The sequence below is a fragment of the Asticcacaulis sp. genome (assembly GCA_024707255.1).
In the GTDB taxonomy this organism is placed as follows: Bacteria; Pseudomonadota; Alphaproteobacteria; order Caulobacterales; family Caulobacteraceae; genus Asticcacaulis.
Genome location: JANQAC010000002.1, coordinates 1 through 45,000 on the forward strand (window position 1 = coordinate 1; position 45,000 = coordinate 45,000).

The 45,000-nt window shown below is 67.3% G+C and carries 53 protein-coding genes and 15 pseudogenes (1 of these 68 only partly in view); 40 read left to right on the plus strand and 28 right to left on the minus strand.

Features of this window, described 5'->3' with window-relative positions; all coding sequences use genetic code 11:
• The 9 genes from NVV72_11240 to NVV72_11280 form a co-directional block, all read right to left on the minus strand.
• Positions 1–263, minus strand: a 263-nt coding sequence (locus NVV72_11240) for an alpha-hydroxy-acid oxidizing protein (protein ID MCR6659887.1), incomplete at its 3' end; no start/stop codon positions are given.
• 815 nt (positions 264–1,078) lie between these two features.
• Positions 1,079–1,345, minus strand: a complete 267-nt coding sequence (locus NVV72_11245; protein ID MCR6659888.1) for a hypothetical protein — start codon at positions 1,343–1,345, stop codon at positions 1,079–1,081.
• Positions 1,342–1,557 (minus strand): hypothetical protein, encoded by a 216-nt coding sequence (locus tag NVV72_11250; GenBank protein ID MCR6659889.1) that lies wholly within the window; start codon positions 1,555–1,557, stop codon positions 1,342–1,344. The genes NVV72_11245 and NVV72_11250 overlap by 4 nt, the downstream gene beginning before the upstream one ends.
• A 114-nt stretch (positions 1,558–1,671) precedes the next feature.
• The gene (locus tag NVV72_11255) at positions 1,672–1,812 is read right to left on the minus strand and encodes a hypothetical protein (GenBank protein ID MCR6659890.1); all 141 of its coding nucleotides are present in this window, start codon (positions 1,810–1,812) and stop codon (positions 1,672–1,674) included.
• Between the two features lie 488 nt (positions 1,813–2,300).
• Positions 2,301–2,450 (minus strand): hypothetical protein, encoded by a 150-nt coding sequence (locus NVV72_11260; protein MCR6659891.1) that lies wholly within the window; start codon positions 2,448–2,450, stop codon positions 2,301–2,303.
• Between the two features lie 1,293 nt (positions 2,451–3,743).
• On the minus strand, positions 3,744–4,034 hold the full coding sequence (locus NVV72_11265) for a hypothetical protein (protein MCR6659892.1): 291 nt from the start codon (positions 4,032–4,034) through the stop codon (positions 3,744–3,746).
• Positions 4,035–4,207: 173 nt separating this feature from the next.
• Positions 4,208–4,420, minus strand: coding sequence for a hypothetical protein (locus NVV72_11270; protein MCR6659893.1), 213 nt, complete (start codon positions 4,418–4,420; stop codon positions 4,208–4,210).
• Positions 4,421–4,724: 304 nt separating this feature from the next.
• Positions 4,725–5,498, minus strand: a complete 774-nt coding sequence (locus NVV72_11275; protein ID MCR6659894.1) for an RsmB/NOP family class I SAM-dependent RNA methyltransferase — start codon at positions 5,496–5,498, stop codon at positions 4,725–4,727.
• 121 nt (positions 5,499–5,619) lie between these two features.
• Positions 5,620–5,934, minus strand: coding sequence for a transcription antitermination protein NusB (locus tag NVV72_11280; protein ID MCR6659895.1), 315 nt, complete (start codon positions 5,932–5,934; stop codon positions 5,620–5,622).
• A gap of 686 nt (positions 5,935–6,620) precedes the next feature.
• Here NVV72_11280 and NVV72_11285 point away from each other — a divergent pair.
• Together NVV72_11285 and NVV72_11290 are read left to right on the plus strand one after the other, a co-directional pair.
• On the plus strand, positions 6,621–6,953 hold the full coding sequence (locus tag NVV72_11285; GenBank protein MCR6659896.1) for a hypothetical protein: 333 nt from the start codon (positions 6,621–6,623) through the stop codon (positions 6,951–6,953).
• Between the two features lie 452 nt (positions 6,954–7,405).
• Complete coding sequence (locus NVV72_11290; GenBank protein MCR6659897.1) at positions 7,406–7,573, plus strand: DUF1674 domain-containing protein; 168 nt, start codon at positions 7,406–7,408, stop codon at positions 7,571–7,573.
• Positions 7,574–7,656: 83 nt separating this feature from the next.
• On the opposite strand, the pseudogene NVV72_11295 reads toward NVV72_11290, so the two are convergent.
• The 9 genes and pseudogenes from NVV72_11295 to NVV72_11335 all read right to left on the minus strand — a co-directional run bounded on the left by NVV72_11295 (position 7,657) and on the right by NVV72_11335 (position 11,822).
• Positions 7,657–8,060, minus strand: a pseudogene (locus tag NVV72_11295) ((deoxy)nucleoside triphosphate pyrophosphohydrolase).
• Positions 8,061–8,170: 110 nt separating this feature from the next.
• Positions 8,171–9,145 carry a hypothetical protein gene (locus NVV72_11300; GenBank protein MCR6659898.1) on the minus strand — a complete coding sequence of 325 codons (975 nt, stop codon included), beginning with the start codon at positions 9,143–9,145 and terminating at the stop codon, positions 8,171–8,173.
• Positions 9,146–9,199: 54 nt separating this feature from the next.
• Positions 9,200–9,283, minus strand: coding sequence for an SEC-C metal-binding domain-containing protein (locus NVV72_11305; protein MCR6659899.1), 84 nt, complete (start codon positions 9,281–9,283; stop codon positions 9,200–9,202).
• 220 nt (positions 9,284–9,503) lie between these two features.
• Positions 9,504–9,893 (minus strand): annotated as a pseudogene (locus NVV72_11310) (preprotein translocase subunit SecA).
• A gap of 73 nt (positions 9,894–9,966) precedes the next feature.
• Positions 9,967–10,113: pseudogene (locus tag NVV72_11315) on the minus strand (hypothetical protein).
• 32 nt (positions 10,114–10,145) lie between these two features.
• Positions 10,146–10,517, minus strand: coding sequence for a hypothetical protein (locus NVV72_11320; protein MCR6659900.1), 372 nt, complete (start codon positions 10,515–10,517; stop codon positions 10,146–10,148).
• The gene (locus NVV72_11325) at positions 10,511–11,320 is read right to left on the minus strand and encodes a hypothetical protein (GenBank protein ID MCR6659901.1); all 810 of its coding nucleotides are present in this window, start codon (positions 11,318–11,320) and stop codon (positions 10,511–10,513) included. The genes NVV72_11320 and NVV72_11325 overlap by 7 nt, the downstream gene beginning before the upstream one ends.
• A complete protein-coding gene (locus tag NVV72_11330) occupies positions 11,242–11,610 on the minus strand; it encodes a hypothetical protein (GenBank protein MCR6659902.1) in 369 nt (122 codons plus the stop codon). Before NVV72_11330 ends, NVV72_11325 begins: the two co-directional genes overlap by 79 nt.
• On the minus strand, positions 11,559–11,822 hold the full coding sequence (locus NVV72_11335) for a hypothetical protein (GenBank protein MCR6659903.1): 264 nt from the start codon (positions 11,820–11,822) through the stop codon (positions 11,559–11,561). The genes NVV72_11330 and NVV72_11335 overlap by 52 nt, the downstream gene beginning before the upstream one ends.
• Positions 11,823–12,161: 339 nt before the next feature.
• On the opposite strand from NVV72_11335, the gene NVV72_11340 reads away from it, so the two are divergent.
• From NVV72_11340 to NVV72_11355, 4 genes and pseudogenes are all read left to right on the plus strand, one after another.
• Positions 12,162–13,196, plus strand: coding sequence for a peptidylprolyl isomerase (locus tag NVV72_11340; GenBank protein MCR6659904.1), 1,035 nt, complete (start codon positions 12,162–12,164; stop codon positions 13,194–13,196).
• Positions 13,197–13,392: 196 nt separating this feature from the next.
• A pseudogene (locus NVV72_11345) lies at positions 13,393–13,503 on the plus strand (hypothetical protein).
• A gap of 112 nt (positions 13,504–13,615) precedes the next feature.
• Positions 13,616–13,963: pseudogene (locus NVV72_11350) on the plus strand (bifunctional ornithine acetyltransferase/N-acetylglutamate synthase).
• A 378-nt stretch (positions 13,964–14,341) separates the two neighbouring features.
• Positions 14,342–14,518, plus strand: a complete 177-nt coding sequence (locus NVV72_11355) for a bifunctional ornithine acetyltransferase/N-acetylglutamate synthase (protein ID MCR6659905.1) — start codon at positions 14,342–14,344, stop codon at positions 14,516–14,518.
• A gap of 163 nt (positions 14,519–14,681) precedes the next feature.
• Here the strand turns inward: NVV72_11355 and NVV72_11360 are convergent, their stop codons facing one another.
• Positions 14,682–14,960 (minus strand): hypothetical protein, encoded by a 279-nt coding sequence (locus tag NVV72_11360; protein ID MCR6659906.1) that lies wholly within the window; start codon positions 14,958–14,960, stop codon positions 14,682–14,684.
• A gap of 418 nt (positions 14,961–15,378) precedes the next feature.
• On the opposite strand from NVV72_11360, the gene NVV72_11365 reads away from it, so the two are divergent.
• The 3 genes and pseudogenes from NVV72_11365 (at position 15,379) to NVV72_11375 (ending at position 16,398) form a co-directional block, all read left to right on the plus strand.
• Positions 15,379–15,906: an NUDIX domain-containing protein gene (locus NVV72_11365; protein MCR6659907.1), complete on the plus strand. Its 528-nt coding sequence runs from the start codon at positions 15,379–15,381 to the stop codon at positions 15,904–15,906.
• A 99-nt stretch (positions 15,907–16,005) separates the two neighbouring features.
• On the plus strand, positions 16,006–16,209 hold the full coding sequence (locus NVV72_11370; protein ID MCR6659908.1) for a hypothetical protein: 204 nt from the start codon (positions 16,006–16,008) through the stop codon (positions 16,207–16,209).
• A 123-nt stretch (positions 16,210–16,332) separates the two neighbouring features.
• A pseudogene (locus NVV72_11375) lies at positions 16,333–16,398 on the plus strand (Flp family type IVb pilin).
• A 102-nt stretch (positions 16,399–16,500) separates the two neighbouring features.
• Here the strand turns inward: NVV72_11375 and NVV72_11380 are convergent.
• Positions 16,501–16,977: a hypothetical protein gene (locus NVV72_11380; protein ID MCR6659909.1), complete on the minus strand. Its 477-nt coding sequence runs from the start codon at positions 16,975–16,977 to the stop codon at positions 16,501–16,503.
• Positions 16,978–17,492: 515 nt separating this feature from the next.
• Between NVV72_11380 and NVV72_11385 the strand changes: the two genes are divergently transcribed.
• From NVV72_11385 to NVV72_11425, 9 genes and pseudogenes are all read left to right on the plus strand, one after another.
• Complete coding sequence (locus tag NVV72_11385) at positions 17,493–18,026, plus strand: double zinc ribbon domain-containing protein (protein MCR6659910.1); 534 nt, start codon at positions 17,493–17,495, stop codon at positions 18,024–18,026.
• Positions 18,027–18,049: 23 nt separating this feature from the next.
• The gene (locus NVV72_11390; protein ID MCR6659911.1) at positions 18,050–18,298 is read left to right on the plus strand and encodes a phosphoribosyltransferase family protein; all 249 of its coding nucleotides are present in this window, start codon (positions 18,050–18,052) and stop codon (positions 18,296–18,298) included.
• A 31-nt stretch (positions 18,299–18,329) separates the two neighbouring features.
• Positions 18,330–18,598: pseudogene (gene grxC, locus NVV72_11395) on the plus strand (glutaredoxin 3).
• Positions 18,599–18,616: 18 nt separating this feature from the next.
• Entirely contained in the window at positions 18,617–18,949 is a 333-nt protein-coding gene (locus NVV72_11400) for a hypothetical protein (protein ID MCR6659912.1), read from the plus strand.
• 45 nt (positions 18,950–18,994) lie between these two features.
• A complete protein-coding gene (locus NVV72_11405) occupies positions 18,995–19,495 on the plus strand; it encodes a hypothetical protein (protein MCR6659913.1) in 501 nt (166 codons plus the stop codon).
• Positions 19,492–19,917, plus strand: coding sequence for a DUF1178 family protein (locus NVV72_11410; GenBank protein MCR6659914.1), 426 nt, complete (start codon positions 19,492–19,494; stop codon positions 19,915–19,917). The genes NVV72_11405 and NVV72_11410 overlap by 4 nt, the downstream gene beginning before the upstream one ends.
• Positions 19,918–20,034: 117 nt before the next feature.
• A complete protein-coding gene (locus NVV72_11415) occupies positions 20,035–20,667 on the plus strand; it encodes a DMT family transporter (GenBank protein ID MCR6659915.1) in 633 nt (210 codons plus the stop codon).
• Positions 20,668–20,722: 55 nt separating this feature from the next.
• Positions 20,723–20,953, plus strand: a complete 231-nt coding sequence (locus NVV72_11420) for a hypothetical protein (GenBank protein MCR6659916.1) — start codon at positions 20,723–20,725, stop codon at positions 20,951–20,953.
• A gap of 538 nt (positions 20,954–21,491) precedes the next feature.
• Positions 21,492–21,622: pseudogene (locus tag NVV72_11425) on the plus strand (type II toxin-antitoxin system VapC family toxin).
• Between the two features lie 105 nt (positions 21,623–21,727).
• Here NVV72_11425 and ubiG read toward each other — a convergent pair.
• Both ubiG and NVV72_11435 read right to left on the minus strand, forming a co-directional pair.
• Positions 21,728–22,036 (minus strand): annotated as a pseudogene (gene ubiG, locus NVV72_11430) (bifunctional 2-polyprenyl-6-hydroxyphenol methylase/3-demethylubiquinol 3-O-methyltransferase UbiG).
• Between the two features lie 70 nt (positions 22,037–22,106).
• Positions 22,107–22,316 (minus strand): annotated as a pseudogene (locus tag NVV72_11435) (bifunctional 3-demethylubiquinol 3-O-methyltransferase/2-polyprenyl-6-hydroxyphenol methylase).
• A gap of 455 nt (positions 22,317–22,771) precedes the next feature.
• Here NVV72_11435 and NVV72_11440 point away from each other — a divergent pair.
• The 5 genes and pseudogenes from NVV72_11440 (at position 22,772) to NVV72_11460 (ending at position 26,990) form a co-directional block, all read left to right on the plus strand.
• A complete protein-coding gene (locus NVV72_11440) occupies positions 22,772–23,209 on the plus strand; it encodes a DUF5939 domain-containing protein (GenBank protein ID MCR6659917.1) in 438 nt (145 codons plus the stop codon).
• Entirely contained in the window at positions 23,133–23,960 is an 828-nt protein-coding gene (locus NVV72_11445) for an adenylate/guanylate cyclase domain-containing protein (protein ID MCR6659918.1), read from the plus strand. The genes NVV72_11440 and NVV72_11445 overlap by 77 nt, the downstream gene beginning before the upstream one ends.
• A 144-nt stretch (positions 23,961–24,104) precedes the next feature.
• A pseudogene (locus tag NVV72_11450) lies at positions 24,105–25,382 on the plus strand (aspartate kinase).
• Between the two features lie 330 nt (positions 25,383–25,712).
• Positions 25,713–26,810 (plus strand): GAF domain-containing protein, encoded by a 1,098-nt coding sequence (locus NVV72_11455; GenBank protein MCR6659919.1) that lies wholly within the window; start codon positions 25,713–25,715, stop codon positions 26,808–26,810.
• Positions 26,811–26,846: 36 nt separating this feature from the next.
• A complete protein-coding gene (locus NVV72_11460; GenBank protein ID MCR6659920.1) occupies positions 26,847–26,990 on the plus strand; it encodes a hypothetical protein in 144 nt (47 codons plus the stop codon).
• A gap of 67 nt (positions 26,991–27,057) precedes the next feature.
• On the opposite strand, the gene NVV72_11465 is transcribed toward NVV72_11460, so the two are convergent.
• A complete protein-coding gene (locus tag NVV72_11465) occupies positions 27,058–27,441 on the minus strand; it encodes a hypothetical protein (protein ID MCR6659921.1) in 384 nt (127 codons plus the stop codon).
• Here NVV72_11465 and NVV72_11470 point away from each other — a divergent pair.
• The 3 genes from NVV72_11470 (at position 27,345) to NVV72_11480 (ending at position 28,544) form a co-directional block, all read left to right on the plus strand.
• Positions 27,345–27,758 (plus strand): hypothetical protein, encoded by a 414-nt coding sequence (locus tag NVV72_11470; protein ID MCR6659922.1) that lies wholly within the window; start codon positions 27,345–27,347, stop codon positions 27,756–27,758. The genes NVV72_11465 and NVV72_11470 overlap by 97 nt on opposite strands.
• Positions 27,759–27,884: 126 nt before the next feature.
• A complete protein-coding gene (locus tag NVV72_11475; GenBank protein MCR6659923.1) occupies positions 27,885–28,130 on the plus strand; it encodes a type II toxin-antitoxin system prevent-host-death family antitoxin in 246 nt (81 codons plus the stop codon).
• Between the two features lie 3 nt (positions 28,131–28,133).
• Positions 28,134–28,544 carry a hypothetical protein gene (locus NVV72_11480; GenBank protein ID MCR6659924.1) on the plus strand — a complete coding sequence of 137 codons (411 nt, stop codon included), beginning with the start codon at positions 28,134–28,136 and terminating at the stop codon, positions 28,542–28,544.
• A gap of 123 nt (positions 28,545–28,667) precedes the next feature.
• Here the strand turns inward: NVV72_11480 and NVV72_11485 are convergent, their stop codons facing one another.
• Together NVV72_11485 and NVV72_11490 are read right to left on the minus strand one after the other, a co-directional pair.
• Positions 28,668–28,970 carry a PIN domain-containing protein gene (locus NVV72_11485; protein ID MCR6659925.1) on the minus strand — a complete coding sequence of 101 codons (303 nt, stop codon included), beginning with the start codon at positions 28,968–28,970 and terminating at the stop codon, positions 28,668–28,670.
• A complete protein-coding gene (locus NVV72_11490; GenBank protein MCR6659926.1) occupies positions 28,967–29,227 on the minus strand; it encodes an antitoxin in 261 nt (86 codons plus the stop codon). Before NVV72_11490 ends, NVV72_11485 begins: the two co-directional genes overlap by 4 nt.
• Before the next feature lie 148 nt (positions 29,228–29,375).
• On the opposite strand from NVV72_11490, the pseudogene prfA reads away from it, so the two are divergent.
• Positions 29,376–30,428 (plus strand): annotated as a pseudogene (prfA, locus tag NVV72_11495) (peptide chain release factor 1).
• Between the two features lie 349 nt (positions 30,429–30,777).
• Positions 30,778–31,224 carry a methyltransferase domain-containing protein gene (locus NVV72_11500; protein ID MCR6659927.1) on the plus strand — a complete coding sequence of 149 codons (447 nt, stop codon included), beginning with the start codon at positions 30,778–30,780 and terminating at the stop codon, positions 31,222–31,224.
• Positions 31,225–31,234: 10 nt separating this feature from the next.
• Here the strand turns inward: NVV72_11500 and NVV72_11505 are convergent, their stop codons facing one another.
• Positions 31,235–31,537: a hypothetical protein gene (locus tag NVV72_11505; GenBank protein ID MCR6659928.1), complete on the minus strand. Its 303-nt coding sequence runs from the start codon at positions 31,535–31,537 to the stop codon at positions 31,235–31,237.
• A 289-nt stretch (positions 31,538–31,826) separates the two neighbouring features.
• Between NVV72_11505 and NVV72_11510 the strand changes: the two genes are divergently transcribed.
• The 6 genes and pseudogenes from NVV72_11510 (at position 31,827) to NVV72_11535 (ending at position 35,367) form a co-directional block, all read left to right on the plus strand.
• Positions 31,827–32,003 (plus strand): DUF4167 domain-containing protein, encoded by a 177-nt coding sequence (locus NVV72_11510; protein ID MCR6659929.1) that lies wholly within the window; start codon positions 31,827–31,829, stop codon positions 32,001–32,003.
• 303 nt (positions 32,004–32,306) lie between these two features.
• The gene (locus NVV72_11515; protein MCR6659930.1) at positions 32,307–32,690 is read left to right on the plus strand and encodes a hypothetical protein; all 384 of its coding nucleotides are present in this window, start codon (positions 32,307–32,309) and stop codon (positions 32,688–32,690) included.
• A 194-nt stretch (positions 32,691–32,884) separates the two neighbouring features.
• Positions 32,885–32,953, plus strand: a pseudogene (locus NVV72_11520) (hypothetical protein).
• Positions 32,954–33,164: 211 nt separating this feature from the next.
• A pseudogene (locus tag NVV72_11525) lies at positions 33,165–34,112 on the plus strand (AAA family ATPase).
• 528 nt (positions 34,113–34,640) lie between these two features.
• Positions 34,641–35,057: pseudogene (locus tag NVV72_11530) on the plus strand (AAA family ATPase).
• 232 nt (positions 35,058–35,289) lie between these two features.
• Positions 35,290–35,367: a hypothetical protein gene (locus NVV72_11535; GenBank protein ID MCR6659931.1), complete on the plus strand. Its 78-nt coding sequence runs from the start codon at positions 35,290–35,292 to the stop codon at positions 35,365–35,367.
• Between the two features lie 366 nt (positions 35,368–35,733).
• Here the strand turns inward: NVV72_11535 and NVV72_11540 are convergent, their stop codons facing one another.
• A complete protein-coding gene (locus NVV72_11540) occupies positions 35,734–36,330 on the minus strand; it encodes an alpha/beta hydrolase (protein ID MCR6659932.1) in 597 nt (198 codons plus the stop codon).
• A gap of 2,777 nt (positions 36,331–39,107) precedes the next feature.
• Here NVV72_11540 and NVV72_11545 point away from each other — a divergent pair.
• From NVV72_11545 to NVV72_11570, 6 genes are all read left to right on the plus strand, one after another.
• On the plus strand, positions 39,108–39,446 hold the full coding sequence (locus NVV72_11545; GenBank protein MCR6659933.1) for a hypothetical protein: 339 nt from the start codon (positions 39,108–39,110) through the stop codon (positions 39,444–39,446).
• Positions 39,447–39,967: 521 nt separating this feature from the next.
• Positions 39,968–40,828, plus strand: a complete 861-nt coding sequence (locus NVV72_11550) for a hypothetical protein (GenBank protein MCR6659934.1) — start codon at positions 39,968–39,970, stop codon at positions 40,826–40,828.
• Positions 40,829–40,924: 96 nt separating this feature from the next.
• Entirely contained in the window at positions 40,925–41,074 is a 150-nt protein-coding gene (locus tag NVV72_11555) for a hypothetical protein (protein MCR6659935.1), read from the plus strand.
• A 1,173-nt stretch (positions 41,075–42,247) separates the two neighbouring features.
• Positions 42,248–42,544 (plus strand): hypothetical protein, encoded by a 297-nt coding sequence (locus NVV72_11560; protein MCR6659936.1) that lies wholly within the window; start codon positions 42,248–42,250, stop codon positions 42,542–42,544.
• 435 nt (positions 42,545–42,979) lie between these two features.
• On the plus strand, positions 42,980–43,180 hold the full coding sequence (locus NVV72_11565) for a hypothetical protein (protein MCR6659937.1): 201 nt from the start codon (positions 42,980–42,982) through the stop codon (positions 43,178–43,180).
• A 228-nt stretch (positions 43,181–43,408) separates the two neighbouring features.
• Positions 43,409–44,098 carry an MFS transporter gene (locus NVV72_11570; GenBank protein ID MCR6659938.1) on the plus strand — a complete coding sequence of 230 codons (690 nt, stop codon included), beginning with the start codon at positions 43,409–43,411 and terminating at the stop codon, positions 44,096–44,098.
• A 508-nt stretch (positions 44,099–44,606) separates the two neighbouring features.
• Here the strand turns inward: NVV72_11570 and NVV72_11575 are convergent.
• Positions 44,607–45,000 carry the 3' portion of a M23 family metallopeptidase gene (locus tag NVV72_11575; protein MCR6659939.1) on the minus strand. 185 nt of this gene lie beyond the right edge of the window, so 394 of the gene's 579 nt are visible here — the last part of the coding sequence; the start codon falls outside the window, past its right edge; its stop codon occupies positions 44,607–44,609.

The following is a 45,000-nucleotide window of genomic DNA, read 5'->3' on the forward strand; positions in this document are numbered from 1 at the left end:
GAGACCGACATGTCGACCTTCTCGACGCCGGTGAGCACGTTCGGCACCAGATCGCAGCTCGAGAACGCCTCGGTGTTGCGGCGGTAGCTGGTCTCGTCCTCCGCCGCGCCGTCGATATAGTGGAAGATCGGCGACGGCGAGCGCGCCGCTTCGCAAGCACCCTGAAGTCGCCGACGTTTCGGCGGCGATCGATTCGATCGAACAGGCCAGGATACATGAAGGAACCTTCGTCCAGATGCCGGGCGTGCGCCGGTGACGGGCACCCGGAACGCCGTTGTGGTTCATGGAAACCGGAAGCGCGGCAGGGTCGATTCAGCGGCATCTCCCGGCCCGGTCGGCGTGTCGGCAGACCGTAACGCCTCGGAAACCGGCCGCCGACGGCGCCGGCCAGGTAGGCGTTGCGCGCAATGGCGATTGTTGGGCGTGCGGTCCCAAGCCCGGCTGCGTCGGCGGGCGATTCCCATCACGCGGCCGGGCGTCCTCGGCGGGGCTTGAGCCCGTCGCCTCAGCGGTGCCATCGCCGCTGCCGCACCATCCGCGGCGCCGGCATAGGCGCGGGCGAGGCCGACGCCAAGCAGGTGGGTTCCGAGCGAGGCCGGCTGCCGGCGAGGCGGCGACGTCGGCACGGATGCGTCCGCCATATTTGTCGGCTTCGATCGCGCTCAGCGTAACGGTGCCTGCGGCCACGGCTCCGGCGAGCGCATCACGGGCAGCCAGTGCCTGCTGCCGCTCGGCCGCGCGGCGCGTCCGTGCCCAGTTCCGGCGCGTCGATGCCGCGGATGCGGACCAGGACGGAAACGTCTGGCCGAATAGAACAGGCGCGGACCGCGAGCGTGTCGCCGTCGATCACCGCTCCACCGCGCCTCCACCGGAGCCGGCGATGCGGCCTGCAGGCAGGACGGCGCCAGCGCCGCGCCCGAAGAAGCGCGGCGGACGCGGCCGCCGAGCTGGATACGAGAGACATGCTTCCGTCCGCGAACGACTGAACGGACGCATCATAAGAAAAATTCCTGAAAACGACAGGAATTTTCTTAACAGCCGGTTTCGGGCGAAGCCGCCGGGCGGCTCCGTCCGCCGCTCAGTGCCGGAAATGGCGCACGCCGGTCATGACCATGGCGAGGCCGGCTTCGTCGGCTGCTGCTATGACCTCGTCGTCGCGCATGGAGCCGCCAGGCTGATCACCGCGGTGGCGCCGGCCTCGACCAGTGCTTCCGCAGACCATCGGCGAAGGGGAAGAAGGCGTCGGAGGCGGCCAGCTGAACTTCGGGGTCAGCGCGCTCGAGGCGGCCTTCGCGGCATCAATGGACTTGCGATGGGCGGCTGAGGCCGAATCGACGCGGCTCATCTGGCCGGCGCCAATGCCGACGGTGGCGCCGATTTCAAATAGACGATGGCGTTGGACTTGACGTGCTTGGCCACTTTGCCGGCGAGGTTCAGGTCGGCCATTTCGGCGCCGTCGGCGCGCGTTTGGTCACGACCTTGAGGTCGCACCCTCCTCGATCTTCTTGTTGTCGCGCGACCCTGCACCAGAAGGCCACCAGCCACGGATTTGACCATCAGGCCATCGGCCCTGGGGCCGGCGATGCCGCAGCGAGTCAGCCAGCTAGGCGGAGGTTCTTCTTGGCGGCCAACGATGGCGCTGGGCCTCCTCGCGTCGCGAGGGGGCGATGATCACCTCGGTGAAGACCTCGACGATCTGGCGGCGGCGTTGGCGTCGATCTGGCGGTTGGTGGCCACGATGCCGCCAAAGGCGGAACCGATCGGTGGGCAGGGCGCCTTGTAGGCGCTCAGAATGCCACCGGCCCTGGCCACGCCGCAGGGATTGGCATGCTTGATGATGGCGACGGCGGCGCCCTGGCGGGTCGAACTCCGCGACCAGCTCGTAAGCGGCGTCGGTGTCGTTGATATTGTTGAAGCTCAGCGCCTTGCCCTGCAGCTGGGGGGCGGTGGCGACACCCCGCGCGGGACGGTCCTCCGATTGGCGTAGAACGCCGCCCACTGATGCGGGTTCTCGCCATAGCCTGCGCCTGGACCAGTTCGCCGCCGAATGCCCACGCCATTTCCGGCGTCTCCATTCGGCTTCGGGATCGGCGGCAGCGCCTCGGCGGCGACGACGTCCATCCAGCGCAGATCGCGGCATCATAGGCGGCGGTGCGGGAGAACGCCTTGGCGGCGAGCCGGCGGCGGAAGGCGGCCGTCGTCGCGCCATCGTGGGCGCCGATCTCGGCCAGCACGCCGGCATAGTCGGCCGGGTCGACCACGATGCTCGCATAGAGCATAGTTCTTGGCGGAGGCGCGGATCATCGCCGGGCGCCGATGTCGATGGTCTCGATCACCTGGCCGACCGCGCCGGAAGCGACGGTTCTCGAACGGATGGTCGATGCCACGAGGTCGAAGGTCAGGATGCCATGGGTCGCGAAGCGCTCGGCGTGCTCGGGATCGTCGCGCACCGCCAGCAGGCCGTGGACCTTCGGGTGGCGTCTTCACCCGGCCGATCATGATCTCCGGAAGCCGGTGATGACGGAGACGTCGATGACCGGAACGCCGGCATCGGCGATCGCCTTGCACGCCGGTGGAGACGGCTCGACGCCCTTAGCCGCGAGCGGCGGCGATTCCACCACGCCCGTCTTGTCGAAACCGAGATCGGGCGCTTTGAGCGACGCGATCGGGCGTGGCGATCTCTTTGACGGTGACGGACATCGCAGCAGGGCTCCGTGGGATTGAAGTCGCGCGCGGGTTAGCACGAATCGACGCCGCCCGAAACCTCGGCCACCCGGCGGGCTGGCATGCCATAGGGGCATGTGGGACGGCCCTGCTGGCCGGCCAGGATATCTCGGCCGAGGATCAAGAACCAGCCCGCGGCGCCTCGGGCGGCGGCGCGCGGCAGGCCGGGTTGCGGCCGGCGGCCTGCCTGTCGAAACGCCGAACGTCGGGGTTGAAAATCGACGCGGCCGTGCAGCACGATCTGCTCGGTGCTGGCGCACCCCCCTGCAGGCCGGCGAGAGATCGATTCTTCGAGCGCGATCTCGGCGCCGTTGGCGGTGAACTGCCGCCTCGCCGTCGGACGAACTGATCAGCACCGAGCTGCCGCCAGCCGCGCGACTGGCGCGGACAGAGGGTGAAGGTGGAAGCGGATGGCGTAGCGCATTCGGCCCGACCGGCGCCGCCTTCGGTCGATGCCATTCAGCCGCCTGCGTCGGCGGTCAGGCGATGGCGCGCTCGTGGATCACGCCAGCGGCCCTGATAGCCATCGTGAGCGGCGGTGAGCACGACATGGTCGGGCGTGTCCTCGCGGTGGACCTCGATCGGGCCGGGGCCTTCCAGGATGAGCAGGCCGAGCCAGCGTTCCAGCCGGCCTCAGGAAGCGCACCGAGGAGGCATCGTCGACGACGAGGTCGATAAGGGCGGCGGTGGATCGGGCCACGGCAGTGCGCAGGCCGCCCTGGACCCCAGAGCGGCGCGCCTGTTGACGACGATGAGGTTCTGCCCGGACGAAAACTCGAACGGAAGCGCGCCCATGCGTCCATGACGGCGGCGGCGGCGGCGCACCGAGCAGCACCGCCTGTCCGCGCTGCTCCGCTGATAGCCAGGAGTGGCTCGCCTTTCGACAGGGCGGTGCCGAAGCGCTCGTCGTGGGCCATGGTGACGACGAGCCCGCGGGGCGTGACGCCGACGCCGTTAAGCAGGCGAAGCGTCTATGCCGGAAGAAGCGGATCATCGGCATCATCCGTCGATGGTGCCCATCAGCGTCGGCGAAGGCGAGACGCCGCGGGCCGAGATCGCCTGCGGATCGGCAGGATCTCGATCAGCGCGTCGAGGATCGCGGATTGCGGGAACGCCCAGTAGCCGCCGTCGGCGAACGGCGTTCGAGCTCGAGATCGAGCACCGGAGCGCGCGCGGACGTGGCGCTCCTGGCCGAAGATCGAGACGGCGGCGGCGACGAGGCCGCAGCGGCCTGGAGGCCGCGGCGGGCCGTCCTGCACGTCGGAGAAGCTGCGGCGCAGGAAGCGCACCTGCCGGGCGAGGGAGCGCATGAAGCGCTGATAGAACGGCCGGTCGCAGCCTTCGAGAATGAGCGGCGACTGCAGCCACGACAGGATGCGCCGCGCCGCACGTCCGGCCGCCAGGCGATGTCGAACTGGCCTTCATGAGGAGCGGACCCAGTCGTCGACGAGCGCGCGGGCGTTTTGAGCGCGACAGCGGCAGATCAGGCGCGCAGATGCCGGAGCCAGCCGAAGCCGTGCAGCGCGGCGGCCCATTCCGGCGAGGGCACCGGCTCGATCTCGAACGGCGAGCGGCCGCCGGCCTCCACGATCTGGCCGGAGAACACGAACACGCCGGCATAGATGTCGGCGGCGACCGTCGGGTCGGCCGTGCGGATGTCCTGATGAGCGATCAGGCGTTCGGGCGTCGCGCCCATCTGCGTCCAGCGGCCGAGCGCGGACGGCCGGAAGCTGAGGCGCAGATCCGCCGCGATCCGGCGCGGCGACAGCTACGTCAGATGGGGTCCGCCTCGCCGGTTTCGCCGCCATTCGCACCTCGCCCGCCGGTGCGCCCCCAGACCGGACGATATCGTCGCGGAAGGAACGGCCCCGGATTCAAACACTTCTGCGCCGATGATACGCACCGATTGGTTACTAGGTTGATGCCGGCGACGCGGTTTTGGCCGCTTTGGGCGCTTCCCGATCGGATGGGCGCTTCCGGTCGACGGAATCGCTCTGATTTCAGGAGTTAGCCCTAGACGCGCATTGGGCCGCGAAGATGCCCCCGAGGCCGCCGCGGCGCTCCTCGGTCGCGGGCAGGTGGAAGGGCAGGGTGCGAGGTCGCCGTCCGCCGTCAGGCATTCGGCGGAGCCGCCGGTCTCCTCCGCACGCCCACGGGCACGCGCCGGAACAGGGCGCCTTCCGCGAGGAAGGGGTCTGGAGCTCGCCTTCTTCCGGCTCCAGCGAGCACGTGCAGTAGACGAGCGTTCCGCCCGGCGCGACCCAGCCGGCCGCGCGCAGCAGCAGGCTCGCCTGCGGGTTGGCGAGCGCGGCGATGTCGTCCGGACCCTTCAGCCGCACCACGTCCGGATGGCGGCGGATGGTGCCGGTCGCGGAACAGGGCGCATCGAGCAGCACGGCGTCGAACAGGGCCTCAGGCTGCCACCCCGCGAGATCCGCGACCACGATTTCGGCATGGAGGCCGAGCCGCGCGAGATTGGAGGCAAGACGCTCCAACCGGGCGGGGGAGATGTCGACGGCGGTGACATGGGCGCCGGCCGCGGCGAAGTTCGTGGGTCTTGCCGCCGGGCGCGGCGCAGAGGTCGGCGACGCGCTTGCCGGCGACATCGCCGAGGAGACGGCGGAAAGCGCGGCGGCGGCATCCTGCACCCACCACGCCCCGTCGAGATAGCCGTCGAGCCGCTCGATCTGGCCGCGCGGAACGAGCCGCACGCTGCCGGTCGGCAGAGCGGTAGCCGCCGAGCCGCTCGGCCCAGCCCTGAGGTCCGACTTCACGGTGAGGTCGAGTGCCCGCCCTCGCCCATGCTGGGCTTCGGCGATGTGCGCGTCCGCGTCCTCCGTAGGCCGCGCTCCAGCGCTGGTAAAGCCAGGCCGGCGTGTTGATGCGCGGTGCGTCCTAGGTCGCGGTCTCCGCCCGGCCGCGCGCGGCGCGCATCACGCCGTTGACGAAGGTGGCGTAGTGCTCGGTATGGCGGTCGGCATGGGCGAGGTCGACGGCAAGCGAGACCGCGGCATGGTCGGGCACGTCGAGGAACAGGAGCTGCGCCGCCGAGATCACGAGGATCGCGTGCGGCGCGCCTTGGCTGGCGTGGCCGCGTGACCAGCCGTCGAGCGCATCCTCGGTCTGTCCGAGCCGGCGCAGCGGACGCCGACGATGGCGCGGGCCAGTGCGCGGTCGCGCTCCGGCAGCACGGCCAGCGGGAGGCGCCATCCACCGGGTCGAGGGCGGCATCGGTAGTGGCCACCAGGCACGGCATCGACGATGGTGGCCGCGGGCTGCGCGCCGGAAGGCCAGGCTTCAGCGACGGCCGACGGCCACCAGGTTTTCCACCGGCACTCTTGTTACCGGAGTTCTTGCCGCCAGAGTTCTTGAGGCCGGCCGGTCGTTGGGCGGCGCCTTCCCGAGCCGCGCCGGCGGTGAGGTCGCCGGGCCGCGCCTGTTCCCGCCCTTGCTGCGGTTTTCGCCGTCCGCCCGGCGTCCCGCGCTCAACCCCAGGGTCCGCGGCTGCCGGGGCGGCGGCGGTCATCCTGCGGCCGCGCCTGTCCCCACAGGCGGACGGGCGGACATGCGGACTGGCCCCGAAGCCCTGCTGCTGCGGGAATCCCGGCTGCGCGAAACCCTGACCGTGGGGCGTGCCGCCGCGCGGGGCGCTCCAGCGGCCGGCAAGCTCCATCAGCGCCGCGACGCGGGTTCTCGGTGTTGGGGTGGGTCGAAAACAGGTTGTCCGCTGCCCGCTCGGGGGATTGATGATGAAGAGATGCGCGGTCGCCGGATTGCGCTCGGCGTCGGGATTGCGGATCGCCTCGGCGCCGATGGCATCTTGGCCAGCGCGGAGGCGAGCCATTGCGGCTGGCCGGTGATCTCGGCGCCGCAGCCGGTCGGCGGCGTATTCGCGCGTGCGCGACACCGCCATCTGCACCATCATCGCCGCGAAGGGCGCCACGATCATCGCCACCAGCACGCCGAGGATGCCGGCCTGGTTGTTCTTGCGGTTGCCGCCGAGGAAGAAGGCGAAATTGCCGAGCATGGAGATGGCGCCGGCGATGGTCGCGGTGATCGTCATGATCAGCGTGTCGTGGTTCTTCACGTGGGCGAGTTCGTGGGCCATCACGCCCGCGACCTCCTCCTGCGTCAGGCGCCGCAGCAGGCCGGTGGTGGCGGCGACCGCCGCGTGCTGCGGGTTGCGCCCGGTGGCGAAGGCGTTCGGCTGGGGCTCGTCGATGATGTAGACGCGCGGCATCGGCAGGTTCGGCGCGCTGGGCGAGCGCCTGCACCATGCCGTAGATACTCCGGCGTGGTCTTCTCGCGTCGACCTCCACCGCGTGGTTCATCGCCAGAACCATCCTGTCGGCGTTCCAGTAGGTGAACAGATTGGTGCCGCGGCGATGACCAGCGCGATCATCATGCCGCTCTGACCGCCGAGCAGTAGCCGACCCCCATGAACAGGGCGGTCAGAGCTGCGAGCGGCAGAGCCGTGCGGAAATAGTTCACGTTGGTCTCCCTCTCGACAACTCTCTCGCCTCCGCCGGGGCTATCGCCTTCATCCGGATGGATGCGCCCGACAGGGCACCTATATGGTCGGAATGGCGCCGGTTTGCCGCAGCCGGCGGGCGATGAGATCGACGGGAGAAAGCCGTGAGCAGGTGATTCCACCCAGCCGCAGCCGCGCGATCTGGCGACGCTGCCCGAAGCCGCGAAAGCGTGCGCTGGCCAATTGGAGGCCGAAGCCCGGCGGGCGAGCGCGGCCGTCGAAGCGGAGGCTTTGCCGCGCGAGATCAACGGCCGCGACGGACCCGAGCCGGTGCGCTTCGGCGACTGGGAAGTGAAGGGCATCGCCTCCGACTTCTGAGGGCAGACCCGCCGTAACCGGCCCGGATCAGGTCGCGGGACGAGGCGGCCGGATGCGCGATGTGTCCGCGAGAGCCTCCAGCGGATCAGGTCGATCAGGTGAGCGATCAGCGGTTCGTCGGCCGGCGGCATGGGAAGCCGCGCAGCTTGGCCGTTTTCAGCCACTGGATCGCCTGGCCTCGCGCGGCCGGCCGGCGCCCCCTTCCAGCGGCGGCAGACATAGAGCGGCATCAGCAGGTGGAAGTCCTCGTAGGGCGCTGGCTCGCGAAGGTCAGCGGCGCCCAGGCGCAGGGGCTTTTGCACGGTGATGCCGAGTTCCTCGTCGAGCTCGCGGATCAGGCACTCCTCCGGTCGCTCGCCGGGCTCGACCTTCCCGCCCGGAAACTCCCAGAGGCCGGCGAGCGCCTTGCCCTGGGTCGCTGCGAAACGAGCACGCGCCCGTCGCTGTCGACGAGGGCGCAGGCGGCGACGAGCACGAGGCGCAGCATCGGGTGATCCTGTCGTGAGAGGAAGACGGCGGCCGCCGGGCGGTAGCCTGCCGGGACGGGAGGTCAAGCGATGGCCGTCGGCTCCGCCCCGGGGCGGGGCGCGTAGACCGTCAGCGCGGCCCCTCCACGCTGAACACGGCCGGCGTCATGGTGGTGATCTCGCCGTCGGTGTTGACGGGCCTGGGATGGCGCGTCTCCACCCGGACATGATGGCCGCGGAAGGTGCGGGTATAGCGGCTGGTGCGATGCAGGCCGAACCGCACCGCGAATGCCGCCTGAACGAGATGGGGCAGTGTGTCGGCGTCGATGGCGAACGTCGAGCATGCCGTCGTCGATCTCGGCATCGGTTGCCGACCATGAGGCCGCCGCCGAAATGCACTCCGTTGCCGACGGTCACCTGGATGGTTTTCAGCGGATCCTTCACGCCGTCGGCCGTGATCCAGACGGTGAAGCGCTGGGTGCAGCGCTTGAAGGCGCGGACTGCGGTGGACGAAGTAACTCAGCGCCTTCAGCCGGCGCTTGGCGTGGCGTCCTGGTGCTGGGCGACCGAGACGGGCAGCCCGATGCTGGCGGCGTTGACGAACACCCGGTCGTTGACGCGGCCAGGTCGATCGCGCAGGTGTGGCCTTCGACGATGTGCGAACGGCCGCGGCGCCGACCGGAATGCCGAGGGTGCGGGCAAGGTCGTTGGCGGTGCCGAATGGCAGCAAGCCGAACGGCTTGCGGATTTCGACCAGCGCCTCTGCGGCGGCGTTCACCGTCCCGTCGCCGCCGGCCAGCACCACGGCATCGAACGCATCGGCGCGGCGGCGGATCATCTCGGCGAGCGCGTCGCAATCGTCGGGCGCCTCCCGCTCGACGGCGATGCCGGCATGGTCGAAGGCGGCGGGCCAGATCGAGGCCCTGCGCCGCCCGTCCTTTTCGGATTGGCGAGTAGGAGGATCGAGCGCGGCGGTTCTGCCATGTGGCGGGCTACCGGTCAGGAAGACGGGCCGCGCCTGCGCCGGCGGCCTGGGGCGTTTCGCCCGAAATTGGCGTATCGCTCGTGTGGCGTCGCGCGCGCATTTTCCAGTGCCGCACAGCACTTTCCGTCCGCCGGACGCATCCGTCCGGCAGGAGGGCCTCGGTCCGGCGCGCGGTCAGGCGGCGAACTGGCCGTGGCAGTGCTTGAACTTCCGGCCCGATCCGCACGGGCAGGGCTCGTTGCGGCCGACCCGGCCCACGTCGCCGGATCGAGGGGTTGCGGTCCGCGGCCGGCGCCGGCTGGAATGCCGCAGCCGCTTCGACGAACTCGTTCTCCCCGGTCACCAGGTCCTCGTGCTCGGCGATGGCGGTCACGCAAGCGTCGCTTCCTCGGAGAGCTGCGGCGGGGTCTGCCAGCTCGACGCGCATCAGCTGCGCGGTGACGGCCTGGCGCAAATTGGCCAGCATCGCCTGGAACAGCTCGAAGGCCTCGCTCTTGTATTCGTTCAGCGGGTCGCGCTGGGCGTAGCCGCGGAAGCCGACGACCGAGCGCAGGTGGTCGAGGTTGACGAGATGCTCGCGCCACAGATGGTCGAGCGTCTGCAGCAGGATCGCGCTCTCGACATGGTCATGATCTCGGGGCCGAAGCGGCTCGGCGCGGTCGTTGGCCGCCTCGTCGGCCGCCTCGGTGATGCGCTCGCGGATCTCCTCGTCGGCGATGCCCTCTTCCTTGGCCCACTCCTCGATCGGCAGGTCGAGGTTGAGCTGGGCGCGCGCGCCTCCTTGAGGCCGGCGGCGTCCCACTGCTCGGCATAGGCGTTTTCGGGGATGTTGCTTGGCGACGAGGTCGTCGATCACGTCGTGGCGCATCTCGGCGACGGTTCTCCGACAGGTTCTCGCCGTCCATCAGCTCGATGCGCTGCTCGAACACCACCTTGCGCTGGTCGTTCATGACGTCGTCGTATTTCAGCAGGTTCTTGCGGATGTCGAAGTTGCGCGCCTCGACCTTCTTCTGCGCCTTCTCCAGCGCCTTGTTGATCCAGGGATGGATGATCGCCTCGTCCTCCTTGAGGCCGAGCTTCTGCAGCATGCCGTCCATGCGCTCGGAGCCGAAGATGCGCATCAGGTCGTCCTGCAGCGACAGGAAGAATTTCGAGCGGCCGGGATCGCCCTGGCGGCCGGAGCGGCCGCGGAGCTGGTTGTCGATGCGGCGCGCTCTCGTGGCGCTCGGTGGCGAGCACGTAGAGGCCGCCCGCGGCGATCGCCTTCTCCTTCAGCCGCGGCGACGTCCGCGCGGATGGCGGCTTCCCGCGCCTCGCGCTCCGGCCCCGCGGGCATGTCGGCCAGCTCCTCGGCGATGCGCATCTCGGCATTGCCGCCGAGCTGGATGTCGGTGCCGCGGCCGGCCATGTTGGTGGCGATGGTGATGGCGCCGGGCTTGCCGGCCTGGGCGACGATCGCCGCCTCCCGCTCATGGTGGCGGGCGTTCAGCACCTCGAAATCCTTGAAGCCTTCCTTGCGCAGCCGCTCGGCGAGCTGCTCCGACTTCTCGATCGAGGTGGTGCCGACCAGGATCGGCTGGCCCTTCTCGCGCGCCTCCTTGATGTCGCGATGATCGCCTTGTATTTCTCCTCGACCGTCCGGTAGACCTCGTCGTCCTCGTCGATGCGCTTGACCGGCAGGTTGGTCGGCACCTCGGTCACTTCGAGGCCGTAGATGTTGCCGAACTCTTCCGCTTCCGTCAGCGCCGTGCCGGTCATGCCGGCGAGCTTCTTGTACATGCGGAAGTAGTTCTGGAAGGTGACCGAGGCGAGCGTCTGGTTCTCCGGCTGGATCGCCACATGCTCCTTGGCCTCCAGCGCCTGGTGCAGGCCTTCCGAATAGCGGCGGCCGGGCATCATGCGGCCGGTGAACTCGTCGATGATGACGATCTCGCCGTTGCGCACGATGTAGTCCTTGTCGCGCTGGAACAGGCGGTGCGCCTTCAGCGCGTTGTTGACGTGGTGCACGATGGCGACGTTCTCGACGTCGTAGAGCGACTCGCCCTTGAGGTGGCCGGCCGCGCGCAGCATGTTCTCCAGCTTCTCGGTGCCTTCCTCGGTGAAGATCGCCGTGCGCTGCTTCTCGTCGACCTCGTAGTCGGCGGGATCGAGCTTCAGGATGAAGGCGTCGATCGTGTTGTACATTTCCGAGCGGTCCTCGAGCGGACCGGAAATGATCAGCGGCGTGCGCGCCTCGTCGACCAGGATCGAGTCCACCTCGTCGACGATCGCGTAGTTGTGGCCGCGCTGCACCATCGGCGGCGCGCTCGTACTTCATGTTGTCGCGCAGATAGTCGAAGCCGAGCTCGTTGTTGGTGCCGTAGGTGACGTCCGCAGGCGTAGGCCGCGCGGCGCTCGTCGTCGGACAGGCCGTGGACGATGATGCCGACGGTGAGGCCGAGGAACTTGTAGATGCGGCCCATCCATTCGGCGTCGCGCTTGGCGAGGTAGTCGTTGACGGTGACGACATGGACGCCCTTGCCGGCGAGCGCGTTCAGATAGACGGGCAGCGTGGCGACCAGCGTCTTGCCTTCGCCGGTGCGCATCTCGGCGATGCCGCCATTGTGAGCACCATGCCGCCGATGAGCTGGACGTCGAAGGGCCGCATGCCGAGCACGCGGCGCGCCGCCTCGCGCACGGTGGCGAAGGCGGGCACCAGGAGGTCGTCGAGGGAGGCGCCGTTGGCGAGGTCGGCGCGGAACTGCTCGGTTCGGGCGTCGAGCTCCTCGTCGGACAGCGCCCTGAGCTCGTTCTCCATCGCATTGATCGCCTCGACCGCGCGGTCGCGTGGATCTTGATGCGCCGATCGTTGGCTGAACCGAATATCTTGCGGGCGAGGACGCCAAGACTGACCATCAAATGGTCCTTTCAACCGTAGTTTTTGCCGGCGGGCCGGCGAAATCCGCGGAACCCGGCAGGCGAAGCGGATTCTGCAAACAGCGAAAAGCGCCCGGAAAACGGTTCTGGACGCAAAGACGCTGGACAGATAAGAGGGGCCTCAACCGATGTCAACGCGCGCCTCCGCGCTAAATAGCGCTGAATTCCGCCACAATTGGACGTGTTTCAAGGCGCCTCAAATCCCCGATCGGAGAGTTCCATGTCCATTTCCTCACGCCGCGCCGCATTCGCCAGGCTGGCGCTTCCTTTCAGCCTCTTCGCGGCGCTGACGGCTTCGGCGGTTGCCCAGGAGACCGCCCCCGCCGAGCAGCCCGCCGCGGAAGCTGCGAAGCCCGCCGCGCCCGATCCGAACAAGGTCATCGCCACCATCGACGGCAAGCCGGTCAGCGAGGCCGAGCTGGCGCTCGCCCTGCAGAGCGTGGACCAGCAATATTCGCAGTTGCCGCCCGAGCAGCGCCGTGCCGCCGCCTTCATGGCGATCATGGAGATCAGGCTGCTCGCCGACAAGGCGGTCGCCGAGGGCCTGGACAAGAACCCGGACTTCCAGCAGCGCATGGCCTTCCTGCAGCAGCGCGCCCTGCACAGCGAGGTGATCGACAAGGACGTCGGCGCCAGGATCACCGCCGAGGAGGTGCGCGCCCGCTACGACAAGCAGATGGCCGACACGCCGCCGGTCAACGAGGTCAAGGCGCGCCACATTCTGGTCAAGACCAAGGAAGAGGCCGACGCGATCATCAAGCAGCTCGACGGCGGCGCCAAGTTCGAGGATCTCGCCGCCCAGCACACCACCGACCCGAGCGGCAAGACCACCGGCGGCGACCTCGGCTATTTCGCGCCCGGCCAGATGGTGCCGGAGTTCGAGAAGGCCGCTTTCGCGCTCAACGTCGGCCAGTATACGAAGGAGCCGGTGCAGAGCCAGTTCGGCTGGCACGTCATCCTCGTCGAGGACAAGCGCGCCCAGCAGCCGCCGGCCTTCGACACGGTCAAGGACCAGATCCGCAACCTCGTCTTCCGCGAAAAATATTTCGCCATGGTCACCGACCTGCGCAAGGCGGCCAAGGTCGACGTCACCGACCCGGACCTGAAGAAGGCCGTCGACGCGATGGAAGCCGCGGACGGGGCGGAAGGCCGGCGAACTGACCGCAGCATCATGCCGGCACCAGCGAGAATGCGGAGCCGGCCGAGGCAATCGGCCGGCTTCTTGCGTTTCACCCGCTGGCGCCGGCGTTCCTGAAACGGCTTGCGCGGTCCCCGCGCTATCGGGCAAACCGAGCCACTTTCCGCGCGTCACATGCCCGAGGCTATAGATGTCGACCACGATCTCGCCGCTCGCCCCGAAGAAATACCCCAAGATGCCGGCGATCGACGGCGTGCGCATGGCGACCGCCGAGGCCGGCATCAAATACAAGAACCGCACCGACGTGCTGGCCATGGTCTTCGACGAAGGGACCGAGGTCGCGGGCGTGTTCACCCGCTCCAAATGCCCGTCCGCGCCGGTCGACTACTGCCGCCGGAACCTCCCCGGCGGCAAGGCGCGCGTCCTGGTCGTCAATTCCGGCAACGCCAACGCCTTCACCGGCAGGAAGGGCCGCGAGATCGACCGCGCTCACCGGCAAGGCGGGCGCCAAGGCTGCCGGCTGCCCGGAGAACGAGATATTCCTCGCCTCGACCGGCGTGATCGGCGAGCCGCTCGATGCGCCCGGCTTCTCGCACCTGCTTGCCGGCATGGTGAAGGAGGCGAAGCCCGAGTTCTGGCGCGAGGCCGCCAGCGCCATCATGACCACCGACACCTATCCGAAGGTCGCGACCGTCACCGTCAGGCTCGGCGATGCCGACGTCACCATCAACGGCATCGCCAAGGGCGCCGGCATGATCGCGCCCGACATGGCGACCATGCTCTCCTTCGTGGCGACCGATGCGCCGATCGCCGCTCCCGTGCTGCAGGCGCTGCTGTCGGGCGGGGTGGGCAAGACCTTCAATGCGATTACCGTCGACAGCGACACCTCGACCAGCGACACGCTGCTCCTGTTCGCGACGGGTGCGGCGAAGACGCGCGGCGCGCCCAGGATCGACGATCCGAAGGACCTGACGCGGCTCGCGGCCTTCAAGGCGCGCGCTGGGCAAGGTGCTGAAGTCGCTGGCGCTGCAGGTGGTGCGCGACGGCGAGGGCGCGCGCAAGCAGGTCGAGGTGAGCGTCACCGGCGCGAAGTCGGCGCGTTCGGCCAAGAAGATCGCGCTTTCCGATCGCCAACTCGCCGCTGGTCAAGACGGCGGTCGCCGGCGAGGACGCCAATTGGGGCCGCGTCGTCATGGCGGTCGGCAAGGCCGGCGAACCGGCCGACCGCGACCGGCCTGTCGATCTGGTTCGGCGACAACCGGCTGGCCTTCGAGGGCGAGCGCGACCCGGACTATTCCGAAGAGGCGACCTCGGCCTACATGAAGCGCGACGAAATCCGCATCCGCGCCGATATCGGCATCGGCCGCGGCAAGGCGACGGTCTGGACCTGCGACCTCACCAAGGAATATGTCGCCATCAACGGCGACTACAGAAGCTGATGGGCGAAACCGTGCCGGACAAGCAGCCGAAGGCGGGTCTGGTCGACCGTCCGCCGCTTCGAGGCGGCGGGGTTCCGCGCCTGGCCGGCCTCCGCCGTCCATTATGACGGCACCTGGGTCGTGCGACTCACCGCCGGCCACCCGGCAAAGCGGCTGAATTCGGTCAATCCGCTCGATCCGCACGACGTGCAGAACCTGCGCCGAGCGCATCATGCGGGCCGGCCGGCGCTTCGACGCCTATGGCCGGCCGCTCACCTTCCGCCTGTCGCCGCTCGCCGGCCGCAGGCTGGTCGCCTATCTCGACGGCGAGGGCTGGACGGCGTTCGGCGAGTCGCTGGTGATGCGGCTCGACCTCGACGACAACGAGGCCGTGCACGGGGCGATGGACCAGATCCCGATGCAGGACATGAGCCGTTTCATCTCCGCCTCGATGAAGACGCACGGCGCCGACCCGGCGCTGCGGCCCGGTCTTTCCGAGGTCATCGGCGCGATCCAGCCCGAAGCGGGCCTGTTCGTGCTGGAACAGGAAGACGAGCCGCTGGCCACCGCCATCTGCGTGCAGGACGGCGACCTCGCCGGCCTGTTCGAGGTCGCCACCGCCGAGGCCGAGCGCGGCACAGGGCCACGGCCGGCGCCTGCTGCTCTCGGCGCTGAAATGGGCGAGGCTGCGCGGCGCGCGTCATGCCTGGCTGCAGGTCGAGGCCGACAATTTCGGGGCGCGGCGGCTCTACGGCACGCTCGGCTTCACCGAACTCTACCGCTACCACTACCGCCGCCGGCCGGAGAGCCTGAGCTTGGACGCCGCGGTGAAGAAGCCCTGCTGGTCGCCGCCTGTCGCGCTGGTCGACGCGGACGGCCGCGTGCTCCTGGCGCAGCGCCCGCCGGGCAAGACGCTGGCCGGCCTGTGGGAGTTTCCGGGCGGCAAGGTCGAGCCGGGCGAGACGCCGGAGGAAACGATCGTGCGCGAGGTGCGCGAGGAGATCGGCATCGAGACCAGGGTCGCGTGCCTGGCGCCGCTCACCTTCGCCAGCCATTCCTACGAGGACTTCCACCTTTTTGATGCCGCTCTATGTCTGCCGCCGCTTCTGGGGCATCCCCGAGCCCCGGGAAGGGCAGGCGCTGAAATGGGTGCGGCCGCGCAACATGCGCGACTACCCGATGCCGCCGGCCGACCTGCCGCTGATCCCGCACCTCATCGACCTGCTCTGACCGGCGGCGCCGATTCCCTTCCTCCACCGTTAATGAACCGTTTAGGCAAGTGTGGAAAATTGCCTGTTCAGCGGTTTTGCCACGACCGCGCCGCAGCCGACGCGGCGCCGGAGCACGGTCGAAAGTCATGCTTTCGGATCGTGCCTGCAATCGAGGGGGATGGTCGACATGACGCCTGAAAGACGACTGGGATCAGATCCGCGGCCGCAGCGCACCGCTGTTCGGCGTCGCCGGAATGAGCATGCTGCGCATCGCGCTTTTGTTCGGCTCCGGCCGCCGTGGCGCTGGCGCTGATCCTGACGCCGATGGCCGACCGCTATTCGAAAACACAGATCGTCGGCGCCGAAGCGCTCGATTTCATCTCGACCAGCTCGGTCGGACAGCGCGGCGGCCGTAGCTATACGATCCGCCGCAGCGTGCTGCAGGCGCCGGGCGCGGTGTGCATCATAGACTCGGCAGGCCGGCGCAGCGGCGATTGCTGAGGCCGCCGGCACGGCCTGCCGCAGTCTTTCTTAACGCTGCGGCATTAACCTTTCTTAACGCTGTGCCGTTAACGTTTCTTAACGGGTGAGCGGTAGGTTTCCGCCAACACGGGGTGGAACGCCATGCAACTGATCCGGCGATTTCTTGCAGACAGGAACGGCGCGACCGCGATCGAATACGGCCTGATCATCGCGGTGCTGTCGCTGGTCATCGTCGGCGGCATCAGCCAGGCATGGGCAACGCCATTTCCGACATGTTCGCCAATAAGGACAGGGCGCTGCAGAACGCCTTCAACAACTGATCAGCCGTTTCCTTTCGGCCCCAGCACCTTGGCCAGCGACACTTCCGCCGAGCCGGGCTTCAGCGGCTTCTGCTGCGAGGCGTCCGGCGTCCAGCCCGACATCCAGATGAACGAGAAGGTCGCCCGGATGCGCCCGTCCGGGTCCGGAGAAGCGTTCGGCATAGATCTCCGCCGCGCGGGCGAAGAATTCCGGGTCGCCGGCCGCCGCGAGCGTCCGGACGCCGCGAGCGGGTTGGTGGCGCCCATGGCGCGCAGGTCGCGCATCAGGTCGAACATCGTATCGTAGCGCACCGTCACCGGTCTCGACGTCGGCGACCGGCAGTGCGAAGCCCGCCCGCTGCAGCAGCGCGCCGGCGTCGCGGACGTCGGCGAAGGGCGCCACGCGCGGGCTGGCGCCGCCCGACAGCTCGGCTTCGGCCGCCAGCAGGCTCTCGCGCAGCTCGGCCAGCGTGCCCTGGCCGAGCATGGCGCCGAGGCAACAGCCCGTCCGGCTTCAGCGCCCGGCGTATCTGGGTCAGCAGGCCGGGAATGTCGTTCTCGTCCTGCAGGGCGAGCAGCGACACGGCGAGGTCGATGCTGGCGGGCTCCAGCGGCACCGTGTCCGGGCGGCGCAGCCACGCCGGCCTCCCCGCCGAGGAAAGCTGCATCGGTCTCGACCCTCACTGCCTCCTCCACCTTGCCGGTAGGCGAGCACCACGTCGCGCGCCGCCGGCGTGACCGCTGAACAGCGCGGCGGCCCTCGAAACCGCCGCCCGACGGTCGCCGACAGGCTCGCCAAGGTCGTCGGCGACATGCCGCATCAGGAAATCGGCGCCTTCCACGGCCCGCCGCCGCGCGCGCAGCCGGTGCGGGCGACCAAGAGGTCGGCGTCGATGATCCTGGTTTGGTTCATCGCCTTCCGAGCCGGCGCCGCATTGAAAAAATGCGCCGCGCCGGTCTTCTGCTATTCTCGCGCCGGGCCGTCAAGCCGGTGGGGGCGATGTGGGGGTTGCGGTTGCAGCGGTCAAGGGCGGGACGCGCTGGCTGATCGTCCGCGCCGCGGCAATGCTGTTCCCGCCCGTCTGCGCGGGATGCCGCGTGCTGGTGCATGCGCCCGGCGCGCTGTGCGGCCAATGCTGGCCGAAGCTGCGCTTCCTGGAACAGCCCTGGTGCGAGGTGATGGGCACGCCCTTCGCAGTACGAGATGGGCGAGGGGTTCCTGTCCGCCGAGGCGATCGCCGATCCGCCGCCCTTCGCGCGCGCGCGGGCGGCGGTCGCCTACACCGGCGTCGCGCGGCCGATGGTGCAGGCCTGAAATACCGCGACCGCACCGACCTCGCGCCCTGGATGGCGCGCTGGATGCTGCGCGCCGGGGCCGAGCTTGCGCGCGAGGCCGATGTCGTCGTGCCGGTGCCGCTGCACTGGCGGCGCTTCTTCTCGCGGCGCTTCAACCAGTCGGCCGAGCTGGCGCGGGCGGTCGCCCGGCTCTCCGGCAGGCCGTTTTGCGCCGATGGCGGTCAGGCGCGTCAAGGCTGACGCGCCAGCAGGTGGGGCTGGCCTTGCGCGAGCGCGGGAGGAGAACGTGCGCGGCCGCCTTTGGGGTGCCGCCCGAACAGGACATAACGGTGCGCGGCCGCCGGGTGCTGGTGGTCGACGACGTCTACACCACGGGCGCCACCGTGTCGGCGGTGACGAAGGCGCTGAAGAAGGGCGGCGCCCACGCGGTCGACGTGCTGACCTTCGCCCGCGCCCTGCCCGGCGACGAGCCCGGGGACTTCCAGCCCGATGATCTCGGCACCTATATATAGGAAACTGCGAAGTCAGGCTGACGGAACGGCCATGGTGGAAGTGACGATCTACACCCGGGTGATGTGCGGCTACTGCGCCGCCGCCAAGCGGCTGCTCGAGCGCAAGGGCGTCGCCTACACCGAGCACGACGCCAGCTTCTCGCCGGAACTGCGGCAGGAGATGATCTCCCGCGCCAACGGCCGCTCGCACCTTTCCGCAGATTTTCATCGGCGACTATCATGTCGGCGGCTCCGACGATCTGCACGAGCTGGACGCGCCAGGGCAGGCTGGACGGGCTGCTCGCCAAGGCGGGCAGTTGAACTAGGATTTTTCGAGAGATGGGCATCTTCAAGGTCGCAGCCGTCCAGATGCGCTCCGGCAAGGAGGCGGGCCGCAACGTCGTCGATTTCGAGGCGCTGGTGCGCGAGGCCGCCGGCAGAGGCGCGACCTATGTGCAGACGCCGGAGATGACCGGCGCGCTGATGCGCGACAAGGCCGACCGGGCGCGCTCGCGTTCAAGGCCGGCGCAGGACGACCAGATCGTCACCGCCGCGCGCCGGCTGGCGGCCGAGCTCGGCATCCACCTGCATGTCGGCTCGACCGGCATTCTCGCGGCACGACGGCAAGATCGCCAACCGCGCCTTCCTGTTCGGGCCGGACGGCTCGCTTGACCGCCCGCTACGACAAGATCCACATGTTCGACGTCGACCTCGACAATGGCGAGAGCTGGCGCGAATCCGCGACCTACGAGCCCGGGCGCGAGGCGGTGGTGGCCGACATCGGCGCCGCCAGGCTCGGCTTCGCCATCTGCTACGATCTGCGCTTCCCGCAGCTTTTCCGCGCCGAGGCGCTGGCGGGGTGCGGAGGTGCTCACCGTGCCCGCCGCCTTCACGCGCCAGACCGGCGAGGCGCACTGGCACATACTGCTGCGCGCGCGCGCCATCGAGAACGGCGCCTTCGTGATCGCCGCCGCGCAAGGAGGGCAGCACGAGGACGGCCGCGAGACCTTCGGCCATTCGCTGATCGTCGACCCCTGGGGCCGCATCCTCGCCGAGGCCGACCATGACGAGCCGGGCGTGATCGTCGCCGAGATCGACACCGCCGCTGTCGGCGGACGCGCGCCGGAAAATCCCCAACCTCAAGAATGCGCGCGCGAATTCGCGCTCGGCAGCGTGGCGGCGGCGCCGGTCGCGTTCCGGGAGCGCCGCGCGGGATGATCCGGTTTTCCCTGATCTGCGAGCACGACCACGAGTTCGAGGGCATGGTTCCGCAACAGCGACGACTTCGACCGCCAGAAGAAGCGCGGCTTCGTCGATTGCCCGACCTGCGGCTCCGGCAAGGTCGGCAAGGCGCTGATGGCGCCCGCCGTCTCGACCGGGCGCAAGAAGGAAAAATCGCCCTCGCCATGAACGAGATGCAGAAGAAGGCGATGGCGGCGATGAAGGCGCTGTCGGAGAAGATGCGCGAGAACGCCGACTATGTCGGCGACAAGTTCGCCGAAGAGGCGCGCAAGATCCATTTCGGCGAAGCCGATCCGCGCGGCATCTACGGCGAGGCCACGCTGGAAGAAGCAAGAAGCCTCGCCGAGGACGGCGTCGGCTTCATGCCGATCCCGGTGTTTCCCGAGGACCGCAACTGAGCGGACGCTTCCGCTGGAGATCCCCGCTCGTCAATTCCCGTGCCTGCGCTGTCTGGAACATCGGCCTTCGCTGGCGTGCCGCTGTCGGGTCCGCTCCGGACCGGATAACCAGCGGCCATGAACGCGCTCCGGAATTCGGCCCTCGGCCTGCTCGTCATCACAGGCGCTTTGCTTGGCCTGTCGCTGCCTTTCGGCAAGATCGCCACCGAGGCCGGCGTGCCGCCCGTCGTCTGGGCCTTCGTCATTTCGGCCGGCGGCGGCGGCGCGATCCTCGCCGCCATGCTGCTGCGGGGCGAGCGCGTGAGGCTCACCGCCCGCAAGTTGCGCTATTTCCTCATCACCGCGGCCATCACCTACGCGCTGCCCAACCTCCTGCTGTTCTCGGTCATGCCGCATGTCGGGGCGGGTTATGCCGGCATCATGTACACGCTGTCGCCTATCCTGACGCTGGTGCTCTCGATCCTCTTCGGCGTGCGCAAGCCCAACCTGCTCGGCATCCTCGGCATCGCCATCGGCTTCGTCGGCGCGGTGATGGTGGCGACGACGCGCGGCCAGCTCGGCGAGCCGGCGGCGCTGTTCTGGGTCGCGGTCGCGCTCGTCATCCGCTCAGCCTCGCCTGCGGCAACATCTACCGCACCGTCGACTGGCCGGCCGACGCCACCCGCTGGAGCTCGCCGTCGGCAGCAACCTCGCCGCCGGCCTCATCCTGCTTGTCGGAATAGGCGCTTCTGCCCGGCCTGCCCACGATAGGCGCGCTAGCCGACGTCCCGCTGGTGACCGTCGCGCAGATCACCGCGTCGGCCTGATGTTCGCCGTCTTCTTCCGCCTGCAGATCGTCGGCGGCCCGGTCTATCTCAGCCAGATCGGCTACGTCGCCGCGGCGATCGGCCTGTTCTCAGGCACGCTCTTCCTCGGCGAGCGCTACGGGCTGCTCACCTGGCTGGGGGCCGTGGTCATCGCCGTTGGCGTGATCGTGACGACGAAGGCGCAATCCACGAAGGCTTGCAGGTGCCGCTCTGTGTATCCTCTAATGTAACACGGATACACAGAAGCGGGATACACCGTGGCCTTCACATCAAGAATGCTGGGACGGATGCGCTGGCCCGCAAAGTGGCCGCATTGAAGAAGACCGGCCTAACCGAAGCGCCGTTCACACGGCGCTGGTTCACGAGTTGGAGCGCGAGAAGGCAAAGCCGTCACTGGTGGAGATCGGGATAGTATGCGCGCGAGGTTCGCGCTCGAAGCAATCCCGAGAAAAAGGGCTCCCGGCCGACAAGGCACCCATCTACAGCCTCTACGAGGACGACTGATAGTTCATCGACGCGCGGCGGCGCTTGTCGCGATGGTGGCTGGGGAGGAGGATGCGCCTGAACTGTTCAGGCGGCTTGAAAAGTCACGAGCGAGGCTCACCTCACCCTTGGCTGTCTGGGGGTTTCCATCGCTGCATCGCGGCCCTTGAACAGATCACCCAAAGCGGCGCAGGGCGAAGTCGAAAGACTCTCGCTCTGATGGAAATCGAGATCGCTGCGGTACCGCCATCCACCACCGGCGAAGCCATCGACGCTTTGGAGCGCTACGGCAAAGGCCGTCACAAGGCAGGGCTGAACTTCGGCGATTGCTTTGCTTATGCCTGTGCCAGGCGATCTGGCCTTCCGCTGCTCTACAAGGCAGCGACTTCGCCCTGACGGACATTGAAACAGCGTAGGCTACGCTCCCGACTTCTCCGCCAGCAGCATGTAGTTGACGTCCATGTCCTGGACTGCTGCCAGCGGTCGGTGAGCGGGTTGTAGGTCACGCCGGTGCGGTCGAATATCGCCATGCCGGCTTCGGCCAGCGCCTTTTCCAGTTCCTCGGGGCGCACCAGCTTTTCGTACTGGTGGGTGCCCTTCGGCAGCCAGCGCAACACATACTCGGCGCCGACGATCGCCAGCCCCTGCGTCTTCATCGTGCGGTTGATGGTGGCGACGAACATCAGCCCGCCGGGTCTCACCATCTCGGCGCAGCGCGCTACGAACAGGCCGACATCGGCGACGTGCTCGACCACCTCCATGTTGAGGACGACGTCGAATTTCTCGCCGGCGTCGGCCAGCTCCTCGGCGGTCGACGCGCGGTAGTCGATGGTGACGCGCGACTCGGCCGCATGCAGCCTGGCTGACCTCGATGTTCGTCTCCGAGGGATCGACGCCCACGACCTCCGCGCCCAGCCTCGCCATCGGCTCGCACAGCAGGCCGCCGCCGCAGCCTATGTCGAGGAAGCGCAACCCCTCGAACGGCCTTGCCGCATGCGGGTCGCGGCCGAAGCGCGCCGCCACCTGGTCGCGTATATAGGCGAGGCGAACCGGGTTGAACTTGTGCAGCGGGCGGAATTTCCCTTGCGGGTTCCACCACTCGGCGGCCATCGCCGAAAAACGCTCCACTTCGGTATGGTGATCGTTGTCCGTGCGGCTTCGGCCATGTCGATGCTCCTTCGCGACGAGGAAGTCGGGCGCGGCTGTAACAAAGTCAAGGCCGGATCGAAGAATCGATGCAGCCGCGCCCATGTCAGCATCGAACGCCATAGTGATGGTGGCAGGGGGCAGGGTGGTATAATGTCCCGTCAGCTTGGCGGTTGCGCGTTTCGCTGGGGAGATGGCCATGAGCGAAGCCAGGATTTCTTCACGCTGCTCAGGCAGTCGGCCGACGGCCGCGTGGTCGATGCGCTCGAACGGCTTGTCGCGGACGCTTCCGACCACCAGCTGTGCCGCATCAATCCGCTCGCCTTCGCGACCAGGAACGGTCTCGACGAGGAAGACACCATCGCCGCTTTCCTACACGGCACGCGCATCGGCATGTTCGACATCGCCTGGAACGTGCTTTGTCCGGGCTGCGGCGGCGTGCTCGACACCAACGCCACGCTGAAGACCGTGCAGAAGCAGGAATACACCTGCGCGCTGTGCGCCGACTCCTACGAGCCGACGCTGGACGAGATGGTCGACGTGACGTTCACCGTCAGCCGCGGCTGCGGCGGATCACCGCCCACAATCCCGACGACCTGTCGCTGCTCGAATATTATCGGCAGTTGTACTGGGGTTCCGGCGTCGACCTGCCGGAAGAAGGCTACGACGCCCTGGTCGACGAATTCATCATCGACCACGTCGAACTCGGGCCAGGCGAGAAGGGCGTTCTGTCGGTCCAGCTGCCGGCCGAATTCGTCATCGTCTTCGAGCCGGTGACGCATTCGGCGCAGTTCATCGACGCCAAGGGCGAGCCGACGCGCGAGCGGCAGGCGCTCTCGCTTCTCCTTCGACCGTGAACACATGCACAACCAGACGCTGGAGATGCGGCCGGGACCGCTGCGCCTTTCGCTGGAAAACCGCACCGACACGCGCGTCCTGCCCAGCATCTGCATTGCCGGCGACGCGCTGCACGGCTTGCTCCACCGCCGCCGGCCCTTCCTCACCGCCAAGCGGCTGCTCTCCAACCAGACGTTCCGCGACCTCTACCGGACCGACACGCTGGACGTCGACCAGCGGCTGAAAATCACCAGCCTGACCTTCCTGTTCACCGATCTCAGGGGCTCGACCGAGCTTTACGAGCGGGTCGGCGACCTGGTCGCCTTCGACCTGGTGCGCGCGCATTTCCATGTGCTCAACGAGATCGTCGCCGCGGAGGCCGGCGCGGTCGTCAAGACGATCGGCGACGCCGTCATGGCGACCTTCCCGACGCCGGACCGGGCCGTCGCCGCGGCGCTGCGCATGCGCGAGGCGATGCGCGAGCTGAACAGCCGCAACGGCCGCGAGGACCTGCTGCTGAAGATCGGCGTCCATGAAGGGCCTTGCATCGCGGTCACCCTCAACGAACGGCAGGACTATTTCGGATCGACGGTCAACATCGCGTCCCGCGTGCAGGGGCTCGCCAATTCGCAGTCGATTTTCGCCACCGGCGCCGTCGTCGAGGACAAGAAGACGATCGACCTGCTGAAAAGCAAGGCTTTGACGCCCCAGTCCAACAACGTCTCGCTCAGGGGCATCGAGCGGGAAGTGCTGGTCTACGCCATTCCTTAGCCAGGACGGCCGCTGCGGCCGAGAGCGCCCTTGCCTGCGCAGGGCCTATTGGATATTGAGGCCGCGCAATCCGCGGGCCGGCCCCGGTCCGTATCTTTTCAGGCAATTCCGGGATTTTCGGCCCGGCCAAGGCATCCGGCTTCCATGGCGCGCATCGTGATGAAATTCGGCGGAACCTCCGTGGCCGATATCGGCCGCATCCGCAACGTCGCGCGCCACGTCAAACGCGAGGTCGACGCCGGCCATCAGGTCGCCGTCGTGGTCTCGGCCATGGCCGGCAAGACCAACGAGCTGGTTGGCTGGGTGCAGGACGCCTCGAAGGCCGAAGGCTCCAACTTCAACATCTACGATGCCCGCGAATACGACGCCGTGGTCGCTTCCGGCGAGCAGGTGACGGCCGGGACTGCTGGCGCTCGTGCTGCAGGCGATGGGCGTCCATGCCCGCTCCTGGCAGGGCTGGCAGATACCGATCAAGACCGACAACGCGCACGGCGCCGCGCGCATCGAGGAGATCGACGGCTCCTTCCTGATGCAGCGTTTCGGCGAGGGCGCAGGTCGCGGTGATCGCCGGCTTCCAGGGGATCGCGCCCGACAACCGCATCGCGACGCTGGGCCGCGGCGGCTCCGACACCAGCGCCGTCGCCATCGCCGCGGCGGTCAAGGCCGACCGCTGCGACATCTATACCGATGTGGACGGCGTCTACACGACCGACCCGCGCATCGAGCCCAAGGCGCGCCGCCTGCCGAAGATCTCCTTCGAGGAAATGCTCGAAATGGCCTCGCTCGGCGCCAAGGTGCTGCAGGTGCGCTCGGTCGAGCTTGCCATGGTGCACAAGGTGCGCACATTCGTGCGCTCCTCTTTCGATGACCCGGACGCGCCGGGGATGGGCGATCTGCTCAATCCGCCCCGGAACGCTCATTTGCGACGAGGATGAAATCGTGGAACAGCAGGTCGTCACCGGTATCGCCTACGCCAAGGACGAAGCCCAGATATCGCTGAGGCGCGTGGCCGACCGGCCGGGCGTCGCCGGCGGCATCTTCGGGCCGCTGGCCGAGGCCAACATCAATGTCGACATGATCGTCCAGAACATCTCCGAGGACGGGAAGTCGACCGACATGACCTTCACCGTGCCCTCCGGCGACGTCGCCAAGGCGCTGGCCGTGCTCGACAAGGTCAGGCAGACCGTGGGCTTCGACGTCCTCCAGCACGACGAGGGCATGTCGAAAGTGTCGGTCATCGGCATCGGCATGAGGAGCCACGCGGGCGTGGCCGCCACCGCCTTCAAGGCGCTGGCCGAGAAGTCGATCAACATCCGGGCGATCACCACCTCCGAGATCAAGATCTCGATCCTGATCGACGGCCCGTACACGGAATTGGCGGTGCGGACTTTGCATTCCGTCTACGGTCTGGATAAGCAGTAACGAGCTAGTATTCTTGTTCGGCGTCCCGGAAGCGCAACGCGCCTCCGGTGAGGGCATCGGGTGTCCGGGCACGGCATGCCGCCATGCCCCAGGAGAGCTGCTTTATGCGTGACATGGCCGCAGGCCCGCGCGTTCTGTTGAAACGGCTCCGCGAACTGATGGCGGAGGCGCTCGAGCCGCAGGAGCGGCTCGACCGCATCGTGCACGACATCGCCCAGAACATGGTGGCCGAGGTCTGCTCGCTCTACGTGCTGCGCGCCGACTCGGTGCTCGAGCTCTACGCCACCGAAGGCCTGAACCGCGGATCCGGTCCACCTGGCGCAACTGCGTCTGGGCCAGGGCCTCGTCGGCACGATCGCGGCCAGCGCCCGCGCGCTGAACCTGCCCGACGCCCAGCAGCACCCGGCCTTCGCCTACCTGCCGGAGACCGGCGAGGAGATCTATTCGTCCTTCCTCGGCGTGCCTGTGCTGAGGGCAGGGCGCACGCTCGGCGTGCTTGTCGTGCAGAACCGCACCAAGCGCCAGTACCGCGACGACGAGGTCGAGGCGCTGGAAACGGCCGCCATGGTGATCGCCGAGATGATCGCGGCGGGCGAGCTCGCCCGCCTCACCCGGCCGGGGCTGGAGCTCGACCTGCGCCGCCCCGCGAGCTTTACCGGCATCTCCTTCAACGACGGCGTCGGGCTCGGCCATGTCGTGCTGCACGAGCCGCGCATCGTCGTCACCAACCTCTTCAACGAGGACAGCGACGAGGAGATGCGGCGGCTGGAGCAGGCGCTGGGATCGCTGCGCCTCTCCATCGACGACATGCTGTCGCGCCGCGACGTCGCCTTCGAGGGCGAGCACCGCGCCGTGCTCGAGGCCTACCGCATGTTCGCCAACGACCGGGGCTGGGTGCGCAGGCTCGACGAGGCGGTGCGCAACGGCCTGACCGCCGAGGCGGCGGGTCGAGAAGGTGCAGAGCGACATGCGCGCGCGCATGCTGCACATGACCGATCCCTATCTGCGCGAGCGGATGAGCGATTTCGACGACCTCGCCAACCGGCTGCTGCGCATGCTGATGAGGCCAAGCGGTGCCGGACGACGTCGCCGCAGCGCTGCCCAAGGACGCCATCATCGTCGCCCGCTCGATGGGCGCGGCCGAGCTCTCGACTACCCGCGCGAGAAGCTGCGCGGGCTGGTGCTGGAGGACGGCGCCGTCACCAGCCACGTCGTCATCGTGGCGCGCGCCATGGGCATTCCCGTCGGCCACGTGAAGGGTGCCGTCTCGATGGCGGAGAACGGGCGACTCCGATCATCGTCGACGGCGACGACGGGCACGATCCACCTGCGCCCGCAGTCCGACCTCGAGATCCGCCTATGCCGAGAAGGTGCGCTTCCGCGCCCGCCGGCAGGAGCTCTACCGCGAGCTGCGCCAAGCGGCCCTGACCAGCAAGGACGGCGTCAAGCTCGATCTCCTGATGAATGCCGGCCTCGCCGGTCGACCTGCCGCAGCTCGCCGAGTCGGGCGCGGGCGGCATCGGCCTCTTCCGCACCGAGCTGCAGTTCATGGTCGCCTCCACCTTCCCGCGCGCCGAGGCGCAGGAAGCAGGCTCTACCGCGACGTGATCGACGCGGCGAGGGGCAAGCCGGTCACCTTCCGCACCATCGACATCGGCGGCGACAAGGTGCTGCCCTATTTCAAGAAGCGTCGTGCACCCGGAGGAGAACCCGGCGCTCGGCTGGCGCGCGATTCGCCCTCACCCTCGACCGGCCGGGGCTGCTGCGCACGCAGATCCGCGCGCTGCTGAAGGCCGCCGGCGGGCGCGAGCTGCGGCGTGATGCTGCCGATGGTCACCGTGCTTTCGAGATCGCGCAGGCGCGCGAGATCATCGACCGCGAGGTGCGGCATCTGTCGCGCTTCGCCCACCACCTGCCGACCAGCCTGAAGCTCGGCGCCATGCTCGAAGTGCCGGCGCTGCTCTGGCAGCTCGACGAGCTGATGAAGGCGGTCGACTTCGTCTCGGTCGGCTCGAACGACCTCTTCCAGTTCGTCATGGCGCGCCGACCGCGGCAACACCGCAGCTTTCCGACCGCTTCGACACGCTGTCGGTGCCGTTCCTGCGCGTGCTGAAGCAGATCGCCGACGCCGGCGCGCGCAACCATACGCCGGTGACGCGCTGTGCGGCGAGCTCGCCGGGCCGGCCGATCTCGGCGATGGCGCTGATCGGCCTCGGCTACCGCTCGATCTCGATGTCGCCGGCCTCGATCGGCCCGGTGAAGGCGATGCTGACCGAGCTGCCGGTCGGCGAGCTGACGCAATTCTTCGAGGAAAACCTCGCCGGCCACGCCGCCGGCCTGCCGATGCGCGCGCGCTGCTGCACGCTTTGCGGATGATCGCGGGATACCGCTGTAGGCGGCAAGCGGCGGTTCTGGCCGGCTGCTCATGGTGCGCTCAGCCACTCTCGTCCATTTTGGATAATATATATATATTCCACGTATTGGAAAAGACTGGAGATATTTATGCGCCAGTTCAGCACGGTGGAATTGACCCAAAAGATTGGCGATGTGACGCATCTGGCGAGCCGTGAGCCGGTGGCGATCACCCAGCACCGCAAACCTCGCTTCGTGCTTATGAGCATCGAGGACTATGAGCGGTTGGTCAGTCGCGGCGACGCGCGCCAGGCGTGGTCCGCGAAGGACGTCCCCGACGATCTGCTCGAAGAGCTGGAAACGGCGTTTGACGCCTACAGGTCGGCGCCCAGATAATCTGTGGCGTTCGAGGAGCTCCAAACCGGCGTCATCATCTCCTATCCATTCCTCTGGCTTCGAGAGGCGGAAAAAGGAGAAACCGAGGGGCGAAAACCTCGTCCGACCGCCGTGGCGCTGCGCCTGATACGACCCGGCGGCGATGCCGTGGTGCTGCTGCCGATAACGACCCAGCCGCCAGCCACGAACCGTGTGGCGGTTGAAGTTCCCGACACCGAGAAGCAACGCGCTGGCCGCCAAATTACCACACGCTGCTGGATCATCCTCGATGAATTCAACACGGACATCATAGGCAGATCCTTCTACCTCGAGCCGGAACGGCCGCTCGGCGCTTTCAGCCGGGCCTTTTTCCAGCCGGTCGCAAAGGCGTTCATCGCCAACATCAGGAAAGCGCGGAAAATACCGCGTCGGTAGCCGTCGGTTCGCGTTAACCCGCCGCCACGGTCCAATCCTCCAGCCGCAAATCCTCGACCCGCTGGAATTCACTGACATTGTTCGTCACCAGGGTCGCGCCATGATGTTTTGCCTGGCCGGCGATCAGCACGTCGAAAGGCCCGATTGGCGTCCCCTTTCGCGCCAGGCCAGCCCGGATTTCGCCCGCGGCCGCGCATCTTCCAGGTCGAAGTCGAGGATGACGAGGTCGGCGAACAGCAGCCGGAGCGTCTCCAGATTGTGCGCGACCTTTTGACTCTTGTAGGCGCCGAAATAAAGCTCGTGTGCTACGATCGAGCTTGTGCCTGCCGCACCCGGTTTGATGCGGTCCAGCCGCGCCAGAACGGCGTCCGATCTCTTGCCGACAAGCGCGATCAGCGTGTTGGTGTCGAGCAGGTATTCGATCACGGGAACGTCTTGTCCAGGTCAGGCCTCTCCTGCTCCTCCGGCTGCTCACGGCCGTGTTTTAGGAAGTCGGAGCTGAAGCCTCGGCTCACGGCGGCGCGCAGCGACGCCCAGCGTTCGTGCTGCTCGACGCGCGGTCGCAGGATGATGGCGTCGCCCTCTCGGGAAATCTCGACCTCGTCGGCGTTGAGGCGGAATTCCTTCGGCAGGCGGACAGCCTGGGAGTTTCCCGACTGGAAGACGCGAGCATAACGGGACATCTATATCCCTTTTATCCCTTTCCGTATATACGAATCAGTATATACATGGCCTGATCGATCCTTACAAGTACCGATCCTGCGCTTCGTCCCGTTGAGCTTTTTCGCGATCTTCGATAAGGCGCGCGCATGATCTCTCCCCCGCGACCGGATGGACCAGCTCGTCAAGCGTTTCGACATGCTCGAAGCGCAGATGGCGGCCGGCCCCGACCCGGACGCCTATGTGAAGCTCGCTTCCGAATATTCCGAGCTGCAGGACATCGCCGGCAAGATCAGGGAGCTGTTCAAGGCTGAAGGCGAACTCGCCGATCTCGAGGCCATGCTCGCCGACAAGGGCACCGACGCCGAGATGCGCTCGCTTGCCGAAGCCGACCTGCCCGGCGTCGAGGCGCGCATCGACAGCCTGCGCCACGAGCTCCAGATCCTGCTCCCTGCCCAAGGACGCCGCCGACGAGAAGAACGCCATCCTCGAAATCCGCGCCGGCACCGGCGGCGACGAGGCGGCGCTCTTCGCCGGCGACCTCTTCCGCATGTACGAGCGCTACGCCGCCGCGCAGGGCTGGCGCATGGAGGTCGTGTCGGCCAGCGACGGCGACGCCGGGGGCTTCAAGGAAATCATCGCCAGCGTGTCGGGCAAGGGCGTCTTCGCCAAGCTGAAATTCGAGTCCGGGCGTGCACCGCGTGCAGCGCGTGCCGGCGACCGAGGCGGCGGGCCGCATCCACACCTCCGCCGCCACCGTGGCCGTCATGCCGGAGGCCGAGGAGGTCGACATCGAGATCAGGCCCGAGGACATCCGCATCGACACCACGCGGGCCTCGAGCGCCGGCGGCCAGCACGCCAACACCACCGAGACGGCGGTGCGCATCCTGCACATCCCGACCGGCATCATCGTGGTGCAGGCCGAAAAGTCGCAGCACCAGAACCGCGCGCGCGCCATGCAGGTGCTGCGCGCGCGCTCTACGATCTGGAGCGGTCGCGCGCCGACCAGGAGCGCTCCGACGCGCGCAAGCTGCAGGTCGGCTCCGGCGACCGTTCGGAGCGCATCCGCACCTACAATTTCCCGCAGGGGCGCGTCACCGACCACCGCATCAACCTGACGCTCTACAAGCTCGACCGGGTGATGCTGAGGGCGCGCTCGACGAGATCATCAACGCGCTCATCGCCGACCACCAGTCGAAGCTGCTCGCGGCCGAAAGCGCGTAGGGATGCGCGCACTCAGGCTTGATCCCGCCCCTCCACCACGCTGTCGCGTGGCCCCCCTCTCCCGTAAACGGAGGAGGATCCAGGTTGCGGACGGCGGCAGCGCCGGTTCCTCCCCTGCGAAGCGGGGGAGGGGGACCGCCCCCCGGGTCCGGCCGAAGGCCGGCCCGAGGACAGGCTCCGGCGGTGGAGGGGGCGGCGAATGCACCGCCCATGCAAACTTGAACCTGGGCGAACTTATCCGCGAAACGCGCCTCGCATTGGCCGGCGTACCCGACCCCGCGCGTGAGGCCCGCATCCTGGTCGAGCATTTCACCGGAACGACCCTACCGACGCTGTGTCCAAGCCGGACATGCCGATCGGCGCCGACGCGGTTGCCGCCATCCGCGCCGCCGTCGCCCGCCGCATTGCCGGCGAGCCGGTCCACCGCATCCTCGGCTTCCGCGAATTCTACGGGCTGCGACTCAGCCTTTCGCCCGAAACGCTGGAGCCGCGTCCCGACACCGAGACCCTGGTCGACGCCGTCCCGCCGCGCCTGCGCCAGAGACCTGCCGCAAGCGCGGGCGTCTGCCGCATCCTCGACCTCGGCACCGGCACCGGCGCGATCGCCCTGGCACTGCTCGCGCAAGTGCCTGAAGCCACAGCGCTCGGCGTCGACATTTCCGCCGATGCGCTCGCCACCGCCAGCCGCAATGCCGGCGAAAACGGCCTGCGAGCGCTTCCAGGCCCGTCCGCTCGGACTGGTTCGGACCATTTCCGGCGCCTTCCATGTAATTGTCGCAAACCCTCCCTATATTAAAACTGAAGAGCTAGCGGCCTTGCAGCGCGAGGTCAGGAATTTCGATCCGGCGAGAGCCCTTGATGGCGGCGCCGATGGGACGTCTGATGCGCCTGACAGAACGATAGCGGCACAGGCGAAGACATATCTCGAAGCGGCCGGAGTGGTCGCCGTGGAGATAGGACACACGCAGAGGCAGGACGTAACGCGGCTGTTCGAAGCTTCCGGATTTCACCTCGTCGAGGCGGGAAAGGATCTTGGAGGCCGGGACCGGGTGCTGGTTTTCGGGCGGGGATGACTGATTTCCTTGCCATAAAAAGCGCTTGGCAAGCATGGCGAATGCGGATAGGGTCCCGGCACCGGATGAGACGAAGCAGGCAGTGCTGTCACCAACCGGTTTCCAGATCGACAGTCTGCCTTCTTGCGGAAACGACGCTTTAGCTTCGTGCGGGGATCGTTCGGCAGTTAATACGTAACCGGAACGGAAAGAACGTGGCGCCGACGCAAACGCGGGCGAGCACCGTTAGGACAACATGGAACGGCGGCCCGCACCTGCGCCCCGTGTCCAGAGCTTTATAAAAACCCAAGAGAGTAGAATGAGGCCACAACAGCAGAACAGGCGCATGCGCGGCCGCAACGGTGGCGGCAACAACAACAATCAGAACCGCAGAGGCCCGAACCCCCTGACGCGCAACTACGAAAGCAACGGTCCGGATGTGAAGATCCGCGGCTCCGCGCAGCAGATCGCCGAAAATACGCCCAGCTCGCCCGCGACGCGCAGAGCTCCGGCGATCGGGTGATGGCCGAGAACTACCTGCAGCACGCCGAGCACTACAACCGCATCATCGCGGCAGCCCAGGCAGGCAGATGCCGATCCAGAACATGCAGAACCAGCGCGACCAGTCGGACGACGATCTCGACGACGAGCGCGACGAGTTCGACAATGTCGGCAACGTCGTCCAGGAACGTCGGACAGCCCAATCCGGGGCAGGGCGGCCAGCCCGGTCAGGGCCAATGGCGCCTATCAGGGCAATGCCGGCCAGAACGGCAACGACGAATATGCACAGCCGCAGCAGGCCGCGCCCGGTTCGGAGCCGCAGCCGGTGATCGACGGCATGCCGGCCGAGGTCGCGCTCAACCCCGAAGCAGTCGAGGGCAATCCCGCCCGCGAACGCCCCTTCAACGGCAACGGCCATGGCGGCGAGGCCCGCGAGGGGCGCCGCAACCGGCGTCCGCGTCGCGGCGAGCGTGCCCGCCCCGAGGTGAGCGACAGTGACGATGAGCCGGCTGCGGACGGGCTTGTTGCCACTCGTCGCGCGGCGCGCCTGTTTCGTCGAAGGAGCCAGCGCCGCAGGAGCCCGCCGACGACGCCCAGAAAGACGGCGACGCCGCGCTGGTCGACGCCGACAACCAGAGAAATCCACACGGTTTATGGATGGTTCGAGGCGGCGGGGGTCGAAAGATCCCCGCCGCTTTTTTGTTTTTGACCGGCATCAATGCGTCTTGCCCGAAATCGGGCGAGTATCCATATCAGGCTCAATGGGCCTGGCTCCTAATGAGCGGGTCCGTCAACTTTGCCTGACCGGTGCCGCCAAGCGGGCCGCTGACGGATTGGAGACACGATATGGATATCTTGAAAAATTCCGAGCGGGTGCGCGGGTTCATTCAGTCGGCGCAGACCATGGCGCTCTCCCGCAACCACCAGCAGTTCACCCCCGAACATCTTCTGAAGGTCCTGATCGACGACGAGGAAGGCCTCGCGGCCTCGCTGATCTCGCGCGCCGGCGGCGACGCCGAAGGCGCGCGCAGCTCGGCGTCGAGGCCGCGCTCGAACGCGCTGCCGCAAGGTCGAGGGCGGCAACGGCCAGCTCTACCTGGCGCAGCCGCTCGCCAAGGTCCTTTCCACCGCCGAGGAGCTGGCGAAGAAGGCCGGCGATTCGTTCGTCACGGTCGAGCGCCTGCTGCAGGCGCTCGCCATGGAGAAGTCGGCGAAGACCGCCGACATCCTGGCCAAGGCCGGCGTCACGCCGCAGGCGCTCAACCAGCCGCCATCAACGACCTGCGCAAGGGCCGCACCGCCGACACCGGCTTCCGCCGAGCAGGGCTATGACGCGCTGAAGAAATACGCGCGCGACCTCACCGCCGACGCCCGCGCCGGCAAGCTCGATCCGGTCATCGGCCGCGACGACGAGATCCGCCGCACCATCCAGGTGCTGTCGCGCCGCACCAAGAACAATCCGGTGCTGATCGGCGAGCCCGGCGTCGGCAAGACGGCCATCGCCGAAGGCCTGGCGCTGCGCATCGTCAACGGCGACGTGCCCGAATCGCTCAAGGACAAGCAGCTGATGGCGCTCGACATGGGCGCGCTGATCGCCGGCGCGAAATATCGCGGCGAGTTCGAGGAGCGGCTGAAGGCCGTGCTCTCCGAAGTCACCGCGGCCGCCGGCGGCATCATCCTGTTCATCGACGAGATGCACACGCTGGTCGGCGCCGGCAAGGCGGACGGCGCGATGGACGCCTCCAACCTGCTGAAGCCGGCGCTGGCGCGCGGCGAGCTGCACTGCGTCGGCGCCACCACGCTGGACGAGTACCGCAAGCATATCGAGAAGGACGCGGCCCTTGCCCGCCGCTTCCAGCCGGTCTTCGTCGAGGAGCCGACGGTCGAGGACACGATCTCGATCCTGCGCGGCCTGAAGGAGAAGTACGAGCAGCACCACAAGGTGCGCATCTCCGATTCGGCGCTGGTCTCGGCGGCGACGCTGTCGAACCGCTACATCACCGACCGCTTCCTGCCCGACAAGGCGATCGACCTGGTCGACGAGGCGGCCTCGCGGCTGCGGATGCAGGTCGATTCCAAGCCCGAGGCGCTGGACGAGGTCGACCGCCGGATCATGCAGCTCAAGATCGAGGCGCGAGGCGCTGAAGGTGGAGAAGGACGAGGCCTCGAAGGATCGGCTCGCCAGGCTCGAGAAGGAGCTCGCCGGCCTCGAGGAGGAGTCCGACGCGCTGACCGCCAAGTGGCAGGCCGAGAAGCAGAAGCTCGGCTGGCCGCCGACCTCAAGAAGCAGCTCGACGAGGCGCGCAACGAGCTGGCCATCGCCCAGCGCAAGGGCGAGTTCCAGCGGCCGGCGAGCTTGCCTATGGCAGCATCCCCGAGCTGGAGAAGAAGCTGACGGAGCGCCGAGGCGCAGGACGGCAAGGGCGGCATGGTCGAGGAGACGGTGGTCACGCCCGACCATGTCGCGCATGTCGTGTCGCGCTGGACCGGCATTCCGGTCGACAAGATGCTCGAAGGCGAGCGCGACAAGCTGCTGCGCATGGAAGACGAGATCGCCAAGCGCGTCGTCGGCCAGGGCGAGGCGGTGCAGGCCGTCTCCAAGGCCGTGCGGCGCGCGCGCGCCGGGCTGCAGGATCCCAACCGGCCGATCGGCTCGTTCATGTTCCTCGGCCCCACCGGCGTCGGCAAGACCGAGCTCACCAAGGCGCTCGCCGCGTTCCTGTTCGACGACGAGCACGCGATGGTGCGCATCGACATGAGCGAGTTCATGGAGAAGCACTCGGTCGCCCGCCTGATCGGCGCGCCTCCCGGCTATGTCGGCTACGAGGAGGGCGGCGCGCTGACCGAGGCGGTGCGGCGCCGGCCCTATCAGGTCGTGCTGTTCGACGAGATCGAGAAGGCGCATCCCGATGTGTTCAACGTGCTCCTGCAGGTGCTCGACGACGGCCGCCTGACCGACGGCCAGGGCCGCACGGTCGACTTCCGCAACACGCTGATCGTCATGACCTCGAACCTCGGCTCGGAGTATCTGGTCAACCTGACGGAGGGCGAGGACGCCGACGCGGTGCGCGGCGACGTGATGGACGTCGTGCGCGCCTCGTTCCGGCCGGAGTTCCTGAACCGCGTCGACGAGATCATCCTGTTCCACCGGCTGCGCCGGCAGGACATGGGCAAGATCGTCGAGATCCAGCTGAAGCGGCTGGAGAAGCTGCTGGCCGAGCGCAAGATCGCGCTCGACCTCGACCTCGCGGCGCGATCGACTGGCTGGCGAAGCCAAGGGCTACGACCCGGCCTACGGCGCGCGCCCGCTGAAGCGCGTCATGCAGAAGGAGCTGCAGGACCCGCTCGCCGAAAAAGATCCTCGGCGGCGACATCCTCGACGGTAAGGGTGAAGATCACCTGGGTGTGCGGGTGTGTTTTTTTGGGGGATGAAGGCTGTGGTGTGGCGGACGAGGGGAGGGGCGGGGGGGTGGCTCCCCTTTTTGGGGAGGGGGGGGGGGGCAGCGGGTGGGGGGGTGCCGCTGTCGGGGTTCCGGCGATCTGGGCAAGCCGGGCTTCGGGAGGTTAGAGGGGGTTAACTGGTCCGGATCGGGTTCGCATGTCGGGTACCTTGAGCTGGAGAAATGGGCGGAGCGCACGCCTATAGGCGAGCCCGGGCAGCAGGTCGCGCATCACCGCCAAGAAATTTATGTCGGAGCGCGGAACCGGCTCGTCCTGAGGGGGGGGAATGGCAATTAGTGCCCTCCAGTCCCTTATATTTCGGCCCCACCATCCTTAAAATTAAACCCCTCCATCGCGGACACGACGACATGCGCCGGCGCCGAACACATGCGCTCGAGCAGGCGCTCCTTGCGCACCGGGTCGTCGGTCGGAATGAAAAGCGTCGTGCTGACATAGTCGCGCATCACCTCTACGCGATCCGGCCCGGCGAGCCGCTTGCACAGGCCGCCCGCCGCCGTCCTCGCCGCCTGCGACCGCGCGACGGAGGAATCCAGCATGACAATCGCGCCCGGCATGTCGGGATAGCGCGCGGCGAGGTCGAAGGCGACGATGCCGCCCATGCTGTGCCCGACGATGACCGGTTTCCTCGGCCGAGCCTTTCGATGCACGCCGGGCGACGTCGTCGGCGAAAAGGCCGATCGTGTAGGCGACGTCGGGCGCATCGCTCTCGCCGTATGGCCGCGCAGGTCGGGCGCAACCACCCGGCGGCCGGCTTTCGCAAGATGCTCGGCCTGCGGCGCGAAGAAGCTGCGGTCGCAGCACCAGCCGTGCACCAGCACGACAGCCTCCCCGCCGCCTCCGCCGTCGAAGCAGGCGAGCTTCGTCCCGTCACGTTCGAGCGTCGTCATGTCCCCGATACCCCCGGTACCCCCCCGCGCAGGCTAGCCCATCCGGCCCCGAAGGGCTACCGCCCGGCGCCGCCCCGCCACGCGCCGAAGCGCGCCGCCCCCATGGCGATTGGCGTATCCTCTCCCCGGGCAGGGGAGAGCCCATCAGTGCCGGAGGCTACCGCGCGGCGTCGCACCGGCGCGCGCCGGAGCGTGGCGCGTCGCCCGAGCGATTGGCGTATCCTCTCCCCGGGCAGGGAGGTGGCTCGGTCCGAAGGAGCGAGACGGAGAGGAGGTGCTTCTCGACGCCCCGGCCAAGCCAATCCTGCTGAGCGGCAAGCGACGTCACAGGGCCTGGATAGTGGGTCCCGCCGCAGGAGGCCTGCTGGGGTCAACCGCAACAGGGTTGCGCCGCAAGCCTGCACGTATCGCTTTGCGTTATCGCCCTGACGAGCATGAGCCCCATCTGCCCCCGGCCCCATGCAACCCGATCCTCGTCATCGCCGTCCCTCCCGGCAAGAACTGGTCCAAGCAACAAAGACATCGGCCACCCACGCGAGCGGCGCCTCCGCTCAGGAGCCGCCGAGCTCAGGCGAACGAGACCTACTCCATCACCATCTGCTAGTTTTCACGGAAGGCAAGCTTTGCCGCGCCTCAACGTCCGCGCCATGCCCTTGCCACCGCCGCCGGCAAAGCGCCGCCAGCGCCAACCACCTCCTCATCCTGAGCTTGTCGAAGGAGAGGGGAGGTCGGCCGGCCTCAGCCGGCCGGGTGGGGTATCGGTGCCCACCGAGCGACGCCGTTGGCAATCAGGGTGAGGAGTTGAGCCTATCCGAGAACACCAAATGTCCCATCGCAAGGCGGGGGCATTTTTGCGCACAGATGCGGCTTAGGCTGAGTTTGTACTTGATTTGTTCCGATCCTGCAGGCAACATTCCAAGTTGACTTATCTCAGCGAGTCGGTTCAACCCTCTTTGTCAGCCGTGAGTGGTCATGCCCAATATCCGCACACGCCAAAAGCTCTCAGGAGCATACTTCACCCCTAACGATGTTACATCTGGGTTGCTCAATTGGGCGATCCACAGCGACAATGATCGTCTTCTCGATCCGTCATGCGGTGACGGCCAATTTATAGCCGGACATCGGAATTCTGTAGGCATCGAACAGGACGCCTACTCCGCACACAAAGCTATGGAACGTACCTTGGGCGTTGATCCACGAGGGTGACTTCTTGCGCTTGGGCTGCTGAGACTGAAGAGCGGTTCGATTGTGCGGCTGGTAATCCACCCTTCATTAGGTATCAGTCTTTCAGTGGCGACGCGCGTGCAAGAGCGGCAACTTTGTGTCGCCGCTTAGGTGCAGAGTTTTCCGGCCTCGCATCGTCGTGGGCTCCATTTCTCGTGGCAGCAGCAAGCCTACTGAAACTTGGCGGTAGAATGGCTTTTGTAGTGCCGGCGGAAATTGGCCATGCGCCCTATGCTAGGCCTTTGCTTGACTATCTTGTCGATCATTTCGGTATCGTCCACGTTGTCGCTATTAGAGAGAAGATTTTTCCACATTGTCCGAAGACTGTTGGCTACTCTACGCAGAAAATTTCGGGAGCAAGACAACCAGTATTCGCTTTACGATCTCCGATCGATTTGTGCCGAAGCCCTAAACCTCCCGCGTAACGAGATACATCTCGGTCAAGGAGCTCCGCACGCTTTGGAAAGGGGAGGCTCCGCCCTTTTTTGCTGAGGGATGAAGTCCGTGAAACCTACTTGGGGATTGGATCCCACAACGATACGCGCCGGCTCGGAGATGTGGCTTCAGTCGGAATCGGCTATGTCAGTGGCGCTAACGACTTCTTTTCATCTTAGGAAAAGCGAGGCGGAGGAATGGGGTATCACCAGCATTTCTTCTCGCAACAGTTCGTAACGGCCGGGTCCTTCGCCAGAGCACGGTAACCAAGACAATTGTCGCGAATATGGCTGGACAACGACGATCCGATCACTTTTGCTGCGTGTGCCCAGAGTCTCGACCTTCCATTGAGTGTTCGGCGCTATCTGGCGACTGATGCCGCGAAGCAGGCCAGTACCGCCTACAAATGCCGTACACGCGACCCTTGGTTCTCGGTGCCTGATGTTACCATCCCCGACTACTTCCTTTCATATATGGCAGGATGGCAACCCAGCCTTTTGTACGCAATGATGCTGGCTGCGCGTGCGAACTCGGTTCATGCTGTGCGTCTCAAGTCCAAGTTGGCTGCACGCTACTTGGAGCGATGGGATTCTAATGTTGTGCAATTCAGCGCCGAAATCGAGGGCCATCCTCTAGGCGGCGGCATGCCGAAACTTGAGCCACGTGAAGCGGCACAGATTATCCTGCCTGCGGACGGTCGTCAGTTCTCGCCCGTACTATTCGCAGAGGGGACTGACACGCTTAGAACGTGGAGACACCATGGCCCGTAAGGCGTCCGCTCCGAAATGCCAATGGATTCTGGAGGCGGATGCCTTCAAGGCTTTCGCGACCCACACTGGTAAGACGGAATCCGCCGGCCATATCCAGCCATTACACTGGTACGTGGCGTCCCGATTGGTGGTCGAAGGAGGATTTGATCCTGATTGGATCACCCCGCGACCACCATTCAAGATCGTATCTAAGGGTAGAGGAAGGAGCGACGTTACGTTCTCGAACATGCTCCCGGCGAGGCCATGGGAAATGAGGAGACTATCCTAGGTGGGCTCAAGACTAAGAATGTCGACGTCGTCGCAAGCATACCTGGCATTGGTCCAGTAGTAGCTGTCTCGTGCAAAGGCGTGACAAAGGCATTCCGCAATCTTACCAATCGTATGGAGGAGACAATAGGCGAGTGCACAAATTTGCACATCACCTATCCCGCAATGGTCGTTGGTTATTTTGTTGTTCTGCGTGCCAATCGGACATTGGAACATGCGTCGGAAGCTCCGGATCTCCAGGACGCTGATAATGCGGCTGCGGAGACGCCAGAATCTGCGAATGAAAATGATATTGACGAAGAGGATGAAGTCCCCGTAGCGGCCTATGGGAAAAAAGTGTCTAAGAACGACCTTGCCTTCGATGACGACGGCAGAGTGGTGGAAGGAATAGTTCGATTTCATGCAGCTTTGTCGAGATGACAGGCCGGCGTGGAATTCGTGATGAGATCAGCCGCTATGAAGCCATGACGACGGTTATGGTTGAGCCTCATGGAATAGAAGCAGGCAAGATTTATTCTGGCTTTCCGGAAAGAGTAAGCAGGCTTCATCTAGCCGGGTTCTTTTCGACTCTCTATCAACGCTATGAGGAACGCTTCGTCATTGGCGCTCCGTTGCTAAGCAAAAAAACGGCCCGTTATTTTTTGGGAGCCAACTTCTCCCGCCCTCGTGAATGCGACAGCAATTTTGGGAGCTCCACTAGACTATCAAGTGCGTTCTCTCGAATAGAAAGTCCACAACTACCAAAAGGCGAGCAGCGAACACGTGTTATGATACGAGGGCTGGTTCCCGCAGCTCTTGTACCATCGAAATTTTCTCTCGACTTCTCCCCACCTCTAAAGCCTCGCGCATAATCCACCTCACTGCCTGCCGGCGCCGGTTCATGAACCGGATGACGGGCGACGTCCTCGCGCAACAGGGGCCGACGAAGAAGGGAAATAGCAATGGACTGGACAGCGGCGATCGAGATGCAGCACGAGGCGCTGAAGCGCATCGTGGCCGCGCTCGCCGCCATGGCGGGGCTCACCGCCAATCCTCATCCCGAGGTGCGGGCCGATCCTGAGCCTGTCGAAGGCGGGCCTCGACGGACGCTGCCGCGCCATCTCCACCGCGCGATCCTTCGCCTGCTGCGCCCGGCCGAATCGGCGGCCCGGCGTCTCGCCATCGCACTGGCGCGCCGGCTGCCCGCGCCGCCGGCGGTGCGCCGCCACCCGGCCGGCCCGGCGAAATCCATCCAGTCTGGGGCGCGCGAGGCGTCGTCCATCTTCGTCCGCCACGGCGCCGGCACCGGCATCGTGCTCGAGGCCCGGCGCGCCGGTCCCGGCCCTTCTCGCCCATCTGGTTCCCGCCAGAGCGCGCGGCGCCCGCTCGCCTTCCCGCTGCTCGATCCACTGCCGCGCTGGCGTGTCCGCCCCCGCTGGCAGCCCGCCGCCGGCGTGCCGCGCATCGGCATGGCCGGCCTCGGCGAGCGCATCGCGATCCCGGCCCGGCGGCCGCCGCTGCCGGACGATCCGCTCGATGCCGGCCGCCTTGGCCGGCGGCTCGACGCGCTTTCCCGCGCGCGCTGGACGATCTGCCGGGGCTCGCCCGCCGCTTCCAGCGCTGGCAGGCGCGGCGCGACCGGGCGCTTGCCGCCGGCCCGCATCCACCGCGTCGCGCCGTTGCGCGGCGGCCGGCCGCCGGGCGGGCGTCTCGCGCGCTACGATCCGGACGCGCCGCGCCGGAAAAATATCCGCGACGTCGATGAGGTGCTGGCGCACGCCCACGCGCTGGCCCGCCACGCGCTCCGCCCCGACACGTCGTGACGCCTCCCGTGTCCGGGACTGCGAAGGAAGAAACAGCCAGGCCGGTGAAATTCCGCGGCGTGGCAACGATCCCCCATGTGTGCGAGAAAAGGAATGATGACCCGGACAGGAATACAACCGCTACGTGCGCCTCGCTGCCGCCCCGCTGTCGTGCAATGGGGCGGCGCGCATGTCTGGAAGGTCGGCGGCAAGGTTTTCGCCATCGGCGGCTGGCACGACGGAGTGGGGCTGATCGTCACCTTCTAAATGCTCGAAATGAGCTTCGATCTCCTGAAGGAGCGCCGGGCTGCCGGCCGGCGCCCTATCTTGCCTCGCGCGGCATGAGCTGATCCAGCGCATGGCGAGGCCTTGGACGATGCGGCGCTGAAGGACTATCTCGCCGAAAGCCACCGGCTCGTGGCGGCCAGGCTGCCGCGGCGCGTCGGGCTGGAGATCAGCTCCGTGAAGCCTGATCCGGCGCCGGAGGCCGCCACGCCCACGCCATTTCATGCCCCGTTCATGTTGCAACCAATAAACCGGGATCGACGTTGTTTCCATCGCGGTCTCATGGCCGTAGGGGAGTGGCGCCCGCCGGCGTATGCGGCGGATGATGGACGGAGAGGGGTGAGAACGTTGCACAGGATAATCGTGCTTTCGGCGTTCGCCGCCGCCCTTTCGGGCTTCGGCGCGCAGGCGCGGTCGCGCTCGACGGGCGAGGGCGCGCGCCCGCCCGGTTCATCCGGCCGCCGAAGGCATCGGCTTGCCCAGTATGGCGACGTCGAAATCTGCTACTTGACGAGTTCAAGCAGCGCGTCGTCGTCGACGCCTATACGGGCAGGTGATTTCCGTCGAGCGGCCGCGCCGCCGAACGGCGCCCTGGCGAGGCGATGCGCGAACGCCGCGACGCCATGCAGCCAGGAGCGCTGCCTCGACGATCCCGAGGACATGGAGCGCCTGCGCCGCGAGAAGCTGAGGGATGCAGGCAGCCATTCCCGCGCCGCCGGTCGACGACTACGAAGACTATTCGCGCCGCCGGGCTGCCCGACGGCGTGGAGGAATATCCGGACGCGCCGCGCCGCGCGACTTCCCGCGGCGAGCCGGACATCATCGCGCGCGAGCCGGCGCCTGGCCCGATCAGGCGCCGGCCGCTCGACAGTCCCGGCGTCGAACAGGACGCGCCTGATATCGCCGGGCGCCGGCCCCCGCTACGCCGCGCATCGTCGAGAGCGCCATCGATCTTCGCTGAAGCTCGGCGCGCGCGGAGGTCGCGGCGCTGCAAGGTCCTGCTCGACCGCGCGGCGCGTCTCCCGGCGTCATCGACGGGCGCTTCGGCTCCAATGTCGACAAGGCGCTCGCCGCCTATCGCGAGCTGACCGGCGACAATCTGAAGTCGACCGCCGCGAAGGCATCAGGAAGCGCGCTGGCCGGCCAGCGGCGGCGATGCCTTCGCCGACTACCAGCTCACGCCGGCGGATGCGGCCGGTCCCTTCGTCGCCTCCGGTGCCGGAGGATTATGGCGAGAAGGCCAAGCTCGAACGCCTGCGCTACACCTCGGTGACCGAGATGCTGGCCGAGCGCTTCCACATGGACGAGGCCTATCTCAAGGCGCTCAATCCGGGGCCAATTTCAGCCGCCCGTCGGCACCATCATCAGGGTCGCCAATTTCGGCCAGCTCGTCTCGACGCCGGTCGCGCGCATCGTCGCCGACAAGGGCAAGAAGCAGGTCCGCGCCTATGATGCCGGCGGCAAGCTGGTCGCCGCCTATCCGGCCACGATCGGCTCGTCCGACACGCCGTCGCCGACCGGCAGCCACTCGGTCTCCGCGTCGCGCTCGACCCCGAACTACACCTACAACCCGAAGATCAACTTCAAGCAGGGCGACAACTCCGAGGTCCTGACCATTCCGCCCGGGCCGAACGGGCCCGTCGGCTCGGTCTGGATCGCGCTCGACAAGCCGACCTACGGCATCCACGGCACGCCGGAGCCGTCGAAGATCGGCAAGACCGAGAGCCATGGCTGCGTGCGCCTCACCAACTGGGATGCGCGCGGGAACTGGCCAAGCTGGTGACGTCCGGGGTGGTGGTCGAGTTCGTCGAATAGCATCGGCGCTGGCCGCCTATCATCCCCGCCGTGGCGCGTTGCCCGGCGCGGGATTCCGCTTATTCCTGCGGCATGCGATCGCCCGCTGAAATCGACCGGAGCGCCGCGCCGCAGGCCGGCGGCGCTTCCAACGACACGTTCTGCCCGCCGGCGCAGCGGCGCTTCGTGCTCGTCGCGGCGATCCTCGCTTCGGCGCTCGGCTTCATCGACGGCTCGGTCGTGCTCGATCGCCATTCCCGCGATACGCAGCGACATCGGCGCGAGTTTCGCTGACGCGCAGTGGATCTCCAACGCCTATGGTGACGCTCTCCGCACTGATTCTCGCCGGCGGGGCTGCCGGCGATCAACTCGGCCTGCGCCGGACCTTCGTCGCCGGCATCGCGCTTTTCGTCATCACCTCGCTTGCCTGTGCGCTGGCGCCCGGGCCCGGCTCGTTGATCGCCGCGCGGGCCATGCAGGGCGTCGGCGCCGCCATCATGGTGCCGGGCAGCCTGGCCGATCATCGCAAAGGCCTATCCGAAGAAGGAGCGCGGTGGAGCGATCGGCATCTGGGCGGCTTCGTCGGCGCTCACCACCGCACTTGGACCTGTCATCGGCGGGCTGGCGCTCTCGACCTTCGGCGCAGGCGTCTGGCGGCTGATCTTCGCCATCAACCTGCCGCTCGGCGCGCTGGCTATCTACCTCCTGCTGTTCAAGGTCCCGGCGGACAGGCCGGCCGCGAAGCACGACCTCGATCTCGGCGGCGCGGCCATCGCGACCGCAGGTCTCGGCGCGCTGGCCTATGGCCTCACCGCGTTGTCGGACGAGGCCAGACCGGCCGCGCTGCCGTTGGGTTTCGCCGTGACGGGCATCCTCGTCTTTGCCGGCTTTCTGTTCTGGGAGCGTCGGCAACGCGAGCCGATGGTCGACCTCTCGCTGTTCCGTTCCGCTAGCGCTTTCTCCGGCGCCAACGCGGCGACCTTCTTCCTCTATTTCGCGCTCGCCGGAATCCTCTTCTACCTGCCGATGCTGCTGATCGCGGCCTGGGGCCACAGCGAAGCCGAGGCCGGCCTCATCTTCGTGCCGCTGTCGCTGGCGATGGCGGTGATGTCGGGACCGATCGGCAAGCTCTCCGACCGGATCAGGGCGCGGGGGCCGATCGCGGCGGGATGCGTCGTCGTCGCCGTCGCGTTCGCCGCGCGCTTGCCCTGATGCGGTGGGCTGCGGCTTCCGCGAGTTCTGGCTGGCGGTGTTTCCGCGATGGTGCTGATGGGGATCGGCATGGGCCTTGGTCGTGTCGCCGCTCTCGACGGCGGTGATGACGTCGGTGGCGGACGAGGAGACGGGCGCCGCCTCGGGAATCAACAACGCCGTCTCGCGCATCGCCGGACTGATCGCCGTCGCGTCGATGGGGGCGTCGCCGCTTCGTCTACGCCGCCGCGATGGGCGAGGCTTCCGGCGCGCCGGGCTTCGGCGGCGAACCGGCGAACCTTCCCGCCGATGTCGATGCCGTCAGGCTCGCCGCCAGTGACGCGGCCTTCGCCAGCGGTCGCCTGGGTGACGGCGGCGCTGTCGGCGCTTTCGGCCATCCCGGCGTCGCTGACCATCCCGGGACATGCGCGGCCGGCGAATCAGAATCAGCCTGACGCTCCTGCGCCCGGGGAGGCTGGGGTTCCTGCGCGCGGCTTCGGCGGAAAACGGCCCACCGCCATGAACGGCTCTACCCGCCGAGCTTGGCGTTGGCGCTGGCCACCTTCAGGGCGTCGCTGTCCTCTTCCTTGAGCAGTTCGTCGATGCGGGCGCGCTCGCGGTTGAAGGCCTCGAGTTCCTTGCCCTTCAGCACCTTGCCGACCGGCAGGCGCACGCGCATCGGGTCGACCTTGGTGTTGTTGACGATCAGCTCGTAGTGCAGATGCGCGCCGGTCGAGAGGCCGGTCGCGCCGACATAGCCGATCACCTGGCCCTGGCGCACGCGCACGCCCGGCTTGATGCCTTCGCCGATGCGGCTCTGGTGGTTGTAGGAGGTCTCGTAGCCGTTGGCGTGCTTGATGATCGTCTGCTTGCCGTAGCCGCCGGCCCAGCCCGCCTTCTCGACGACGCCGTTGCCGGCCGCC

Coding starts and splice junctions, on each gene's coding strand:
- NVV72_11245 (MCR6659888.1), bottom strand. CDS start 1,345: ATGAGCCGCGTCGATTCGGCCTCAGCCGCCCATCGCAAGTCCATTGAT.
- NVV72_11250 (MCR6659889.1), bottom strand. CDS start 1,557: ATGGTCAAATCCGTGGCTGGTGGCCTTCTGGTGCAGGGTCGCGCGACA.
- NVV72_11265 (MCR6659892.1), bottom strand. CDS start 4,034: ATGCGCTCCCTCGCCCGGCAGGTGCGCTTCCTGCGCCGCAGCTTCTCC.
- NVV72_11270 (MCR6659893.1), bottom strand. CDS start 4,420: ATGGGCGCGACGCCCGAACGCCTGATCGCTCATCAGGACATCCGCACG.
- NVV72_11280 (MCR6659895.1), bottom strand. CDS start 5,934: ATGGCGCCTCCCGCTGGCCGTGCTGCCGGAGCGCGACCGCGCACTGGC.
- NVV72_11325 (MCR6659901.1), bottom strand. CDS start 11,320: ATGGTGCAGCGCGGCCACAACTACGCGATCGTCGACGAGGTGGACTCG.
- NVV72_11330 (MCR6659902.1), bottom strand. CDS start 11,610: ATGCGCACCGGCGAAGGCAAGACGCTGGTCGCCACGCTGCCCGTCTAT.
- NVV72_11335 (MCR6659903.1), bottom strand. CDS start 11,822: ATGGAGAACGAGCTCAGGGCGCTGTCCGACGAGGAGCTCGACGCCCGA.
- NVV72_11340 (MCR6659904.1), top strand. CDS start 12,162: ATGTCCATTTCCTCACGCCGCGCCGCATTCGCCAGGCTGGCGCTTCCT.
- NVV72_11380 (MCR6659909.1), bottom strand. CDS start 16,977: ATGCTCGGCCAGGGCACGCTGGCCGAGCTGCGCGAGAGCCTGCTGGCG.
- NVV72_11400 (MCR6659912.1), top strand. CDS start 18,617: ATGGGCATCTTCAAGGTCGCAGCCGTCCAGATGCGCTCCGGCAAGGAG.
- NVV72_11405 (MCR6659913.1), top strand. CDS start 18,995: ATGGCGAGAGCTGGCGCGAATCCGCGACCTACGAGCCCGGGCGCGAGG.
- NVV72_11410 (MCR6659914.1), top strand. CDS start 19,492: ATGATCCGGTTTTCCCTGATCTGCGAGCACGACCACGAGTTCGAGGGC.
- NVV72_11415 (MCR6659915.1), top strand. CDS start 20,035: ATGAACGCGCTCCGGAATTCGGCCCTCGGCCTGCTCGTCATCACAGGC.
- NVV72_11420 (MCR6659916.1), top strand. CDS start 20,723: ATGTTCGCCGTCTTCTTCCGCCTGCAGATCGTCGGCGGCCCGGTCTAT.
- NVV72_11460 (MCR6659920.1), top strand. CDS start 26,847: ATGCCGGCCTCGCCGGTCGACCTGCCGCAGCTCGCCGAGTCGGGCGCG.
- NVV72_11475 (MCR6659923.1), top strand. CDS start 27,885: ATGCGCCAGTTCAGCACGGTGGAATTGACCCAAAAGATTGGCGATGTG.
- NVV72_11490 (MCR6659926.1), bottom strand. CDS start 29,227: ATGTCCCGTTATGCTCGCGTCTTCCAGTCGGGAAACTCCCAGGCTGTC.
- NVV72_11500 (MCR6659927.1), top strand. CDS start 30,778: ATGCCGATCGGCGCCGACGCGGTTGCCGCCATCCGCGCCGCCGTCGCC.
- NVV72_11505 (MCR6659928.1), bottom strand. CDS start 31,537: ATGCTTGCCAAGCGCTTTTTATGGCAAGGAAATCAGTCATCCCCGCCC.
- NVV72_11510 (MCR6659929.1), top strand. CDS start 31,827: ATGCGCGGCCGCAACGGTGGCGGCAACAACAACAATCAGAACCGCAGA.
- NVV72_11540 (MCR6659932.1), bottom strand. CDS start 36,330: ATGACGACGCTCGAACGTGACGGGACGAAGCTCGCCTGCTTCGACGGC.
- NVV72_11550 (MCR6659934.1), top strand. CDS start 39,968: ATGGACTGGACAGCGGCGATCGAGATGCAGCACGAGGCGCTGAAGCGC.
- NVV72_11555 (MCR6659935.1), top strand. CDS start 40,925: ATGACCCGGACAGGAATACAACCGCTACGTGCGCCTCGCTGCCGCCCC.
- NVV72_11560 (MCR6659936.1), top strand. CDS start 42,248: ATGCCTTCGCCGACTACCAGCTCACGCCGGCGGATGCGGCCGGTCCCT.
- NVV72_11565 (MCR6659937.1), top strand. CDS start 42,980: ATGCGATCGCCCGCTGAAATCGACCGGAGCGCCGCGCCGCAGGCCGGC.